We start from the raw sequence: 57,671 nt of genomic DNA, 5'->3' as shown, positions 1-57,671 counted from the left end.
CTTTCAATAAGAAGAACATAATAATTGGCACTAATACTGCATTAATGGCGACTGATACTAAACTAAATAAAGAACTAATTGAAAACTGTAATAGTGAATTGCCTGTTTGCACAACTCTACTGGTTATACTCTGAATTATTGAATCGAATAGACCAACATCAATTAATTCAGGATAGTGTTCTGGTAAAGATGTAATAAATTTATTTGCAAAATTCAACATATTAGGAATATTAGTGATTAAGCTAACACTTTGTTGCCAAATTAAAGGTAATAAAATCATAATGGCGGTTAATCCGACAAACATAAATAGTAACAGTACAATCACGACGGCTAATGTATGAGGAACCTTTTTGCGTTGTAAATAATTAACCGGTCTATCAAGTAAATAAGATAGAACAATAGCAATTAAGATAGGCAGTAAAATTTTGTTGAAGAAATAGATGATAAAAAATAACACAATGATAACAAACAGTAACGATACCACATGAGGATCGCTAAAGCGTTTTTTGTACCATTCAATAAACAATTTTAACATCTATAACTCCTTATTGTTTTATTAGTTTATTTGTTGTTAATTAAGCTTACTTTTTAAAACCACCCAATATTCCTCGAGTAATTTGTCTGCCTATTTGATTAACCACTTGTCTAGTTGCACTTTTGGCAACGGATTGAACTATCCCGTCATGTTGTCCACCTTTTGATCCTGTCCTGCCCAAAAAAATTGAACTTAAAAAATCCATTACACCACCGTGCTCGTTTTGATTTGTAGAGCTTGGTGTTGAATTGCTTTCTGCTGGATTTTGGTCATTTACTGTATTGATAGTAAAACCTCGTTTAAGTTTTTCATAAGCTGATTCACGATCTATAGTGTCTGAATATTTAGAATAAAAGCGAGATTGATGAATTATTGCTAATTGATCTTCTAAAGCCATGGTTCCCATTTTTGATTCTGGGGCAATCACCATCCCTCTTTGTACTACATTAGGACGCCCTTTTTCATCTAAAAATGAAATTAATGCCTCACCAACTCCAAGCTCCATTATCGCTTTTTCTGTATCAAAGTTTGGATTGGCACGCATGGTTTGCGCTGCTACTTTAACCGCTTTTTGATCCTTTGGTGTAAAAGCTCGTAATGCATGTTGAACGCGATTACCTAGTTGGCCGAGAATAGTTTCAGGAATATCGGTTGGACTTTGTGTAGCAAAATAGATACCAACACCTTTAGAGCGAATAAGACGAACAACTTGTTCGATTTTTTCTAATAAAGCTGGAGAAATATCATTAAATAATAAATGAGCTTCATCAAAAAAGAATACCAGTTTCGGTTTATCAAGATCGCCAACTTCCGGTAAATGCTCAAACAATTCAGATAACAACCATAATAAAAATACTGAATATAGTTTAGGCGAATTATAGAGTTTATCTGCTGATAAAATATTGATAATGCCACGACCTTGTTCATTAACTTGTAGTAAATCGTTAATATCTAACATAGGTTCGCCTAAGAAGAATTCGGCACCTTGCTGTTCAAGAGATAATAATCCTCGTTGTATTGCACCGATTGATGAGGCACTAATATTGCCATATTGCGTGGTAAATTTTTTAGCATTATCACCAATAAACTGTATTAAGGTGCGTAAATCTTTAAAATCAAGCAATAACAGACCGTTATCATCCGCTATTTTAAATACAAGTTGTAAAACGCCTGATTGAACATCATTCAAATTTAATAATCTAGCCAATAAAATAGGACCAATATCGGAAACCGTACTACGAACTGGGATCCCTTTTTCAGCAAAAACATCCCATAACGCTAAAGGTGATGAATCAGGGCGCCAATCAGTTACGCCTATATTTGCCAATCGTGATTGTAATTTGTCAGATAGTACCCCTTTTTCTCCTAAGCCAGTCAAGTCACCTTTAACATCAGCAAGAAAAACCGGTACACCAATTTGCGAAAAATTTTCTGCTATCTTTTGTAGGGTTACAGTTTTACCGGTACCTGTCGCACCAGTTATTAAACCATGGCGATTTGCCAACGATGCAAGGATGTATAAATCATTACCTTCACTTTTTGCAATAACGATCTTTTCACTCATAAACATCTCCCGTTCAAAAATTGCTATTAAAACAATCAAGAATATTGTAAGCTGAAATAGTAATAACTGCTATTGTTATTATTTTAACTCATCTTGTAAGGGGGCAGTATGTTTCCAGAATATCGTGATTTAATCTCTAAGTTAAAAAACACTGATTTACATTTTCAAAAACTATTTGAAGAACACAATCAACTTGACCAAAAAATTAAAAATATTGAAGCGGGTATTGCCGTTGATACATCTGAAACAATTGAAAGTTTGAAAAAACAAAAATTAAAATTAAAAGACCAAATTTATGAAGTTTTGAAAAAAGCAACAGCCTGATATTTCAAATATAATAATCTTGATTAATTCTACTTTAAGTTATAAAAAAACCCCAAATTATGGGGTTTATCTCAATTTATTTTTTTTCACCAATCTACCGGTTATTGTTTATTTACTTGTTCTTGTGCTTTTTTCAATTTACGGTTTTTGATTAGTGTAATTAAATTTTTGTGTGGGGTTTTCATTTTTTACTCCTCTTGTTGTTATTGTTAAATAAATGCTCCTTAAAATATTTTAAAGATGCTGATTAAATGTATAAATATTAGTTTATTAATAATAATATTTAATCGCTTTTTCAATGATGTCATTACTATAACATAATAGTTCGATATTTATACATTTTTTAGTTAATGATGTAAGCATAACTTACATCAAGATTATTATTTTAGAACCATTGTCCAAAGCGTTTGATGTAAATCTTTTTCATTATTTGGGCAACAACACAGTAACTCAATAATGTTGCAACCAACCATGGGAAATAGGACCATGGTAATGGTTGTAGACCAATTAAGCTGCCAATTGGTGAGAATGGAATATAAATTCCTACCGCCATTATTAGCATTGTCATAACAATCACTGGGAATGCTGCTGTGCTTTGAATAAATGGAATTTTTTGTGTTCTTAGCATATGTACCACTAAGGTTTGGGATAACAATCCTTCGATAAACCAACCTGAATGGAACAGCGATTCAGCTGCTACACTATTAGCACCAAAGACAAACCACATTAATGCATAAGTTGTTATGTCAAAAATGGAAGAGGTTGGGCCGATCCAGATCATAAAGCGTCCAATATTTGGTGCATCCCATTTACGTGGTTTTTGTAAAAACTCTTCATCCATTTTATCCCAAGGTAATGATAGTTGTGAAATATCATATAATAAATTTTGGATAAGCAAATGAATCGCAAGCATTGGTAAAAACGGTAAAAACGCGCTTGCCACTAATACAGAGAAGATATTACCAAAATTAGAACTTGCCGTCATATTAAGGTATTTCATGATATTACCAAAGGTTTCACGACCACATATTACCCCCTCTTCTAATACCATTAAGCTTTTTTCCAGCAAAATAATATCGGCTGATTCTTTAGCAATATCTGTTGCGGTATCCACCGAAATACCAACATCGGCATCACGTAAAGCTGGTGCATCATTAATACCATCGCCTAAGAAACCAACTGTATGACCGTTATCTTGTAATAATCGAATTATGCGAGATTTTTGTAACGGAGTTAACTTAGCAAAAATAGTACGTTGTTCAATTTCTACTTTTAGCTCTGCATCATCCATTGTTTCAATTTCAGTACCTAATAAAGGAATACCAGGCTCTAAGCCAACTTCACGACACACTTTAATAGTGATAATTTCGTTGTCACCAGTTAAAACTTTAACCGCAACACCATGTTCACTTAATGCTGAAATAGCCTCATAAGCACTCTCTTTTGGTGGATCTAAGAAGGTTAAGAAACCACGAATAGCCAATGCTTTCTCATCTTGGACATTGTATTGCGTTTTAGTTTGTTCTGCTGAAATCTCTTTGACACCAACAGCTAATACTCTAAAACCGTCTTTATTATAGTTATGAGCCAGTTCAATTAATGCTTGTTTTCGGTTTTCATCTAGTGGTAAATATTCTCCATTTTCATAAACAAAGTCAGAAATAGATAACATTTCTTCAACGGCACCTTTACAGATCATTAAGTGATTATCGTCATTACCTTGTACTACCACCGATAAGCGACGACGCACAAAATCAAACGGTAATTCATCAATCTTACGATAAAGACCAACACCGACTTTTTTAACACTGGTTTTTTCTTCAGCAAAACGGATGATTGCTTTATCCATCAAGTTTTTCATTCCGCTTTGATAGTAACTATTGAGCCACGCTAGTTGTAACACAGCTGGATCAACTTGGCCGTTAATGTCTAAGTGATGTTCTAAGATAATTTTATCTTGGGTCAATGTACCGGTTTTATCAGTACATAAAATGTCCATTGCACCAAAATTTTGTATCGCATTTAACCGTTTAACCACTACTTTGCGTTTTGCCATTCCTACCGCACCTTTGGCAAGATTGGCACTAACAATCATCGGTAACATTTCTGGCGTTAAACCAACCGCTACAGCTAATGCAAATAAAACAGCTTCTCCCCAATCACCTTTAGTAAAACCATTTATTAGTAATACAATCGGAACCATTACTAACATGAAGCGAATCAATAACCAACTCACGCTATTTACGCCGCGATCAAAGGAAGTTTCGGCTCTGGAACCCACAATGGATTTTGCTAACGAACCAAAATGTGTATCTGCACCGGTAGCAACAACAATCGCTTTTGCAGTGCCACTAACTACATTGGTACCCATAAAACAGATATTATTGACATCAAGAACATTATCTTTATCAATATCGGCCGGATTGATCTCTTCAGTTGTTTTTTGCGATACCGCACCTAAAGTATCGTATTTCTCAACTGGAATTGATTCACCGGTTAATACTGCTTGGCTGACAAATAGATCTCTTGATTCGATTAAACGAATATCCGCTGGAATCATATCGCCGGCAGATAACAATACAATATCACCGGGGACAATATCACTTAGAGGCACTTCGATATGTTCAGCTGGCATATTTTTATTTGGCCGACGTAGAACTGTAGCTGTGGTTCGAATCATCGATTTGAGTGCCTCAGCAGCTCTATTTGAGCGAAACTCCTGCCAAAAACGGAGTAAGCCACTTAATGTTACCATGGTTAAAATGATAATAATGCCTGTTAGATCAGTCTCTTCACCACTTTGTAGTGGTAACCAATAGTCAGTCACAAAACTAACTATAGCTAATGTCAACAAGACAAAAATAAATGGATTTTTGAATGCTAGTAACAACTGAACAAAAGCCGAAGGAACTTTTTCCCGAGCTACTTCATTTTTACCATATTGTTCCAATCTTGATTTGGCATTTTCTTGGGTTAAACCAGAAAGGCTTGATTGAAATTTAGATAAAATGTTATCTAGACTGTTTTGAGCTTCCTCAAGTGCTTTTATAGTTAAAGTATTTTCTGTCTTTACTTTAAATTTGTTTTTAATCATAGTTGGTACCTATCTATATTTTTTAGACAAAAGAAACCTATTCCTTAGTTAAACATAACAAGGCATTAATAAGTTTTAATTGACCAAAATTTAAATGCAAAGCAATAACTAGCCAATAAAGCTAATGCTTGGCACGAAATAAAATTATTGAAAAATAAATTTAATTAAGAATTAGATACAACTAGGTGGCTCTAAATGTTTATCAGTAAGATACAATACTCGTAAAAGTACTTTATGAGCACAATGATGTTTTGAGTTTGTGTGATAGCGTGTAGAAAATTGCATATCGTTCACCGTTACCGTTTTTATCAATTTCGGCTCGTGAACTGAAAAAATTACTATTTAGACAGGTTCATTAACCGATAATGATGTGTTTGAATTTATCTCCCCACATGTTGGGGTGACCCGATTGAGTGTCCATATTTCTCCTGTAAATTGAACTCATCACTTTGTATTTCAACTTTTCTTAACCATCATTTTTAACCACCTTATAATTAAAAAAGTAAGAAAAGCTCAAAGGCGAGCACTTTATACGCTTTTAAATTTGAGAAGTCAACATAATATGTAAAATTAGACTTATAACTGCCTAAAAACAGCACTAATAATGCCGTTATTAGAAAATATTGTATAGAATTAATACCTGTTTTATATAATATCAGTTACAATTGCCCAATTGTCATCAACATTGGTTAATCTGAATGGATCTTACACAACTATTACAAGATAATTGGTTTAATTTATTTCTTATTTTTACACTCTCTTTTGTTGGCTTTATTTATAAAAAAAACACGCCAAAAAACTACTTTGACAATATTATTAAATATGCAGATATTTTAGAAAAAACACCACAACCAAATTATCAAAAAGATTATTTAAATAACATTAAGAAGAAACTAATTTGGGAAAAAGTCTGCTTCTATAAATCAGGTAATATTAATAAAGAGAGAATTGCTATCTCATTGGTTAATGCAGATAAACATAACATTATTGAACTATTACAATTAAATCAATTCACTCAATATTTTGCTATCAAACAAAATCGAATTACGCTACTAAAACCTTTTTTAATTAAAGAGGTAATTTTAAGTGCCGCTGTTTGTCTGTTTACATTTATTATGTTAATAACCAATTTGCATACTATCTTTAAATCAGCTTGGATTATTAATGTGATTATTTCTCTATTAACAATTTTTATTATGATTTTTATAGTTAGTCAATTTGCTAAAGGACCATTAAAAAGATTAAATACTTATCGATTAATTTTGAAGGATAGTGACTTTTTAAACAGAGCAAATCAAGAATTTACGAATATACTTGCTGAAAATCACGAACTAAATGAGTCTATCGTTTCACAAGAAGTTGTAAATGAAGAATCAACAGAGTAACTAAAATTGTTTAGATTTATCAACTAAAAGGATAATCAATAATTGCGATATTATCGATTATCCTTTTTTCATATTTGGGGATGCAGATTGAATTTTCAATCGTGAATGTTTTAGTTGTTCAACCAGACTCAGCAAAGATGAATTTAATTGATACATAAACTGCTGATAGCTAAACTCCTTTTTACTAATTTCTTCTAGTTGTAATTCCCAATGTGCAGTCATATCTGGCATTGAGACACTTTCGGGTAATGATAGAATTAAATTCTGACCAATTGGTGTTGAACGTATTGATTTACCTTGTCTGGTCAAAAATTGTCGTTTGAATAAAAGTTCAATTATTCCTGCACGTGTCGCTTCAGTGCCCAACCCATCTGTTTCGCGTAAGATTTTTTTTATCTCAGGGTCTTTAACAAATCTTGCTATACCCGTCATTGCTGAAAGTAAAGTTGCATCGGTAAAAGGTCGTGGCGGTTGTGTTTCTTTACTGAGTAACTCTGTATCAATACATTGTACTAATTCGCCTTTTTTAACTAATTTGGTTAATAAACCATTGTTCTCATCACTATCTTTATCACTATCGGCTTGATAATTTTTACTTCTAAATAGAACTTTCCAACCTTCATTTAACATTTGATTGGCTTTAGAAGTGAACTTACCACCACCAATATCAACATCTATTTGTAATTCGGCATATTTATAAACAGGATAAAATTGTGCCAAATATTGTGTTGCTATCACTTGATATACTGCTTGCTCGTTAGTCGATAAATTATCCATTTTGGTTTTACGTAAAGTTGGAATAATGGCATGGTGAGCTTCAACTTTTTTATCATTCCACGCTTTAGAACGTAAAGTGAAATCAGCATCATTAACCGCAGTTTGCAGTTCTGAACAATTGTTTTCGATGGCAGCTTTTACACCATTAATCTGTTTTAAATGTTCTTCTGGTAAAAAACGACAATCGGAACGAGGATAAGTAATTAACTTATGTTTTTCATATAAAGATTGGCAGATATCAAGCACTTCTTGCGCACTTAAACCATTCCTTTTTGCCATTTCAATTTGTAGAGCTGATAAATTAAACGGCATTGGTGGTGCTAATTCTTTCTTTTTGTTGCTGACTTTATCAATGATGCCCGACTGATTTTTTATTCGTTGGCAAACATTTTCAGCCAACCGTTTAACCAAGACACGACCTTCTTCATCCTGATAAGGTGCACAAGCTTCACTTGGTTGCCATTTGGCTTTAAATATTTCGTTATGTTTGGTTTGTAATATAGCAAATACTTCATAAAATGGTTTAGGAACAAATTGCGTTATCTCTAAATCACGTCTAACGACTAAGCCTAAAATAGGTGTTTGAACTCGGCCAATAGATAAAACGCCTCGATAACCATTACGTTGACCGACCAGAGTACAAACTCGGCTCATATTCATGCCATACAGCCAATCAGCCCTCGCTCGAGCTAATGCCGAAGTAGACAAAGGAATAAAGTCTTGGTTACTACGTAACTGTTCAAGTGACTTTTCAACAGCACTGGCATTTAAATCACTAATCAAGCAACGCTGAATAGTTTTACGTTTTTCTGGTGTTAGCTGACAATAGTTTAGCACTTCGTCCACCAATAACTGCCCTTCGCGATCTGGGTCACCAGCATGAACAATCTGATCTGCAGATTTAATCAAATCCACTAAAATATTGAATTGCTTTTCAGTACTACTTTTAGGCATCAATATCCATTTATCAGGCACTATAGGCAAATCATCAATTGCCCATTTTTTATATCGTTCATCATATACTTCAGGCGTGGCTTGTTCTAATAAATGGCCAATACACCAACTAACAACATCACCATTACTGGCTTTTATAAACCCATTCCCTTTTTGATGAGGTTTTGGCAAAACATCAGCAATAGCCCTAGCTAAGCTGGGTTTTTCGGCAATAAATAAGCGAAAAGATTGATTAGACTGCATAATAATTATTATTAATCATAAATTTTAATTAGAACAATGTTAGTATCATCCTTAGAATATCTTTGTGAAATATAACTAATCAGTTCAGGCTTCGGTTTAACAACGAAAAAAAACAAGCAACCAATATTGATTGCTATCGAATTAGCTTGTAATGCGTTATCTGTATAAGCATTGCGTGGTTCGCTTTGCCTATCGGCGATTAAAAGTGATTGTGGTACGCTTGCAAATAACGATTTGATATTCTGTTTACTCCTAATCTCATGAATATTTATCATATTTTATTTATATTTATTTTAAAAGTTAATGCCTTTACCACCATTTTTTTAGCTTAAGCCATAAAACAGATACTATGCTAATCACAATTAATAGTACGATTAAGCCAATGAAAGACCACTCTTTTTCATTAAAAGGAATACCGGCCAAATTAACCCCAAGTAAACTTGTTATAAATGTAATTGGCGTAAAAATAATGGTAAATAGTGACATTAAATAGATACGCTTATTGGTCGATTCAGCCAAAATACTATTTATTTGCTCCATAACTGAACCAATCCTGATTAGGCAACTATCAATTTCAGAAACATAATGATTTTGTTGATTAGAGATATCATGAAGCCGTTGACGATCGTTGTCATCAATCCAAGATATTCTTTCGGTCGAAATTTTTACAAAAATATCACGCTGTGGCGAAAGTAGACGACGCAGTATGAAAAGTTGTTTGCGCACTCTGCCGATCTCTTTATGGGAAAAAATCCGCTGATTTAGTAATAAATCTTCTAATTTTATTATCTTATTGTGAACACCATCAAAAGATAAATTCACTTGATCACAGATTAATTCTGAAAGCTGTATCAGCCAATCGGCAACATCAACAGGGCCAATACCTTTTTCTAAATTTTCTTTTAATTTAACGATTGCATCTATTTTTTGATGTCTGGTTGAAATGATCAAATTATCGGTAATATAAAAACGAAAAGTAACAATAGGATCAGGTAGTTCATTTGGAGTAAAGTTGACCCCTTTCAAGACCACTAAAATACCTGAATCACAACGGATCTCCTTTGGAAATTGATTAGCTTTAATCAACTCATTTTTAACAAGATCAGGTATTAAATTTGTTTGATTAATCCAATTAATAGTTTCACTTTTAGCAAAATCCAGATGTATCCAATATGGTTGCTTAATAGAAGCTTTAGATCCATCATTCAAAGGATTTGCTTTTCCTTTACCATCCAATTGGCAACTAAAAACAGGTTGTGCTGCAAGTAGATCTGAAACCAGAATAGAGTTATCGCTATTTTCGTTAGTCATCATCAGCCCCATTTATTAAGTTTGCTTAATTATATACTGATTTTGCGTTAAAATGCAGCGAATGATTAATAATCGATATTTTTTACTATTGATATTTTTTACTATTAAGGATTTAAATAAATTTGCGGTATTGATGATTCGCTAGGATGAGCAAAAATACCCAAATCAACCCCATACCAGCGTTGAATATTTTCTACCGTCAGTACTTGTGAAGGGGTGCCTTGTTCAACAATTTTACCTTTATTAAGTAAAATTATTTTATCCGCATATAAGGCTGCTAGATTGAGATCATGTAAAACACAACAAACTGCCAATTTTTGTTTAACTGCTAATTGCTTTAATAATCGTAAGGTATGTTGTTGATGATAGAGGTCGAGAGCTGATGTTGGCTCATCTAAAAATAATAATTTTTCACTAGGTTGCGGTTGCCATAATTGCGCTAAAACTCTTGCTAATTGTACCCTTTGTTGTTCTCCGCCAGATAATCCTCGATAATCGCGTTCAGCAAATTGTAAACAATCCGTTTGTAACATGACTTCATCAATTGCTTTATTAAAATGGACTTTACCATAAGGAGCTCGCCCCATAGCAATAACTTCTTTTACCTTGAATGGAAAAGTAAGTTGGCTTTGTTGTAACATCACGGTTCTAGTTTTAGCCAATTGTTTTTGTGGCCATTGGGACAAAGGACGGTCGAGTAAATAACATTCTCCAGAAGATGGTTTTTGATAACCTGTTAATAGGCGTAACAAGGTTGATTTACCAGCACCATTAGGACCAATAATAATAACAATTTCACCAGATTTTATCGATAAAGAAACATCGTTAATTATCATTCGACTGCTATAAGCAAATGTCAGATTTTTAGCAATTAACACTATAAAGTTCCACCAATTATTTATGTCTTAAAATAAGCCAAAGAAAATATGGACCACCAATTAGGCTAGTTAAGAGACCAACAGGAATTTCTGTCGGGGCAACTAATGTTCTAGCTAAGGTATCTGCTAACAGAAGTAAACATGCACCTCCTAACGCAGAACCAGGAATTAACCATTTATGATTTGCTCCAATTTGCAAACGAATCATATGCGGAACCACTAGACCAACAAAAGCAATAATGCCACTCACTGCAACTGATGCACCAATTAACACAGCACAAAGCAATAACAGATAGCGTTTAGTGCGTTCAACATTAATGCCTAAATAATGAGCATCTTCATCACCTAATTGTAATATGTTAAGCTGATGAGCCAATTTGATTAAGCACAATAATGCTGGAAAAATTAACGATAGCGACACAATCACCAGATCCCATGAACCTTTACCTAAATGGCCCATTGACCATAAAGAAATTTGTCTTAGTTGTGATTCATCGCTGATATAACTCAAGCCGCCCATTACTGCGCCAATGATGGCATTAATCGCTACACCTAACAGAATCATTTTCGCAAGGTTGCATTGCTCATTAAGACTATAAAGATAAATCAGAACACAAATAAATAAACTACCGGCAAATGCCGCTACCATTTTGCCGTAAAGCATCATAATTGGCGGGAAAACAGCAGGAAATAAAATTGTTATACCGACCATTAGACTCGCCCCACTACTAATACCTAGCAAGCCAGGATCAGCTAAAGGATTTCTGAATAATCCTTGCATCACAGCACCTGCACTTGCTAATGCCATACCAACAATTATCGCTAAAATAATTCTTGGTAAACGAATATTGCACCAGATATTCCATAAAGGATCATCAAATGACATATTCATTAGTTGTATAAATGATAATTTTAATGCTCCCAAGTTTGCTGAATAGATTATTAAGATTAACAATAAAGCGAATAATCCCAATAACAATATTTGTGGACTAGATTTGCGCACCGATTAACCTCATAAATTTAATTAATAATTTACCGTAAGGCTTGGGTCAACAACACTATATGCACGATTATCAAATTGTTGATTTGCAATTTTATCCATGATTATTTTGGCTAATTCTTTACGATATACGAAACCGTGAACTTCTTGAGCAAAATAGCATTGACCATTATTGGTTAATTCACCATCGCGTAAACCGCCGGGTCTTAAGATCACATAATTCAAGGTACTCGTTTGTAACCAAACTTCAGCCAAGGATTTTTCGCGCACCGCATTACCAAATGCTTGTTTAGCTCGTAAGGATAAGGTTGGCCATGAATCACCACAACCAAGTGAGGTCACCAATACCATTTGTTTGATTCCTACTTGTTCTGCGCAATCAATGATATTACGCTGTGCAATATAATTGCCGGTTTCGCCACCCAAAGTTGAAATAATGGTTGCATCACAACCTGCTTGCTTACCGATTTGCTTTACTAATTCAACGTCGGTTGCATCACCTACATAGGTTTCAATATTTTGTTGAGCTAATTGTTTTGCAAAGTTAGCATTGCGGACTAAAGCAATACAACGCCACTCTGGATGGCATTGTTTGATTAATTGCGATACTTGATAGCCAGTACCAAGATGTGCGCTTACACCAAAAATAATTACTGTTCTCATGTTATTATTTCTTCAAATTAATTGATTTTTTCGGCTAATGCTCGGAATTTTTCAAGCTGATCGGCTTTTAATTGATGTTTTTCATCACGACCAACAAAAATTTTAAACATTGATTGGCCTAAATGATTGAGGAAAATTATTGATGCGGTCGACATTTTCATAAATTTTCGTTCGATAAATGCAATATGTAGACAATGTTCAGCTTTAATATGACCACTCAAACCTTTTTGATGACGTAAATTAAAGTATTTTTGACTATGCGTTCCTGGAGGAAGTTCTCCTGAAATCTCGGCAATAATATCTCCGGTATGAATTAAAAATAATACGTCACCCCAAGTTGTTACCTCCTCCCAAATCATATCAAAATTGCTACCATCAACAACTTTAACATCTGGTATTGCTTGGATTACTTGTGTAAGTGTCACTTTATAATCTTGCGCTATTTTTTCTAATAATTCTTCTGGGTTTGATTGCATATAAGTTGCAAGATTATTTAAAACAGTTGGTTTATCTACCATAGTAATTTTCCTTAATTATTTATTTTTTAAATGGATGTTTTGCATATGAGGATGAGCTTTAGGCATACCATTACCTTGTTGCATGGCTTGTCTGGCTTGAGCCATCTTCTGTTGTAATTCGATATGTTCTGGATTATTAAGTTGCAATAACAATTGCTGCAATGCTTGAACTATATTACTCGACCAAAAACGTCCTGATAAAGTTAATCGTAAACAACGATCTTCATTTTGCAGCAAACCGACTTCATGCCATTGCTTGATAAGTGGATCAAAGAGCTCAGCTTGATTGGTTAATTGCATTAAATCTACGCGCCCTTTTTCTATACCAGCTTGTAATTTGTGCAACCAGTCCCCAACTAAAGGTTTACCGGTTAACATCATCAACGGTTTTTTACCTTGGTCTAATAATGCATAATACTTATTTAAATCACGATGGATCATATAGGATTGACCATTTAATTTACCACCAGCACAAGAACCAAATCCAAAAAAATGCGAGCCTTGCTTTATGAGAAAATTATATAAATTCCGTTCACGACTGGTTTTAGCCCAATGCGCATTAGTCAGATGTGTCCAACCTTGTTTAGCTAAATACTCAGCACCTTGATGGTAAAAACCAAATTTATCAATAACCGATGGTAATTCAATTCTTCTATTTTCAACCCCTTTCGCTAACGGAGTTGTTGGTAAAAGATTTAAAGAATAAAGATCAACGCCATCAAGCGGTAGTTGATCAGCAATTTCTAAATCTCTTTGCCAAGTAGCGGTTGTTTGGTTAGGTAAGCCAAACATCAAGTCACAAACTAATGCAACACTATCACGCGCAGCAATGCGTTCAAAACCTTGAATAATCTCTTTTTCTGATGATTGGCGTCCTAATCGTTGTCTAATTGCGGTATTGAAGGTTTGAATACCTATTGAAAAACGATTTGCGCCAGCTTCAATATAACTATCAATTTTTTCATCATCAAAATCAGAAATTCGCCCTTCTATGGTAATCTCACAATCAGGCGCTAAAGGGGCATGTTGTTTAAAATAACTAATTACTCGTGCTAATTGTCCAGACGCCAATGCAGAAGGTGTTCCACCACCAAAATAGATAGCATGAATTGGGGCTGACTGCATTGCTTTACTATTGATTTCTAAAGATATTTCTTGTAGCAAATAGTCTATATAAGTTTTGGTATCAAACTTACGTAATGGATTTTGATAAAAACCACAAAACTGACAATGAATGTCGCAAAAAGGAATATGTAAATAAATTAGCCTTTTTTTGCCAGCTAAATTTGAATTTTGTAGGTTATTCCATTGTTGCTCTAATTCTTGAGGCGGAACAGGTAAACTTGCTTGTAATGGCATCACAGCCCAACGATCTTTAAAAGGTAAAACCGAATTTAAAGCGTAATAGGTACTTACATCAAATGATTTCATAACTTCCATTCATAAAAATAATCTTGCTGAATTAAATAATAATTATTCTCATTTATCAATGTTTTTTTCATTATTAATTTTTAAGTAATAATAAATTATATAGTACATCAGATCATAAATATCCAGATATGTTTACTGCTCCTAGTTGGACTTTCCAACTAGGTTTAGATATTGATTTTTAATCTAAAAACAAATAATCACTCCACCAATGATTGGTGAGGTTGATAAAAATAGTTTTTTTCAGAGAAAAAATAACAACTAAAATTCATTATAAATTATTATCAAATGGGTAATTAATCTGCTTTTATAGCAGTATATTGTTAGTTATTTAACTAATAATTAGAAGTATTTGAAAAAAATTTTCAATTTTGTTTTTATAATTTATTGATTATAAATTTATTATTTATTTAAAAAAAAGTTTATTTTTATTCTTAAATTTGGCTTTTTTTTGCTCTTCTGCTGTAAATCCTTATAGATTTTATGTTGATAATGGTTCTCATTTTCACTATATTATCCAGTCTAATTTTTAAGCCATGGTAGGTAAATAAGTAATGAAGAAAAAGTTTACGGAAAAATTTATGTTATTTTTGCTAATTTTCAGTATTAATAGCCTAATTAATTTCAGTTCAGCTAATCAAAGAATCGTTATTGCCGGCGGTGCTCTTACTGAAATTGTGTTTGCCCTTGGCGCTGGAGATCAAGTTATCGGTGTTGATAAAACCAGTAGTTTTCCTGAACAAGTTAAACAATTACCACAAATCGGTTATTGGAAATTATTAAATATTGAAGGCATTTTATCGTTAAAACCATCGCTGTTTATCACACTAATTGATGTTGAACCAGAAAATATTATCAATCAAGTTAATCAATCAAAAGTAGATGTTCTAGCTTTGAAACGTGTACCAGGAACAATTGATTTACTCTACGAAAATATTAATAAAATTGCAGTTAAATTAGATAAACAAAAAGAAGGTCAAGCGCTCATCAATCAAATCAGGACGAATCTTGCTGATCTAGAGACGAAAATTGCTACACACCCACAAAAAACTAAGGTTTTAGCTTTAATGAGCATGGGCGGAACTAACTCAGTAGCAGGGAAAAACACAACTATTGATGCATTAATTACCATTGCTGGTGGTGAAAATCTTGCTAATCATAATAGCTTTAAAAGTTATACTGCTGAATCATTAATTACTCTAAATCCAGAAGTTATCATATTGAATAAACATTCAATTGTTCAACTAGGCGGCTTAGATAAAGTTAATACGATTCCGGGTATTACTGAAACGGCAGCGTTTAAAAATAATCGAATTACCATTATTGATGATAGCTACTTATTTGGCATTGGCCCACGAGTTGATGAAGTAGCCAAAATACTCTTCCAAAGTTTTTATCCGCAATAATTTATTTTAAAAAATTTAATAAAATTTTTATTAATTAAAGCAATAGATGTGCACTTTATTATTTAGTATATCAGATTTGAAAGGACTAACATGTTGAAGTTTAGATATTTAAAAAATACCAGTTCATTAGCAATAGGTTTAACCTTAACCTTAGCGTTACCTGCTATTGCAGCTGATAAACCTAATGAGCAAAATGATATTGATACTATTACAGTTACCGCTCATGAAGCAACGAAAAAATCCGGAACAAATACCGAAATTTCTGAGCAAGATATTCGCCGTGATGGTGGAACTAATTTTGGTACCATTATGCGTTATCAACCGCTGATATCTGCTTCTGGTAGCATTTCTGGCTCAAGTAGTGGTAAAAGTAGTTGGGACCGTGGTGGATTTACCGGTTATAACATTCGTGGTTTAGATGCTAACCGAGTTTCAATCGATATCGATGGTATGCCATTACCCATCGCCCAAGGTCGAGTTAATTCAGTAGGTCGAGCTGGATTTGGATCTTATGGTATTGGCCGAGATTATATTGATACTTATATGTACAATAAAGTTGATATCCAATCTGGCGCAACTTCGGTTAGTAATGCTAACAATGCCTTAGGTGGTTCAGTATCATTTCAAACTAAAACCGCAAGTTATTACCTCTATCCGGGAAAAACCAGCTATTTCGGTTTCCAAAACAACTATGACAGTGCCGACCGAAGTTATCACCAAGGTTTAACCATGGCGGGTGGTGATGAGTATCTAAATGGTATTTTGGTATTAAGTCGACGCGATGGTCAACAAACTCGTAATTATGGCGATTCAATCGATAGTTATCCAGAAAATTGGCACTCTAATTCAATCTTAGCTGGTTTTGGTTGGCAAATGACGGATGAACATTTAATCAACACCACTGTTGATTACAATAATAAAACCAAAAATTCTCATTATGATACTTGGGATAGATATGGTAAAAAGGTTGAATCATTTGATAAACAAAGAAGCAAAAATAATCGTTTCAATCTTGCAATTAAAGATCAATGGAAACCGACAAATATCAGTTGGATTGATAGTTTAACCACACAATTGAATTATCAACGTACCAATGTTTATGACAATACCGACCTCCGTCATAAAACTAAAGGTAATTTTAATACCCAAACGAACTACAATACCAAAGCTTATAACTTTATTACGACTTTAATCAAAAGTTATGATAACCAACGCATTAGTGCTGGTTTAAATGGTAAATGGAGTGAAGATGAATCACCATTCTTTTCATCAGCTAAATCACCAAATACTAGAGTATTCCCTGATGGGGATTACAGTAAACCACAAGCCGATAGCCGTAGTTATCAACTTGGTGGCTTCTTCGAAGATCGGATAAGCTTTAATGTTAATGACAGTAATAATTTTTATTTAGTTCCTGGTGTCAGAGCTGTTTACCAAAATACTAAACCGCGTAACCTTGAAAATATGTCATTATCAAAAATAAGTAGTAGTCAATTAGGTAAACAATACAATGGTAATAGTGATTTTAAAGTATTACCTTCGATGGCATTTATGTATGACATTACCCCTGATTTCACTGCCTATTTGCAATATAAGCGTGCAGCACAAATGCCAAATCAGAACCAACTTTATGGCTCTTATTTAGCGCATAGCAACATGTATGTATTAGTAGGCGATTCAAATCTTAAAACTGAAACCAGTGACAACTTTGAATTAGGTTTAAAAGGACAACCTGTATCGGGTGTGACACTTTCATCATCAGCTTTTTATAATAAATATAAAAACTTTATAGCTTATACTCGCTATAAAAAAGACTTCGTTGGCATTGGTAACCGTATTGTTTATCAATCTGAAAACCGTGATAAGGCTTATATTTATGGTGCTGAACTAAGCAGTGAATTCAATATCGGAAAATGGATTGAACCGGTTAATGGTTTGAGCGCCAGATTCGCAATTGGTTATAACCAAGGCAAATCAAAATCGAGTTATTTAGGTGATAAATATATTGAGATGGATTCCATTGCACCAATGAAAAGCACTATCGGCTTAGCATGGGACGATCCAAACAAGTTTTACGGTGTAGCGATTACTGCAACCTTCCAAAAAGGCAAAAAGGCCGAAGCAACATCTCGTGAAACTTATGGTAATGATGGTAAACCAATTGATAAATCTAAAGATGATTACTTTAGAATCGCTGGTCATGGTATTGTTGATTTAACTGGTTATATCAATATCACCAAAAATGTGAAGCTAAATGGTGGCATCTACAATCTTACCGATCAAAAATATTGGGATTATCTAAGTAATAATAAATTATATAGTACATCAGATCATAAATACCTAGATATGTTTACTGCTCCAGGCCGTACTTTCCAACTAGGTTTAAATATTGATTTTTAAAATCAAATAATGGCAATAAACAAATAACCCGCTTTTTAGCGGGTTATTTGTTTAGCATAACTGATATAACTATTGATTAATTTTATTTTTTGAATAATAGGAGAATATAGCAAAATCACTTTAATCTTTTTAACTATGCTTTAATTTTAATCAACAATAAACCATTTAATTATTATAATCTTGGTTATGTTATGCTCTTTTTATCCAACTGAAAATCTAGGTGCAAAAATTAAGAAGAGAAACATGAAGAGATAACAACATATAGGAACAATTATAAAAAATATCCCAGTAATTCTTAAAAATTTATGAGATGAGAATAAAAGAAATATACCAACAACTAAAACAGCGAAATAAACCCACCAATAAATAATCAAAGTAAGTAAAAACACTCCCCAGCCATTTAACGCCATATTTAATTCCTTTTTAAATTGTTTTATCTCTGTATGTCATAGATTCTATCATTGTTAGGAAAATTTAAAAGCATATTCAAAATGGATATTGCAAATAAATCACTATATAAAACAGATCGAAAATTATAATTGTCTTACTCTAAATTAATATCAAAATAGCTAATTCACCAAAAGAAATTAAATAATAATAAAGCATTAAAGATAATACAAAAAACCTTTATTAAAACCCTAAATAATTAAGTAAAATTTTAAAATGAGGTCACAGAATTAAAGCAAGGATAATCAGCAGTTAAGCTTAGCGACGGTAAACGATTAGTTATCATAGATTTTAATGGCGTCCCCTACAGGATTCGAACCTGTGACCTACGGCTTAGAAGGCCGTTGCTCTATCCAGCTGAGCTAAGGAGACATTGAGTAGCAGAATTGATATAACGCAGAGTATTATATAAAGCTATTTTGATCCGTCAATGCTTTTTAATGGATTATTAGATTATATAGTCAAAATATCATCAATTTAATGACATAATTGATATGTTCAAAATTTTTCTAATGAAAAATCGGGTATTTTGTTAAAAATAAATAAAATTTATTTATTATTAAGCCTAAAAAACCCCTTTCCTCAATTTTTTTATATTATTGCTGATTGGTCAGATTTAATAATAAACTATGATAGCAATTCAATGACAGTCTTATCTCAATTGAAATATTGGTCTTTTATTTAGCATTGGCTATTTGTGCTTTTAACATAGCTAAACGACTTTGCCCTTGTTGCATCTTTTTCTCAGGTGATAATTCATGGCGCTGATCTTGCCATGCTAAATCGTCTTGAGGAAGTTCAAGTAAAAAACGACTTGGTTCTACATAAACTGTTTCACCAAATTGTTTTCTCTGTCGACTAAATGAAAAAGTTAATTCCCGTTGTGCTCGAGTGATTCCTACATACGCAAGCCGTCGTTCTTCTTCAATATTGTCTTCATCTATACTGGTTTGATGTGGCAATACCCCTTCGGACATGCCGATTAAATATACATAAGGAAACTCAAGCCCCTTAGAGGCATGTAACGTCATTAATTGTACTTGATCCAGTTCTTCTTCTGTTTCATTACGCTCTAACATATCACGCAAGGTAAATCTAGCTACAGCCTGCTCTAAAGTTAATCCCTCATCGATATCATCACCCTGTAACATATCATTTAACCAGCTCACTAACTGTTCTACATTACGCATGCGCATTTGCCCAGCAGTTGGCGAAGATGAAGTTTCGTAAATCCAACTTTCATAATGAATACCATGTAAGAGTTCATGAATGGCAGCCATCGGCTCTAGATGTGATTTTTCAATCAATGAATCAAACCAGTGAATAAAGGAATGTAATGTTTCCATTCGTTTACCTGATAGTAATTCCGTTAATCCCATATCATGACTAGCTTGATATAAGCTAACTCCGCGATGATTTGCCCACTCTCCCAATTTTTGGATAGTTGCTGGCCCAATTTCACGTCTTGGGGTATTAATAATCCGGATAAATGCATTGTCATCGTCAGGATTAGTTAATAAACGGAGATAGGCCATTAGATCTTTAATTTCAATGCGGGCAAAGAAGGATGTTCCTCCGGAAATTCGATAAGGAATTCGATATTGCATAAGCATTTTTTCAATTAAGCGAGATTGGTGATTTCCCCGATATAAAATAGCATATTGACCATATTGGCTATTATTAGCAAATCGATGTCCAATTAAGTCGTTAACCACTTTTTCCGCTTCATGTTCTTCATTATCGGCTGAAATGACTTTTAGATGTTCTCCATAACCGAGTTCGGAAAATAATTTCTTTTCAAAGATATGAGGATTATTTTCTATTAAAATATTAGCAACTTTTAATATTCTTCCTGATGATCGGTAATTTTGTTCTAATTTAATCACTTCTAGTTGAGGAAAGTCCTGTTTTAGTAAGATTAAATTTTTGGGACGCGCACCACGCCAGGAGTAAATTGATTGATCATCATCACCAACCACCGTAAATTTAGCTCGGCTACCTACCAATAATTTAATAAATTCATATTGACTGGTATTGGTATCTTGATATTCATCGATTAATAGATAACGAATACGGTTTTGCCATTTTTCTCTAACTTCATCATTAGTTTTTAACAGCAATGTCGGTAATAAAATAAGATCGTCAAAATCTAATATACTACATGCTTTAAGTTGTTTTTCGTAAAGTTGATAGCAGTGAGCGAATAGCTTTTCTTTATTGGTCTGAGCTCTCGCCATTGCAATGGTTGAATCAACAATATCATTCTTCCAATTTGAAATAGTTGAACGTAACTGATTAATAAGATCTTTATCGCCATCTAACCATTGCAGGGTAAGCTCTTTTAGCAATGCGAATTGATCATGATCATCAAATAGTGAAAAATTAGCTTTAATACCAAGATGTTTATATTCTCGGCGTACAATATCTAATCCTAAGGTATGGAAGGTTGAAATTTTTAACCCTCTTGCCTCTGGCTTACTCAGGGATTGGGCTATCCGTTCTTTCATTTCCCGAGCTGCTTTATTAGTAAAAGTCACGGCAACAATATGTCTAGGCAAATATTCTTTTACTCGAATTAAATAAGCGATTTTATTAATAATTACTCGAGTTTTACCTGAACCTGCACCAGCTAATACTAGACAAGGCCCTGAAACATATTCGACAGCTTGTTGTTGACTTGAATTTAAACGCACAAAAGAGAACCCTAAGTAAAATTGTTCGCTAGTATATACTGAACTATCAAGCATGCGCAATCCAGCCATACTTCGAAACATTTCATAACATTTGTTGTTATTGAATAAAAGTTAATGCCTGTTCAACAACTTCTACTCCTACCCCTTTTTTATGGGCGTTTTCACTCAAATAGCGTCGCCACTGTTTAGCCCCTTTTCTACCGTTAAAGATACCTAAGGTATGACGCATAATATGATTGAGTTGAGCACCTTGAGTTAACTGGGTTTCAATATAAGGATAAAGTGCTTGTATTGCCGCTATTGGATCAGGACTTGGAACATCAGAACCAAAGATTTGTTGATCAATTTGCGTCAGTAAAATAGGATTTTGATAAGCTTCACGACCAACCATAACACCATCGACAAAAGTTAAATGCTGTTTGATTTCATCAATGGTTTTAATTCCGCCATTTATGGCGATTGTTAGATGAGGATAATCACGTTTCAATTGATATACTCGCTCATAATCAAGTAGTGGCACTTCGCGATTTTCTTTGGGACTCAGTCCAGAAAGCCAAGCTTTACGAGCATGTACAATAAATGTTTCCGTATAAGGCATGACTTTTTCAATAAATTCACATAAAAATGCATAATTATCTTGGTTATCAATACCTATACGTGTTTTTACTGTTACGGGAATACTAACAGCATTTTGCATGGCATCAATACAATTTGCGACTAAATCAGCTTTTGCCATTAAACAGGCACCAAACATGCCATTTTGTACACGATCAGAAGGACAACCGACATTAAGATTAATTTCATCATATCCTCGTTCTTCAGCTAATTTTGCACATTCAGCCAATGCAATAGGATCACTTCCACCCAGTTGTAAACTTAAAGGATGTTCTTGGCTATTAAAAGCTAAATAATCGCCTTTACCATACAAAATTGCGCCGGTAGTGACCATTTCGGTATAGAGTAAGGTTTGTTTGGTCAATATACGATGAAAATAACGACAATGTTTATCAGTCCAATCGAGCATGGGAGCTATAGAAAAACGATTTAATATAGATTTTTTTTGCAAATTAGCCTCGACATAAAAAAATAAAATGTTATTCTATCTGCCATTTTTTAATAGTACAACAATATATAATATAGGGAATAAATATGGATTTTAACCAACCGAAAAGTATTACCATTACTTCAACTGAATTATTAAAAAAACAGATGAGATTTATAGCAATAATGCAACAAATCTATGGAGTTATAATGATAATTATCGGCGCCTTATCTTGTTTAGGGATCATATCTGCTATCGTCGGTATTCCGGTAATTTTAGCTGGCGTAAAACTATTCAAATCAGGCAGCACATTTAGTATGGCTGCAAATTTTGATAATGAACGAAATCTTATTGAAGCTATTGAAAATTTACATGGCTATTGGAAGTTTTCTTTAATTGCTTTTATTTGTTCAATTGTATTTTTCATTATTTATATGATTCTTATAGTAGCTCTTATTTCTTCTATTGGTGGTCACTACTAATAGACCGATTTAATCGAATTTAACATTGATTAAACATAGATATAAAAAACCTCGTTATTATAACGAGGTTTTTTTTGAATTTTATTCTGATTCACCTTCTGATGAAACTTCAGACGATTGTTGAGTAGGTAAATGATCATTATCGTCTTCTGATTTTATTTCAATAGGATCTGAAATTTCTTGTTGGTTCATTTCTTCTAATGATAAAGAACCTTCTAATGTAGAGGTTTTAATATCTTTCACTATGCCCATCTCATCAAAATAAACGGCATAAGTAATCTGACTTACATTACCATGTTGTGGCTGTTGGCGGAAAACATAATACCAAACATTACCCCCAAAAGAAGAAGTTAACATTGGTGATCCCATAATAAACACCACCTGTTCTTTGCTTTGACCAACTTGTAATAATTCTATTGCATCTTTTGTTACATAATTACCTTGATTGATATCAGGTCGATAAACCCAACGATCAACAAGAGAACAACCAGTTAGTAACATACCGGCCACAATAGCAAGCGAAATAGATTTACGAAACGGCATTTAAAATCATCCATTCAAAAATACAATAGAATATATTATCGCTGATATTTTAACTAAGCGCTAGAAAAAATAATAAATTCTTCTATAAATTTATACTTAAAAGCATTGTTATCTTGATGATAATTAACAAGAGCTGATATTTTTCTTCTTATCTTTAATCGTAATGCACTATAATAAGCAACTTTATATCAACAAATGACGGGTAAAAAATGAAATTAGATACCATTGAGCAAAAAGCAAGTTACGCAATTGGATTACAAATTGGCCAACAATTAAAAGAGTCAGGATTAAGCAATTTAGAACTTAATGCATTAAAATTAGCTATGGAAGATGTATTAAGTGGTAACCAACCAGCTTTACCTTTACAAGAATTGCATGATGCTCTTCGCCACGTTCATGAACAAGCTTCTAAAGAAAAAGCAAAACAAGCAGAAAAAATTGCCCAAGCAGGAAAAGACTTTTTAACTGAAAATCTTAAAAAAGATAACATAAAATCAACTGAATCAGGTTTACAATACGAAGTACTTAAACAAGGTACTGGTGCATATCCAAAAGCAACTGACCGAGTGCAAGTTCATTATACTGGACAGCTAATTGATGGTACTGTATTTGATAGCTCTATTGAACGAGGTCAACCAGCTGAATTCCCTGTTAATGGTGTTATTCGAGGCTGGGTGGAAGCGTTACAATTAATGCCAGAAGGCTCAAAATGGCGATTATATATTCCTCAAGAATTAGCTTATGGATCTCAAGGTGCTGGCGCGTCGATCCCCCCATATAGTACTTTAATTTTCGATGTTGAATTATTAAAAGTTCTATAAAAAAATATGGACGCCCTTGCGTCCATTATTGTCAGAATTAACTATTGTAAATTTTAGGTAATAAGCAGGTACATAGTGCAGCTAACAACAATAGAGCGCTAGCTGTGCCAAAGGCAATAAAGTGGTTATGCCATGTGTCATATGCCCACCCTCCTAACCACGAACCAATCATCGCACCAATTTGGTGACCAAGGTAAGTTAAACCAGAAAGTAAACCAACAATTTTTACACCATAGATATCAGCAGAAATGGCACTTGATAAAGATAAAGCACCAGCCCAAACTAATCCACCTATTAAGGCTATGGTATAGAGTTGCCATTGAGATGCTGCAATAACTAATGCTATAAATCCTATTCCTCGAACAAAATAGATCATAGCTAAAACAAACTTTCGTGGCACAAGATCTGAAATATAGCCGAGTACTAATGTACTAAATATTGCCACCAAACCAATTAAGCCTAGTGCAGAAGAACTGGTTATTGAATCAAAACCATGATCCATTAACATAGGTACACCGTGAGTGCCAAGTAAATTCATGCTAAATCCACAAGTAAATAATCCAAAACTAAGCAACCAAAACGGTCGAGTTTTTAATACCTGAGTTAACGTCATTTCTGATCTTATATTTTGACTATTTTCAGTTGTATCTATATCACTTTGCTTATCTTTCATAATAAAAAGCGCTATCGGTAAAGCTAACAACATAAAAAATAGTGAAAATGCTATTAATGTAGTTTGCCATCCATAAAGCGGAATAAAATAAGCAAATACAGGTAGCATAACCGCAATGCCAGCCATACTACCACTTGATAAGATAAATAAAGCCAAGCCACGATGTTTGCTAAACCAACGAACAACAATCGGCGTAAAACTTACCGAACCAACAAACGAGGTACCAAAAGATAACGCTATACCAAAGGATAATAAAAAATTCCAATAATCATTTATATTAGCGGCCCAAACAGACGAAATAATAATAATTAGTGAACCTAATAATAATACAAAGCGTGTTCCATATTTGCTAACTAAATAACCGGCTATTGGCATCGCGATTCCAGAAAATAGCATACCAATAGCAATAATACTCGATAAAGTACTACGACTAAACTGTAGGTCGTTGGCGATAGGTAAAAAGAATACCCCCATACTCATCCGTAATCCGCTAGATAGCAGCGTTAACAACGCTGCTGCAATCACAATGTTCCATCCAAAATACCATTTACAACGCATAAGGTATCCTATATTTATTATAAAAATATCACTAGCAAAGTATAACATTTTGCTTTTTAGTCGGTATATAACTTAATAGTTTTCCGCTATAATATTTGTTTATGTGTATTAGGTAATAATGTAAGGAAAGTTATATGTCAACAAATATGATTCGCATCGCTATTGCTGGCGCTGGAGGTAAAATGGGTCGTCAACTCATTCAAGCGGTATCTCAAATTGAAGGAGTGACTTTAGGCGCTGCATTCGAAAGAGAAGGATCATCATTGATAGGTAGTGATGCTGGTGAGCTTGCTGGTATTGGACTGTGTGGTGTAAAAGTTACAGATAATTTAGCCAAAGCAAAAGATCAGTTTGATGTATTAATTGATTTTACTCGTCCAGAAGGAACCCTAGCACATTTAACTTTTTGTGTCGAAAATAAGAAAATGATGATAATCGGCACAACAGGCTTTGATGAAGCTGGTAAACAGGCAATTGCTAATGCCGCACAACAAATTGCAATTGTATTTGCCGCAAACTTTAGCGTTGGTGTTAACTTAGTACTTAAATTACTCGAAAAAGCCACCCAAATTATGGGTGATTATACTGATATCGAAATTATCGAAGCCCATCATCGTCATAAAGTCGATGCCCCATCAGGTACCGCTCTTGCGATGGGCGAAGCTATTGCTGATGCACTTGGTTGTGACTTAAACGAGCGTGCAGTTTATTGCCGAGAAGGCCATACCGGAGAAAGACCAAAAGGGGCAATTGGTTTTGCCACTATTCGAGCTGGTGATATTGTCGGTGAACATACCGCAATTTTTGCTGATGTTGGAGAACGAGTTGAAATTAGTCATAAAGCTTCAAGCCGAATGACATTTGCTAATGGAGCAGTACGTGCAGCATTATGGCTTGCTAAGCAACCAGTTGGACTTTATGATATGCGTGATGTACTTAATCTAAATAATTTATAATGTTAAAGCATGACAGATGAAATTTGGATGCGTCATGCATTAGAATTAGCTAAATGCGCTGAATCTATAGGAGAAATTCCAGTCGGCGCAGTAATTGTTGATGAAAACGGACAACTTATTGGTGAAGGTTTTAATCAATCAATTATTAAACATAACCCAACTGCTCATGCAGAAATCATGGCAATTGAACAAGCAGGTCAATTTTTACACAACTACCGTTTAGTCAATACAACATTGTATGTTACTCTTGAACCTTGTATTATGTGTGCTGGTGCTATTATACATAGTCGAATCAAGCGTGTAGTGTATGGTGCTAGTGATTATAAAACCGGTGCAGCTGGTTCTTATATCAATATTCTTTCCAGAACGGGCATTAATCATTTTGCCCAAATAACTAGTGGTGTTTTAGCTAGTGAATGTAGCTCAATGTTAAGCAACTTTTTCAAAAAACGGCGTTTAGAAATAAAACAAAATAAACACTCTTGTCATAGTGCAGTTAACGATTGACTTAATATTTAAAAATGTATTCTATAAATCATTTTTTAATTTTTGATAAAAAATTTGCTTAGTTATTCTTTTTACCTGTGAAAATTGCTAAAATCTGTTCTGATTTTTTAAGATATATACTGAGCATTATTAATGAAAAAACATACATTAGAAACCATGATATCTGCCAAAGATATCCAAAAACGGGTAAATGAAATAGGTCAACAGATAAGTAAAGATTATGCAAGCAGTCAAAATGAGCTTATTTTAGTTGGTTTGTTAAGAGGTTCTTTTATCTTTATGGCTGATCTAAGCCGAGCAATTAGTGTTGGTCACGAAGTCGACTTTATGACGGCCTCAAGTTATGGCAATGCCGTGGTAAGTAATAGAGATGTCAAAATTTTAAAAGATTTAGACGAAGATATTCGTGACAAAGATGTGCTGATTGTTGAAGATATTATTGATACCGGTAATACTCTTAGCAAGGTAATGGCTATTTTAAAACTACGTCATCCTCGTAGTATCGAGATTTGTACATTATTAGATAAACCTTCACGCCGTGAAGTTGCCGTACCAGTAAAATATATCGGTTTTTCAATTCCTGACGAGTTTGTAGTGGGTTATGGTATAGATTATGCTCAGCATTATCGCCATTTACCATATATTGGACATGTAAAATTACTTGAATCCTAAACTTTATCGAGGTGTATGTGTCACGATTTTCTCGCTCATTATGCGTACTTTTAATGGTAACGACTGCATCAAGTTATGCTGATATGAAGTTATCAATTAAAGGATTATCGGGAGAACTTGCGGAAAATGTCGATGCACGCATTTCGTTAATCACATCAGATAAAATTAATAATTCGCCTAATTTTAAGCGATATTTTGAAAGTGAAGCACAAAAAGCACTTCGAGCATTAGGTTATTATTCTCCTAGTTTTAATTATGACGAAAGTGATCCTAAAGTCCTCGTTGTTAAAATATCGCCTGGTGAACCGGTTAGAATTAAACAATTAAATATCAATATCAATGGCGAAGGTAAACAAGATAAAGATTTTCAAGAGTTACTAGCTAAACAACTACCTAAAATTGGTGAAATTTTAAATCACGGCACTTATGAAGCATTTAAAAAAGGCTTAGAAAGCTTGTCATTAAAAAAAGGCTATTTTGATGCAGTAATGCCAACCCATCAATTAGCCGTATCTAAATACGACCATCAAGCATTTTGGAATATCGATTTTGATACTGGTAAACGCTATAAGTTTAGTATGGTTAAATTTCCTGAGGCTAAAATTCGTCAAGATTATCTTGCCAATATCGTACCTTTTAAAGAAGGTGATGAATATTCGGCTGAACAGTTGTCATTATTAAATCGACGACTAAGTTCGACAAACTGGTTTAATTCTGTAGTTGTTACACCAGATTTTCCACATCTAACTGCAGATAAAGCTCTACCAATTGATGTTGTTACCACTCCTCGTAAAAAAAATGCTATGGATCTGGGTTTAGGTTTTTCAACAGATAATGGTGTGCATGGCAAAATTGGCTGGAATAAACCTTGGATCAATAGTAAAGGACATAGTTTTCAAAGTAGTTTATCGCTCTCATCACCAGAGCAAATTATTACAATGAGCTACAAAATACCTTTAAAAAAATCGCCTATTGAACAGTATTATACCATTCAAGGTGGTTATAAAAAAATTGATAATAACGACACTTATTCACGTTCGTATACTTTAGGTGCTTTGCGTAATTGGGATAATTTTGACGGTTGGCAAACTGCTCTTGGTTTTAATATGTTGCGTGATGACTTTACTCAAGGGGATGCAAAGTTCAAGACCTTTTTATACTATCCATCACTAAGTATTTCACGTATTCGTAATGACGGTAAGCTATTATCGATGTGGGGTGATTCTCAACGTTATTCAGTTGAAGGGGCAGCGGAATCGTTAGGCTCTGATATTAATTTAGTCCGTTTTCAAGCTCAACAAACTTGGATTCGTTCAATTAAGCAATCACATCGTTTTATAGCCAGAGGTAATTTTGGCATTATTCAAGCAAGTAATTTTGATCGAGTGCCGCCTTCTTTTAGATTTTTTGCTGGCGGCGATCGCAGTATTCGAGGATACAGTTATCAATCTATTTCACCTAAAGATAAAAAAGGTAAGCTTAAAGGTGCTTCAAAAATGATCACAGGCTCAGCCGAATATCAATATAACTTAACTGGCTCTTGGTGGGGTGCTGCTTTTGTTGATACTGGTGAAGCAATAGATAAAGTCGATACAGCTAAATTTTATACTGGTACCGGCTTGGGTATTCGATGGGCTTCACCTGTCGGTCCAATTAAATTTGATTTAGCAACACCACTAAATAGAAAAGATAAAGGCTCAATACATCTATATATTGGTTTAGGAAGCGAATTATAAAATGGCAAAAAATCCAATAAGAGCAAAAAAGGTTGAAAAAATAAAACGAATACGTAAATGGAAAAAACGCAGCATTGTAGTGCTTTCCATTTTTGTTTTCCTTATCACTTTTACAATCTTAATGATTTACACATCTTTAGGTGTAAAGCTAACTACCTATGTTCTTAATAAATTTTTACCTGAATTAAAAATAGCCCAAGTTGAAGGTACATTCCATGATTTACATATTAAAGGGTTGTCACTTGAACTACCTGGTGTCAATGTACAGGTAAAAGATGCAACATTCAAATTGTCTGGTTTATGTTTAATACAAACAAAAATTTGTGTTAAACAATTTGATGCTGATGGAGTTAATGTTGTAATCAATACTAATGAATTGCAACTTTCACCTGATGAACCAACATCCGAAAAACGACGAATAATTAAAACGCCATTACCTATTGAGTTAAAACAAACCCATATTTCTGATGTCACTGTGAAAGTTGATGATATGCAATTTGGTATGTCAGACTTCACTGGAAAAGCTAACTGGGTCAACGAAAAAATCTATGTATTCCCGGCTGTTGCTATGGATTTACAGGCAATATTTGCAGATCACCCTGCAAAAAACTCTAACAACAAATTTGAAGATGATTTAGCACTTGATCAAAAAATTAAGCAACTATTTAATCAACCTTTGATAAATTCACTACCACAGGTTAGTATTCCACTCGATATTAATGTCACAAGTTTAAGCGGAAATAATTGGTTATTACATATAGCTGGGCAAGATTATCATTTTAACCAAGTGAATATAAAAACCGAGATGATTAATAATCATATTATGGTCAAACATGTCGACACTAATGCAACAACGCCTTATGTCAATGGACATGCCTATTTATCTGGTGAAATTACACTTGGCGATAATTGGCCTATTTTAGCTTCAATTAAGGTCGATACAGAAAAAAATCATCTTAATGGGCAGTTTTCAGGAAACTTATTAGGTAAATTATTTACTTATACTAATATTGCTGGTCTGAATCAAATTACCATTGAGGGACAAATCAATTTTATTGAGAAATATTTGCCTTTAATAACAAAATTAGACGGTAAACATATTCAATGGCCAATTGAAGGAGATCCACAATATCAGTTAGATAATTTTGCTATAAGCTTAAATGGTAATGCGCAAAAATATAATATGCTAGCTAAAGGTTTGATTAAGGGAGATGGCTTACCTGATACGTCTGTTGATATTGTTGGTGCTGGTACCAACCAATCTGCCTCTTTCGACCATGCCAATATCAAGTTTCCGCAAGGCGATATTAATCTTACTGGCCAACTAGATTGGCAAACTGCACTTAAATGGGATGCGAGTATTAACCTTAATAATGTCGATATTATTAAAGAGTTACCAACCTTCCCTATTCGCTTAGCCGGTCAACTAAAAACTTCGGGTATGCTTGAAGATGATATATGGCAATTAAATATTCCTGAGATACAGTTGAAAGGTAACATTAAGCAAGCTAATTTTTCAGCTAATGGCGACCTATTTGTTGATTCTAATCGAACGCTATCAACCAAAAATTTAGCTCTACTTTGGGGTAAAAACCAATTAAATATTAGTGGTTCTACTGATAAAGGTAATTTAAATAGCCAACTTAATTTAACATCTTTGTCATTATTAGCAGATGATCTAAATGGTACCATCAAAGGAAATATTAAAATGACAGGTAGTAAAAACTCACCTGTTATCGAAAGCAATATCAATATCGGCGACTTAACTTATGAAAATATTTCACTCGCAAAGGCTAATCTATCAGGAAAAATCCACTACACAGATCAACTTAGTGGACAATTGAAACTAATTGGTCAAAATATTGATATCGCTAACCAAAGTATTAAAAAAGCTAATATTGAACTATCAGGTAATGAAGCTCGTCACTCTTTAAATATAAATTTTGAAGGTAGTCCATTATCGATGGCTACATCATTAAATGGACAATTAGATAAACAACATTATAATTGGACCGCAAGTATACCGCATAGTTTACTTACATTAGCTAATAATAATCGTTGGCAATTAGCTAAACCTATTTCTCTATCATATGATTTAACTAACCACGTTCCAACTATAGGGGCACATTGTTGGCGTAGCAATAATTCTAGTATCTGTTTAGATAAATCATTATCAATAGCTAACAATAACCAGACATCTATTACATTAAAAGATATTGATCTTGCCAAATTACCTATTCCCAATGATGGTGAAACTAAAATTGATGGTTTTATTAATGGCAAAGCAGATATTAAATTCGATGATACTAGCAAAATTCCGAGTATTAAAGCCAATATAACCAGCAATAGAGTTTATATTAAACAGATGATAAGTAATCAAGCTTTACCAATTCCATTTGATCTGTTTAATATCAATGCTGAATTTAATGAACAACAGGCTAAATTAAATTGGCGTTTTGGTTTAAATAAATTAGGCAAAATAAATGGCGATCTATCCATAAATGATCCAACTGGAAAAAAAGATTTAAGTGGTCAACTCAATATTGATAATTTAGCCCTAGCAATTATTAATCCGCTATTGAGTAAAGATGAATATGCTAATGGCGCCATCAATGGAATGGTTAAATTTTCTGGTTCATTAATGGATCCTAGCTTAACCGGCGGTATTAATTTAAAACATAGCGACATAAAATCTAACCAATTACCAATCGATATCAAATCTGCTATGGTTGATATTAAATTCAATGGCAAAACTTCGACAATGAAAGGAATTTTGGCCACTAAATCAGGTAACATTAATATTAATGGTCAAGCTAGCTGGAATAATTTAGAAAAATGGCAAGCAACATTAAATGTTAATGGTGCTGCCATGGATGTCTCTGTACCGCCAATGATTGTCATGTCAGTCATTCCAGATATTAAAATAGAAGCAACCCAAGATGAACTGACAATTCTTGGTAAAGTTTCAATTCCTAAAGGCAAAATCACCGTTGATTCACTTCCACCATCAAGTATTGACGTGTCACCTGATGAAGTCATGTTGGATCAAAACCACAAACAGATTCAAGCTCAAAAATTTGGCATGAAAATAAATAGTCATATTGAAATCAATATTGGTGATAAAGTAACGGTAGATGCCTTTGGTTTGCAAGCCTCATTAAAAGGTAAACTCATTGCGACACAGACAAATAAAGGACTAGATTTACATGGTGAAATATTAATTCCTAATGGACGATTTCATGCTTATGGGCAAGACCTAATCATTAACAAAGGGATTATCACTTTTTCTGGACCAACAGATCAAGCTATGTTAGATATAGAAGCCATTCGTAATCCTGATTCCATGGATAACAGTAATATTACAGCAGGTATTCGAGTTAAGGGGTCATCAACAGATCCTAAAATTGAGATTTTCTCTGATCCAGCTATGTCACAACAAGAAGCGCTTTCTTATCTAATTCGAGGCCAAGGTCTTGATAGTTCTGATCAAAGCGATAATGATATGATGACAGCGTTTTTAGTTGGTGTTGGAACCGCCAAAACAGGACAATTCATCGGTGATATTGGTAATGCATTTGGCATCAAGAATCTTTCTTTAGACACTCAAGGGGCAGGTAATAATTCAAAAGTGGTAGTAAGTGGTTATATATTACCTCATTTACAATTAAAATATGGTGTAGGTATATTCGACTCACTAGCTACATTTACCTTGCGCTATCGTTTATTGCCAAATTTATATGTCGAAGCAGCTTCTGGTATTGCGCAAACATTAGATCTAATCTACCAATTCGAGTTTAATTAATATTAGTTCGCCAAAAGTTAAATTGGCGAACTAATTTAGATTTTTTGGCCGATTAGCATTTCACGTTTTAGACCAAATCCTTTACGTTTTTCGACATTAAATCCAGCATTGATTAAATTACGTCGGACAAAACCTGCTGCAGTAAATGTTGCAAAGGTTCCTTTTTCTCTTGTTAATTGATAACAATGTTTAAATAGGGATTCATTCCACATATCTGGATTTTTGGCTGGCGAAAAACCATCAAAAAACCATGCATCAATAAAACTATTTTGTTGAACTAAGAAATCGGCATAGCAGCTTATATCGTCATAGCATATCAATAAATTCACTTCTTCTAAGCTATCAACATCAGATCTTTTTAAAGAATCTTGTAATTGCTTAGCTAGTGGCCATAATGCATCATTGTGATTAATAACTTTATTATGAATTTTTGACATTTCGCTGGCAGATAGAGGATATTTCTCAACACTAAAAAAATTTAATTTTTTCAAATTACTATTTGGATTTTTTCGTCTAAATTGTTTAAACGTTTGCCAAGTAATTAAAAAACTTAAACCAGAACCAAAACCAGTTTCACCAATAGTAAACGTCTCTTGCTGATGTTGTAAAAATCTGTCATATAAACAATTCCCTTCAATAAAGACATAACGAGTTTCATCTACTGCACCGTCAGTATTAAAATAAACATCATCAAAGTAACGGGAAATTGGAATTTGATTATCATTCCAAATGATAGTTGATTCGTGCATAAACATCCTTTAAAGCGATATTTAACAAACTGTATATTCATATAGATTACGTATATAATACGCTAAGTTAACTTATGAGGTAAATTATGGTTTTTCTTTTTCGCTTAATCAGTGTGTTATTCATTGGTATTATAACTTGTGTACTAGGCGTTATTTTTTGTTTATTCAATCCTCGCAATCCCAAAAATGTGGCTAGATTTGCCCATCTTTTTAGTTTTTTCTTTAAACCAATATTAGGGGTAAAAGTTGATACTCGTAAATATCCTGAAATTGAAAAACTAGGTAGCTGTGTATTTATCGCCAATCACCAAAATAATTATGATATGGTTGTGGCCGCTGATATTGTACAACCGAAAACCGTCACTGTCGGCAAAAAAAGTCTGGCACTGATCCCTTTCTTTGGGCAACTTTATTACCTTACCGGCAATATTTTAATTGACCGTAACAATAAATCAAAAGCCCGAGATACGATTAATTTCGTCGTTAAAGAGATAAAAAAACGTGAAATATCAATCTGGATGTTTCCGGAAGGTACTCGTAGTCGTGGTCGAGGATTATTGCCATTTAAAACTGGTGCTTTTAAAGCTGCTATTGCCGCGGGGGTACCTATTGTGCCTATCTGTGTATCAGATACTAATAATATAAAGTTAAATCGACTTAATAATGGTCATATGATTGTCGAGATGTTGCCACCGATTGCGACCAAAGATTTAAGCAAAGAAGATGCAAGAACTTTAATGGAAGAGTGCTATCAACAAATGTCAGAAAAAATTGCGCAAATTAATTTGGAAGTAACTAAATTAAATAATCAGTAATCATTATGACTAAAACCGATCGTAATTTTGATGATATCAGCCATAAATTCGCTAAAAATATTTATGGCACAAACAAAGGCAAGATTCGCGAAGCTATCGTTTGGCAAGAGCTAGAAAATATATTAGCTAGCTATCCAACAAATAAACCATTAACTATTTTAGATGCAGGCGGTGGACAAGGTCAGATTGCTTGTCGATTAGCAAAATTAGGTCATAATATTACTGTTTGTGATATTTCCGAACAAATGCTCGAATTAGCAAAAAAGCAAGCTGAACAAGAAAATCTAAGTTTAAATTTTATTCATTGCCCTATTCAAAATCTGAATCAATTCATTGAAACACAATTTGATATTGTGATTTGTCATGCCGTTTTAGAATGGGTAGCCGATCCAATCCAAATAATACAGTCGCTCAAACAATACCTTAAACAAGATGGTTATTTGTCATTAATGTTCTATAACTATCACGGGCTATTATTTAAAACAGTAACTTTAGGTAATTTTGGTTACACTCAATCGGGACTGGCCAAACGCAAAAAGAAAACCTTATCACCTGATTATCCCCGCGATCCAAATCACGTGTATCAATGGTTAAACCAACAAAATTTTGAGATCATCAATAAAACTGGGATTCGGGTCTTTCACGACTATTTAACCAATAAGTCAAAAGCCGAAACACATTTCTCAGAGTTATTAGAAATTGAAAAACAGTTTTGCCAAACTGAACCCTATCTCAGTTTGGCAAGGTATATTTTAGTTACCGCAAAAATTAATAATAACTAATTTAGAGAAAAGATTAGGGGAAGCATATTCCTTTACACTACCCCTATTTTCTTAGAAGAAAATGGCATTAACAATTAATAATGTCACTGTTCCTGCGGCCCATAATACCGTTGAAGTAATACTCCAAACTTTAATTTGTTCTTTAACTTCTGTTACCCCTAATGAACGATTAACTACCCAAAAATAAGCATCATTGAAGTGAGAAAACATAAAAGAACCAATTGAGCACCCTAACCCGGCCATAATTGGATTTACACCTAAGGTGCCAATCATTGGTGCAGTAATACTCGCTGCGGTAATCATGGCAACGACACCAGAACCTTGAATTAAGCGAATCAAAGTTGAAATCGTCAATGGTAACAAAATACCAGGCACACCAATTTTAACAATATATTCAGCAATAATTTGACCTGTTCCTGAGTCACGTAACACCATTCCTAATGCGCCACCACCGCCAATAACCAGCAATATAATACCAGCAGAGCGAATTGAATTTTCCATTTGATGCACAACATCTTTTCGAGGAAATGAGTTAGTTAATGCCATGATAGCAATTAATAATCCAATGCCCACAGCTACAATTGGGTGTCCAATTGTTTTTAACATAATGGCAATCGAACTATCCCATTTCATTTCATTTACTAAAGTAGCGGTTAATATCAAAATAATCGGAGTTACAATTGGTGCAAACGATGCTAATGCACTAGGTAATTGTTGATCATCTTCTAAATTTTGCGAAGTAACTGTTAGACGTTCACGGGTAAAATTCTCACCATCCTCCGTTGGAATTTGATAAATACTACGACCAACATGGCGAGTATAAATAAATCCAGCAATAGTAATAGGTATAGCTACAACCATTGCCCATAGCATATATTCACCAAGGCCAATACCAAATTGTGAAACAACACCAAATGGTCCTACCGCTGGTGGAATCATACTGTGGCTAATAACTAGACCCATAGCCAATGTTGAACCAAGTCCGACGACAGATTTACCTGTACTACGAGAAATTGCTTTCACTAATGGTAATAGAACGATAAATGCTGAATCACAAAATACAGCTAAACTTACTAATAAACCGATAATGACTAATGCTAACTCTTCCCTGCCTTTTCCTAAAAGGTTAATAAAAACTTGAGCCATTTTTTGTGCAGCACCACTCATCTGCAAAACTGACCCCATCATAACGCCAAAACCAATAACGATCCCTATGTTACCGAGCGTATTACCAAAGCCTTTACTAATCGTTGCGATCATAAATTCACCAGGCATACCACCCAGTGAGCCAGTAATTAAAGCGGATATAATCAATGCAGGAAATGCCTGAATTCTTGTCTTTAAAATCATAAATAGTAACAAAGTAATTGCAACGAGTAAGCCGGCAACCATTCGCCAGCTGCTCTTCTCAATACTATGTAAACTTCCTAGATAAAAAACAATTAATCCGACAACCACTAAAATAATGCCATTTAATAAGACATAAGGATAAAGTGATTTATTATTATTTTCTTTTTTAGACATATGCAAACCCTCCTTCGATAATGACATAATCATTACCGAAAAATAAATTGTTATAAGTAATAATAGCTACTTATTAACGTTTGAAATTCGGTGCGTATAGCGCAGCTAAACGTATAGCCTCAATCAAACTCACTGGATTAGCGATTCCTTTTCCGGCAATATCATTTGCTGTCCCATGGTCAACAGATGTACGAAGAATCGGCATTCCATTAGTGATAGAAATGGTACGATGAAAATCCACCATTTTCGTTGCAATATGACCTTGGTCATGATACGGAGATAAAACAGCATCATAGCCGCCACCCATAGCAAAATGGAAAACACTATCAGCCGGTTTAGGACCATTAATATCAATCCCTTGTTTACGGGCCATTTCAATACCGGGTAATAGAACATCATCATCCTCATGACCAAAAAGGCCATGCTCTCCGCAATGTGGATTAATACCGGCAACCGTCATTCTAGGTTTATTGATCCCCAATTTAACCAATGCATCATTACAACGAATAGCATAATCACAGACTCTTTCTGGCGTTAATGATTCAATGGCTTTGACTAGTGCTAAATGACGAGTTAAGAAAAACACCCGCAAATCTCGAACTTGAAACATAGTAAGCGGGTCTTGACTACCGGTAAGATCTGCTAATATCTCGGTATGACCTATATAGTTAACCTTACCAGCTTTAAGTGATTCTTTATTGATAGGCGTTGTTGCAATGGCATCAAGTTTTTTTTCCATAGCAAGCTCTGTGATAACTTTAATATAGTTGAATGCAGCTTGACCGCATTGCCCTTCAATTTGGCCAATTTTAAACGTATCATAATTTAATTCGCCACACTGAATAAGATTTAATACATTAGGTTTATCTTGTATTTGAGTTAGATCGGTAATTTCATTAATCTGTAAGTTAACTTTTGAAAACTTACACGCATCAGCTAACACCTTTTTATCGCCAGTTACCAGTACACATCCATATTCATAGGTTTCTGGTGCTGCAATACTTTTCACGACAATTTCAGGACCTATACCAGCAGGATCTCCCATAGGGACTCCGATTAAACAACGACGTTTCATTTATTACTCCTTTAAAATTACTCAAAATTTGCTCAACTTATGTTGTTTTATCTAAGTTGAACTAGTTATAAGGTATTAATGCTTCAAGCTTTCATGTGATGAAATCTTGGTACTCAAATAATCGATACAATGGACTAACGTATTATCGTTACCGACAAATCCACCTTTCGTTACTATCGAATAACCATCACATTTCCCACCGACAAGGTGTCCATAAACCGTTAATGGTTCAACTTCATCTTTAAGTAAGAAACCACTACTTCCTAATCGATTTACAACATTTACCGTGACATCTCCACCACTGGTATAAATACCTCTAATAATAGATTCAGGGTGGAATAAGACTTGAGCAGTTATTTCGGCAATAGCTTGATTCAAGGTATTACTAATTTCACTCATACTCATATTATTGTTAGCAGCTAACTTGGCTAAATCACAAACATGCTCTGGCATTTCAACGGTATCAATGCCGATCACATCAAATTGATCAACCTTTTCCAGTAATTTATCTACAATTGGTTTAGCTTTCTTGATGTCTTTAGAAATTTCTATCAATTCATCAACCAATATCGTTTCTAACCAAACTTTTCGGTCATATTTCAATTTTCTTATTTGTCTTTGAGTAAGATCAGACACACTACCTATTGCAACAAATACTTTGTTGGCCATCTTTCGTTCTGATGAATAACGTAGATCGGCAAATTGGGCAGTAAATGGCCCCGGATCAACACAAAAAACAGGCAAATTAACATTATTTGCTGCTTGCGCTATCACACTAATGTCGGTATCCGTAGTAGCATCAAATATGACAATACGACCACCTTGTTGATATATTTGTTTTAAACGCTGCTCAATTCTATCTTTACCTTCTAAAACATCCTTGAGAGTAATATGTGAGACAGGATATCGAGATTGGCAACGAAATAATTCTAAAATTGAAGACTCCGTCATCGGATTTTTAGGATCATTACGCATTGCTGTATTCTGTAATGGCACACCATTAACTAATAAAGAACCGCCAACACAAATTCGATCACTAGATGGATACACAGGTACAACCAAAGCCATAAGATTAGGGTCATTGTCAATAACCGCATCAACTTCTGCCCCTAGATTACCTCGCAACGTTGAGTCTATACGTTTACTAATTAAAGGTTGATATTTACTAAACTGGCTTATGCAATCGACAACCCGTGAATACGCTTCTTTATAAGGTATTGAACGTGAATCAGTTGCAAACGAAATCACATCAAATCTAGAAAGATCTTCATTAAATTTTTCTAAACATGTAATTGCATTAAACCCTTTTTTGCTTAATAAAGCACAGGTAGCATTAGCACCTGTCAAATCATCAGCTACAACGGCAACTTTCATATTTTTGCTTCCTCTCAAAAATTAAGCTCACTAAATGAACTTTTATACATCTACCAAAATTAACTAAATATTAGTTACATCAGTTAATAAATATATTTAATGTCCTGTTTTATTAATTGTTTTTCAAAATTACTAGGAAATTGTTTTTCAGTTATAAGATAATTAAATCGATTTAAATCGCAGATTTTAAAACGACATCTAAGCCCCAATTTACTGCTATCAACCAAAAGAACCGATTGAATAGATCTAGATAATGCCATCCATTTACAGTCAGCTTTAATCTGTGTTGTGGTCAATGCACCATCTTCTAGATTAAAACCATCTGCGCCAATAAAAGCTAAATCAATAACCTGTTCTGAAAGATACTTCATGGCTTGAGTGTTATAAGCTGAGGCATTTGTAGTTTGTATTTCACCAGGACAAATAATCGTATTCACCTCTGGCCGAGAAGATAACTCCAAGGCCACATGTAAATCTAAAGTAATCACTGTAATTGGAACATTGATATTCAAGGCAAATTCACGCATCGTTGTTCCTGCATCAATAAAAATTACCATCCCTGGTTGTAATAAACTTACCGCTATTTTCCCTACTCTTTTCTTACCTTCAGAAAATCGATTCTGTTTGATGTTATATAGGGGGGTGCCATTTAAAAAACTTCTTTTTATTTCACCTCCATACGATACTTTTATTAATCCCTTTTCTTGTAAAAGTTTTAAGTCCCGTCTGATGCTCATATGAGAAACGGAAAATAAATTAGATAGTAAATTGATGTTGGCAACATCATATTCATCTAAGTACTCTAAAATTCTTTTATATCTTGGTAGTTCTTGTTTCATAGTGAGTTACCCAATTAAGTTGGCGTCATTGTAGTAATAAAATAATCAACAAAATGTTAATGTTTTAACACTTTCACAACCGGGTTTAACAAATGTGATCTGAATCAAACTTTCACTTTTTCTTAGTTAGTTTTTTGTGAATCAATAAAATTATCTTCAGTTTTATGCATACAATTTCTATATCTACTAATGCAAGCTTCATCAGAGTTAATTTAATTCATAAATAAGGATAATTTGGATATGGCAACAAAATCAGAAGATTTTCAAGTATGCAAAAATGAAACGTTACAACTAGCCAAACAAGTTCTAAAACAAGAGGCTGCTGCAATAGAAGAAATTGTTAACTCAATTAATGAAACTTTTTTCCATGCTGTAGAATTAATTTTGCATACCAAAGGAAGAGTTATCGTGACAGGAATGGGAAAACCTGGCTATATTGCTCGTAAACTTTCCGCTACATTTATGAGCACAGGTACTCCGTCTTTTTATTTGCATCCAGCAGAAGCTATTCACGGTGATTTAGGTTGCATTACCAAAGATGACACTATTATTGCCCTCTCAAACAGTGGAGAAACAGCCGAAATTATTAATATTTTACCGACCATAAAACAAATTAATATTCCGTTAATCTCAATTTGTGGTAATCCATTATCAACCTTAGCTCGCTTTGCAACCTACAATTTAGATGCCCATGTAGACCAAGAAGCATGCCCTCTCAATTTAGCACCAACAACAAGTACAACGGTAGAATTAGCCTTAAGTGATGCACTAGCAATATCAGTGATGCATGCAAAGAAATTTAGCTCACAAGATTTTGCTTTTTATCATCCAGGCGGAAATCTAGGCCAAATACGTTTAATGACAGTGCAACAGTTAGTTGAAAAACATAGTAGAAAGGTTGCTATTACTGCAGAAAAATCTATTTCTGACGCTATTTTTGCTATGACAAATTCGGGGATAGGAGCTGTTGCGATAGTTGATAACAACAATGTATTACTTGGCATAATTACCGATGGTGATATTCGTAGACAATTACAATATCACTCTAATCTGTTAGATATTCAAGTTTCTGAGTTAATGATAACCACACCAATAACTATTGAACATAGCCAATATGTATCTGAGGCTTTACATAAAATGGAACAACATAAACCTAGACCAATAACCGTTTTACCTGTGATTGATAATAAAAAACAATTTATTGGCATGATTCATATCACAGATATATATCACTAAATCAAATTTTATGATCATCAAGTAACAACAAACAAAATTAAGATAACTAAAAGAGCACTCGAAAATTTGCCAATAAATCGTTATTATAGTGCCATTAATTTTATTAGTTAAAGGTGTCATTATGATAGTTGTTACTGGCGGTGCAGGTTTTATTGGAAGTAATATTGTAAAAGGTTTGAATGAGTTAGGCCGAAAAGATATTTTAGTAGTAGACGATTTAACCGATGGTACTAAATTTGCCAACTTAGCAGATTTAGATATTGCTGATTATATGGATAAAGATGAGTTTATTTCAGCAATAGTCTCCGGTGAAAATCTGGATATTGAAGTTATTTTTCATCAAGGAGCTTGTTCATCTACTACTGAATGGGATGGCAAATTTATGATGGAAAATAATTACAACTATTCAAAAGATTTGCTGCATTATTGTTTAGATTTTGATATTCCTTTTTTATACGCTTCTTCCGCCGCAACTTATGGAGGACGTAGTGACAATTTTATTGAAGATAGAGTTTATGAAAAACCTTTGAATGTATATGGTTATTCAAAGTTTTTATTCGACCAGTACGTACGAGAAATTTTACCTAATGCAAGTTCACAAATTTGTGGTTTTCGTTATTTCAATGTCTATGGACCTCGTGAAAACCATAAAGGTAGCATGGCTAGCGTTGCTTACCACTTGAATGAACAAATAATTAAAGGAGAAAAGCCTAAATTATTTGCTGGCAGTGATAATTTTAAACGTGATTTCATTTACGTTGGCGATGTGGTTGAAGTTAATTTATGGTTCTGGAAAAACAAAGTTTCTGGCATTTTTAATTGTGGAACTGGTCGTGCTGAATCATTCCAATCGGTCGCTGATGCAGTATTAGACTATCATCACAAAGGCGAAATCGATTATATTCCATTCCCTGAACACTTAAAAGGACGCTATCAAAGCTTTACTCAAGCTGATCTGACTAAATTCAGAAAAACAGGTTGTCCAATTGAGTTTAAAACAGTGTCTCAAGGAACAACTGAATATATGCAATGGTTAAACCAACAATAAAGGAACCGCAATGAAAACGTTGATTATTGGTCCTTCATGGGTTGGTGACATGATGATGTCACAAAGCTTATATCGCACATTAAAACAATTAGATCCATCTATTGAAATTGATGTGATGGCACCAACTTGGTGCCGAGCTTTGTTAGATAAAATGCCTGAAGTAAATCAATCAATTGCTATGCCTATTAGCCATGGTGAGTTTGCTTTAAGCAAACGTTATCAGTTAGGAAAGGAATTACGCAATAATCAATACGACCAAGCAATCATCTTACCTAATTCATTTAAATCGGCACTTATTCCTTTTTTTGCTAAAATTGCTAAACGTACAGGTTGGAAAGGTGAGATGCGTTATGGCTTATTAAATGATTTAAGAGTGCTGGATAAACAAGCCTTTCCATTAATGGTAGAACGCTATGTCGCTCTAGCCTACCCTAAACAAGATATTCATTCAGCTAAAGATCTGCCTCAACCAATTTTGTGGCCAAAGCTTAGTGTTGAAAAAGATGAAGTAGATCAAGCATTAGCAACGTTTAATATTCCTAGTGACGTGCCTTTAATCGGTTTCTGTCCTGGTGCTGAATTTGGTCCAGCCAAACGTTGGCCTGATTATCACTATGCTGCGTTAGCTGATTTAATCGTAAAACAGCATGCTAAAATTATTATTTTCGGTTCAGCAAAAGATAAAATAGTTGGCGAACAAATCATTGCCAAAATGAATCTTGGAGAACAATGCATTAACCTTGCTGGACAAACTGAATTAGGACAAGCAATAAATCTGATTGCTGCGTGTAAAGCTGTCGTCACCAATGACTCAGGGCTTATGCATGTAGCTGCAGCTCTAGATAAACCTTTAGTCGCACTCTATGGGCCAAGTAGTCCTGATTTTACCCCGCCACTATCCGATAAAGCTGAAGTGATCCGTTTAATCACTGGCTATCATCGCGTTCGTAAAGGTGATGCAGAACAAGGATATCATCAAAGCCTTATTGATATAAAACCAGATTTAGTATTTGAAACATTAATGAAACTTATTGTTCGCTGCGAAAAGAGCCGTTAATTATGCGCGTGTTAATTGTTAAAACTTCATCTATGGGTGATGTATTGCATACTTTACCTGCTTTAACTGATGCAGCTAACTGCATACCTGATATAACATTTGATTGGGTTGTTGAAGAAAACTTTTGTCAAATTCCCAGTTGGCATTTTGCAGTAAATGACGTCATTCCGGTTGCAATTAGACGTTGGCGAAAAAACTGGTTCGCTAAGAATATCCGTCAAGAACGCCATCAATTTATAGAACACTTACAGCGTCAACAGTATGATTGCATTATTGATGCTCAAGGGCTAATTAAAAGTGCATTTTTAATCACTCGTAAAGCGAAAGGTATCAAACATGGTTTGGATCGCCAAAGCATAAAAGAACCAATTGCAAGTTGGTTTTATGACGTAAAACATCATGTTCCTAAACAGATGCATGCAATTGAACGTGTCCGTATGTTATTTGCTAAAAGTCTTAGCTACTCACAACCAGATTCGATTGGTGACTATGCTATTGCTGATCATTTTTTAACATCATTACCACCTGATAACCAAAAATATTTGATTTTCCTACATGCAACTACCCGTGATGAAAAACATTGGACTGAATCGGCATGGCGTAATTTAATTGAGCTGATTGAACCTACTGGTCTAAAAGTTAAACTTCCATGGGGAGCTCCACATGAACAAGAACGTGCATTACGTTTAGCTCAAGGGTTCAAACATGTTGAAGTATTACCTAAATTATCTCTTAATGAAATTGCAACGGTTATTGCCGGCGCCAAAGCTGTAGTATCCGTCGATACAGGACTAAGCCACTTAACAGCAGCATTGGATAGACCTAATATTACTTTATTTGGCAATACCGATCCGAAACTTATTGGCGGATATGGTAAAAACCAGCATAGCATCATTTCCACAGATAAAACGATGCAATCCATAACTGCTGATGAAATTTATCAACAGTTAATAACATTTATTTAAATCATATTTAAATTATTTTAATCAGTAGGATAGTAAAATGAACAAATATAGTGAGTTAATTCGGGAAAAATATGCACAAATTGGTAGTAATGATTTAGGTTATATTGATGATGCTTTAGGTGCGGTAATGACAGTTCTCAATGAGATAGTTGATAATCAACAAGTACCTGCTGAATTACGAGAAAAAGCTGCCTATGCGGCAGCTAATCTACTAATAAGTGATTTTGACGTTAAATAACGGTAGGAAGTTTGATAATAAATCGAGTTGATAAATCATCAGATTCGACATGAATATGACCTTTATGCGTGTCGATAATAGATTTAACGATTGCTAAACCAATCCCTGTTCCTGAGCTATCTTTACCATTACGATGCCGAGATTCATCGACTCGATAGAAACGATCAAAAAGATGTGGTAAATGGCGACTTTCAATCTTTTTACCTGGGTTTGCAATAATAATTTGAATTCGTTTTTGATTCACTTGACTCAAGCTAATTTTGATTGTCTTATTTGTAGGGGTATAACGAATGGCATTGGATAAGATATTACTTATCGCTCGTCCTAACATCATTTTATCGCCTTCAATATGAGAACAACTACCTTCGATATCAAAAGTAATATTTTTTTCATCCGCTAGAGGTTCAAAATATTCACACATCAAACTGATCATGGAGTGCAAATCAATATCGATAAGGTTAGGAACCAATTGATGATTATCTGCTTGAGCCAAAAACAACATATCAGAAATCATCTGAGACATTTTTTCATACTCTTCTAAATTAGAATATAAAATTTCTCGATATTCATCGGTTGACCTCGCATTATTCAATACTATTTGCGTTTGTGTGGTTAAATTAGTAATTGGCGTGCGCATTTCATGAGCGATATCAGCAGTAAAATTGCGTTGCCGATCAAAAACATCTTCCATTCGATGAAGCATATTATTAAAAGCTTTAACCAAACTAACATATTTCACCGGTACTGATTTGGTTGAAATACGATAATTTAAACTTTTCATATTAATGCCTTCAATCTTTTTAATTAAACGATTGATCGGTTTTTGCGTAAAATATATTGAAATTAATGACCCTATTAAAGCCAAAACACAAGAAATAGCAATAAGTAAACCTAAACCATTTCTCAATCGCTTAATAAATTCAAGTTGTAAATCACGCGCTACTGCAACTATCGTCGTATATTGGCGACCTTCCTCCAATAGTACTCTAGAGGCTCCGATACGATAAGACGATTTATCAATATTCCAAATTGCAGTACTATTTTCAGTAATTAAACGATCAAAATCTTGTTGCGATAAAGCAATAGATAGATTTGGCCCTCGGGTACGATAGACAATTTTTCCTGAATCATCAATAATATAAACAAATAAGTGATGATGACCGGTTAAAATAAGTAAAAGATTTTGAAAAAATTCATCACGGTTTTCATCGGGCGAATAATAGGTAAGCTCACGCTCGATTGAGGTGATGACAGAATTCAGTTCTGTGACATTTTGTTGAATCGAAATTTTTTCAAATGTATGTTCAATAAGATAGCTAAAACAATAAAGTAGCCCACATGTCAGTAGGCATACAATAAGTGGTATACGAAATGATATGATGTTAGTTTTCTTCATCCAATACATCTAATTTATATCCCATTCCTCGGACCGTATGAATCAATTTTGGTTCAAAATCAGCATCGATCTTGTTACGCAAACGCCTAATTGCTACATCAATAACATTGGTATCACTGTCAAAATTCATATCCCATACTTGGGAAGCGATGAGTGATCTAGGGAGCACTTCACCAGGATAACGTAAAAAATATTCCAGTAATAAAAACTCTTTATTGGTTAAATCAATTCTTTTATCACCTCTGGTTACGGTTCGTTTAGGTAAGTCCATAACAAGATCTGCGATACTTAATTGATAATTATTAACTTGTGGTACATTTCGTCTTAATAATGACTTAACTCTTGCTAATAGTTCGGCAAAAGAAAATGGTTTAACTAAATAATCATCAGCGCCTAAATTGAGCCCTTTAACTTTATCTTCAACACTTCCCATTGCAGTTAAAAGAATAATTTGCGTGTCTTTACCTGCTTCACGTAAAGACTGAACTATTTTCCAACCAACAATATCAGGGAGCATTACATCTAGAATAATTAAATCATAATCTTCAGTCATTGCGCGATGATAGCCATCTAAGCCATTATCTGTGAGATCAACAATAAATCCTGACTCAACTAATCCTTGGCGTAGATATTCACCTGTTTTTTGTTCATCTTCAACAACTAACAATTTCATATTGAATATTCCTTAATGTTCTATCAGGTTATCGAAATTGCATAATGCAGTAATAGGATATATGAAAAAGGGAAATGACATCATGACAATTTAATGACTATTTTGTAACCTCAACGTCATTAATCAGTCGGTTTTGATTTGTTATAGTATCGCCACAATGATTCATGAGGCTAGACAGTATTGTTTCATTGTTTTATTTCCTTTCATCCATTCCTTGCAATTTAATGCAGCCCTAGTTGATCTAGGGTTTTTTTTTGCCTTTAATACTTACTGATGTAAATTTATTTATGGATTACGGCTAATTCACTATAAAACTAATTTTATTTTAGCAAATTTAACCGTAATTGAATATGTTTGATATTAGTTTTTACGAAGAACAATACCCGTTTCAATATGATCGGTATAAGGAAATTGATCGAACATGGCAAAATGTTCAATATGATGCGTTTTGGTAAGTTGTTCTAAATTATTTTTTAACGTATTCGGATTACAAGAAATATAGATAATCCTTTGATAACTTTGGATAATCTCAAGCGTATTATTATCTAATCCTGCTCTTGGTGGATCGACTAATACGGTTTGACATTGATAATCATCTAAATTAATGCCCTGCAATCGATTAAATTGTCGTTCTTTTTTAATTGCACTGGTAAATTCTTCGGCCGATAATCTGGCAATAATTAAGTTATCAATATTATTGATTTTGATATTATGTTGCGCTGAATAGACCGAAGCTTTGGCAATCTCGGTCGCTAACACCTTACGAAAATTTTGTGCCAAGGCAATCGAAAAATTACCGTTACCACAATAAAATTCTAGAAGATCACCTTTAGAATCTTTAGTAACCGATATTGCCCACTCCAACATTTTAATGTTGATAGCAGCATTAGGTTGAGTAAAACTGTTTTCTACTTGTCGATAACTAAAGTTCTTATCAAATATGGGCAAAACCTCATCGACATAATCAACATTTACCGCAATTTTTTGATTACTAGCTCGACCTACCAAATTGGCAATAATACCCTGCTCAGCTAATTGTTGTTTTAAACGCTCAGCTTCTATTATCCATTGGTCATCTAATTTTTTATGATATAAGAGTGTTATTAATAACTGGCCGCTCAACGTGGAAAAATAATCAATCTGAAAAAGTTGATGGCGCAACTTATCATTATATTGAAGTAACGGTAAAATTGTTTGCATGGCACGATTAATTAATTGTGATGCAATTGGAAAACTATCAATTCTTACTCTTTTTTTAGTTTTTTTATCATACATAATATGATAAAGCTCCTCACCGTTGTGCCAAATTCTAAATTCAGCTCGCATACGATAGTGACTAATTGGTGAAGAGAAAACCTGTAAATCGGGTAATGAAAAATCAGATAATAATATTTTTAAATTGGTTATTTTATTTTGTAACTGCTGGTTATATTTGTCGTTAGAAAAAGATTCTGTCATATTTATAATTCGATCATCAATTTAGATAAAGTGTGAATAGTACTCGCTATCTTATAAAGTGTTTAATTCTATCATAATCCCTAACCTATGGTAAGGTTATAGGCGAGTAACGACTTTATTATCTACCGCATTTGTCGTCAAAACCAGTTTTATGCTTGTTTAAAGCTAAATCAGTTGCGTGTCGATAAAGATTGTAGTTATAGCGATTGCCGTTATAATGTGGGACAAAATGATAGATAAAAGAGCATTATGACTACACAAACTTTTTCCGATTTACAGTTAGACGATATCCTAATTGACAATCTACAAGCACAAAATATTAATACACCAACGGTAATCCAAGCACAAACTATACCAGTAGCATTAGATGGTAAGGATGTTTTAGGATCGGCGCCAACCGGAACTGGTAAAACCTTAGCTTTTTTGATTCCAGCGGTACAACATTTACTTGATTTTCCTCGTCGAAAACCAGGACCACCACGAGTTTTGATACTAACCCCTACTCGAGAACTCGCAATCCAAATAGCTGAGCAAGCAAAATTACTTACGCAGTCAACTCACCTAAGTATCGCTACGATTACTGGTGGAGTTGCTTATATGAACCATGCTGAAGTATTTAGTAAAAATCAAGATATTGTCATAGCCACTACTGGTCGATTATTACAGTATATTAAAGAAGAAAACTTCGATTGTCGTGCAGTTGAAATGTTAATATTGGACGAAGCAGACCGTATGTTAGATATGGGATTTGCTCAGGATGTAGAAACTATCTCTGCTGAAACCCGTTGGCGCAAACAGACGTTATTATTTTCAGCTACGCTTGAAGGTGACGGATTACATAGCTTTGCTAATCGTATTCTTAAAGAACCAGTCGAAATCAATGCCGACCCTTCGCGAAAAGAACGAAAAAAAATTCTGCAATTTTATTATCGCGCTGATGATTTTGCCCATAAAGTTGCATTATTAACGTATTTATTGAAACAAGATGAAGTGAAAAAAACGATTGTATTTGTTCGTAAACGGGAAAGAGTGCATGAATTAGTAACATTACTTCATCAAGCAGGTATTCAAAGTTGTTATCTAGAAGGCGAAATGGTTCAAGCCAAAAGAAATGAAGCAATCAAAAGAATTAGTAATGACATAGTTAAGGTGTTGGTTGCAACAGATGTTGCCGCTAGAGGAATAGATATTGACGATATAAGCCATGTCATCAATTTTGATGCACCTAAAACCGCCGATGTTTACTTACATCGCATTGGCCGTACTGCTCGTGCTGGAAAAAAAGGTACCGCTATAATGTTAGTTGAAGCTCACGATAATGAGTTATTACTAAAAATTGAACGTTATATACGTGAACCGATTAAATTAAGAACCATTGATGAATTACGACCAAAAACCAAAGCACCAAAACCAGTGACTAAAAAGAAACCATCACAGAAAGCTAAACAAAAAAGTGTAGCTAAAAAACAAGAAGATACGAAAAAGAAAAAAGTAAAACAGCGTCATCGAGATACTAAAAACAAGGGTAAACCAAAGAAAACGATAATTAAAACCGAATAATAATTTGTTTATCATAGTTTAAACTTATGAAATCAATCGTTGATAACAACTTGGCGTATTGATACATACTGCTATAATTCACCACAAACAAATTACAAATTCAGTTACACAAGGAGATATCTTATGACATTAGTAACTCGTAAGGCACCAGACTTTACTTCATCTGCAGTGCTTGGTTCTGGTGAAATAGTAAATAATTTTAATTTAGCCGAACATATCAAAGGTAAATACGCAGTTGTATTCTTTTGGCCTATGGATTTTACTTTTGTATGTCCATCAGAAATCATTGCTTTTGATCACCGTCTTGAAGAATTTAAAAAACGTGGTGTAGAAGTTATTGGTGTTTCAATGGATTCCGAATATGTCCATAATGCATGGCGCAATACTCCACAAGATAAAGGTGGTATTGGCGAAGTAAAATTCCCGATCGTTGCTGATATCAAACATAGCATTATGCAAGCTTATGGTGTTGAACATCCTGAAGCAGGCGTTGCACTTCGTGCTTCATTCTTTATTGATAAATCAGGCGTTGTTCGTCATGAAACTATCAATGATCTTCCAATTGGACGTAACGTAGATGAAATGCTACGCATTGTTGATGCATTCCAATTCCATGAAGAACATGGTGAAGTTTGTCCTGCTCAATGGACTAAAGGTAAGCAAGGTATGCAAGCAAATCCAAATGGTGTTGCTAGCTACTTAAAACAACACGCTAGTGAAATCTAATTTTATTCAAAGTTGATATTTTTACATACCTTTCTTCTAACTTTTACCGGAGTTTTACTCCGGTTTTTTTATTTTAATAAAAAATCCAAATTTAATAATAGTTTTTATGATTAGGGTTTAAATCAATCTCAATGCCCTGAAATATTTGAAAAAAGATTAATAATTACCACTCCAAAAATAATAAATCCCATACCAATCAACGCAGCAAGATCCAATGACTGTTTTAAAAAAATCCAAGCGATAAAACTAATAATGATAATCCCTATTCCCGACCAAATCGCATAAGCAATACCAACAGGTATCGTTTTTAAAGCTAATGATAAAATATAGAAAGAAGCACTATAACCAATTATGGTAATTATTGAAAAAGTAAGATTAGTAAACCCATTAGATAATTTGAGTGAAGATGTTGCAATCACTTCACAGATAATTGCACCGAAAAGTAGTAGATATGCGTTCATAGTTTTACTCTCAAATTGGTTAAATTTTAATAAATAGAATATAGACTTGTTATGATATATTTTGTGAACAATTGAGATAATTAAGCGAGCTAAATCGTTAATAATTTATGAAATATTACATGCGTTAAATGGTGGCTTTACAATAACTATTAATAACCAATTAATATGAATTGCAATTTGCCACTATTTACAAAAATAAATACAAAAAGTCAGTTATTTCTATATGACTAAGTCATTATACCTAAAATTTAGTGACTTAGCAGTGCCTTTTTAGATTGTTCAAACCTAAAGTTTTTACTCTAATAATAAGGTTAATAACCTTTTTTCGATTTGATTTATTGTTTTCAAGCTATCTGTTATTAAAAATGCTTTTATTTATACGATAACAAGATTGAATCCGTAAAATAGATCTACCTAATTATTTTATGATTAATCTCTCCATAATTGTACCGATTTAATAATCCACCTCGACTAACAGACATTAAAAAGATAAAAAATATAAGAATACAAAATACTTACTATTGAAATTATGTTTTTTATTTTTTCATTCTGACGTATTCCATATTAGAAAAATAAAAAGATTTCAACGATCAGTTACATAATTTATGATAGATAAAAACTATTGTAATATATTTTATTGATCTGTAAAACCGATCGTAATATAATTTGATAACTTTTTATTAACTTAAAATTTTAAATAAATTTATGGAGTAGGAAATGGAACAGAATAAACAAGATAAAGATCTTGAAACATTACAAAGAGAATTTTACAACAGAGAAGCACAAAAAGATTTACAAACAGAATTAAGAAAGCAAAAAGCAAAAACTGGAGCCATGATTGCTGCAGGAGCACTTTTTTTCAGCATCATAAGTTACATGATGTTTGGGGGTATTGGTGCTTTTCTAGCTATTATTGCTGTTTTTATGAGTATTTTCGCAATGCTTAAAGGAGGAACTTATACCAAACACGGTTCAATGATGTGTGGGCTATCATTGATTGCTGGAATTTTCTCAATAGTAATTAATATCATGGTAATGTTATTTATAAAATAACCTTAAATAATCATATTTTTAACAAACAGAAAAGAGAAACTAAAATTTGCTAAAACAGTATTATATACTGAAAAATTGCTGAAATTATTTGCAATTTTTAGTTAGTCATTATTGATGGCATCATAGCTTCGTTTATGCCTTAAAAATTAGGAAACGAAATGAATAAATTATTAATTAACATTATATTAGCTGGATTTTTATTATCAGGCTGTGGATTTAGAACTGAAAGTGGTCAAACCTCATTAGAAAATGAAACATATCAAACACTTAAAACTAAAATAAAAGAAGGAAAAACCACTCAAAATCAAATAAAACAGATGTTCGGGGAACCAAAAGCATTCTATTTTAATGGTGATAATGAAGTTTGGGAATATTCTTTTTATGTTGATAAGACAAACATGACGATGGCAGTTATCCCTATTATTAACCTAATTTATAATCAAAATAATGGTGATTCAAAAATTAAACAACTATTCATATTTTTTAATAAAAATAGCTCAAAAACAGTTCATAGATATACATTTAGTGATTCTAGCACTCAAATAAAACATAAAACAGGAATAGGACAATAAAATGCGAAAAATGATATTTTTTGATATTTATGTTTTTTCGTTCTGTCCCACTAACGTGGCTGGTTTAAGTGATATAGGAGACAAAATAGACCAATAACAATTACAATCTAAATTTTTCTGTAATTACTAGAAAGTTTAATACCGATGGTAAGTATACTACTTAAGTGTGTAAAAACGATACTACCTCGAAAATAATTAATGCTAAAGAAAGGAATTGAATAATGAATAAAATAATTACATTTATCTTTATTATTTTTTTAAATTTTACTCTAACTGGTTGTGGTGAAAAAAATACTATAACTTTTGATTTCGCTAAAATGAAAGTCGAATTAAGTGATTTTGATTCAAATATAGATTTGCCACGAAACATAGAAAACTTAAGTTATTCGGGGTTACTTTACCGAGTACTAGAAAACTGTGATAAAAATGATAATGAGCAAATTAAAAAGGAAATGATGTCAGGAAAAGATTATACAACATCAGTTTGTAGTGATGGTATTATTTATAGATTTATTAATGTAAGTAAGTATCATCAGTAATAGAAAAAAGCTATATTCAGTTTTAAAGCAAACATAATTATGAACACTGCATTATAAATAAACCGATTAAAGGTGGATTTTGATAGCTTTTTATCTTTTACCTTAAAAATTTTAATAAATTTCTATGACAATACTATATGTCAGATCACTAATAAAAAGAGGGATAACCCTCTTTTTTTATAATACCCTTTATTTTTGAAGATTAAGGCATAACCACCGATGTCATTTTAGAAAGTTTTCCCAATATGCTTTTGTTATCATATTGTTAGAATCATGTAATTATAGTCTAGACATGTAAACTGCGATAAATTTATTAAAATCTCATCAATTGACCTGCAAAATATTATCAAATCGACTGTTCAGACTGATTCCTGAATCATAGGAAATATACAATTTTGAAAAATTTTAATTTTCCAACTACATCTCAAGAATGACTCTAAATCACGTATCAATCGCAATTTATGCCAACCGAAATCATTTATCTTATAAATCGATCGCAGAAACAGTCAGTAATAAAATTTTGAAGACAATCATAGTGCTATCAGTTAAGAATTATGACTCATTAGGAGCTAATTCATATAAAGCTAGTAAAAGATTTATTAAATGCATATAAATAAGTAGGATTCGAGGCATTAATAAATGGACGAAAAAAGATTATTATTTTAACGCACTTAATATATTTTAAGATTTTATAGTCAAAAAGTAAGGATTAATGATTTATTTTAATGGTTTTAAATATTGGATTGTGAGGTAAGTGTTTTAGTAAGGTAACAAATTTATATTAATGGATTTATCAAACACTAAAATAACTACATATAACTTGCTGCATAACATTAAACAATTTTAATTAACTTCATCACCCATCATAATGTTAAAAATCCTATATCAAAAACAACTAGTTATTTAAAAGAAATGTTTATTTTATGATACCAACCACATCAATAAAAATTATTATTAATAATCTATGCATTATTTACATGTTGTTATAGTGTTATATTTTGTTAATTACATGGTTATTATTTGATGCATAAAAAATATTAAGGACATTCATTATTACGGATTTAATTACTTTTTTGGGTTCTATTTCAGCACAAAGTCTTTATGTTATTAATGCCCCCACACTAGAAAAATATAATTATTGAAATGTTTATAAATAATTATTCCACATATATAAAATCACTTTTTACACTTATTATTTATAAGTTGTTACTTTTTTATATTTTTTTGAAAGATTTGAACGATCGGTCATATAATTTGCGATAGTTTGTGTCTATTATATCATAATTTATTGATCTGCAAAATCGATTGTTATATACTAGACATAGTATCTCAGGAGGAAAAAATCTTAACAATAATAATAAAAAAAGAGAGTTTTAACTCTCTTTTTTATTTATAACATATTTTCAAATTTAGTTTTTTTAGATGAATTATCTTTTGTGAATAAAACTTTATTTGCAATGATATATTTATCTAAATTATTAGTACAAAACAACTCAATTTCTTCAATTTTAATACATGACATAACGCAATTTTTATTTGTCATAAAATTATGTTTATATTTTTGTAATTCTTTTAAAGCTATTTGTTTATTAATCAAACTATCTATATTAAATCCTTCTTTCAAATTTTGCGTGTTCTCTACTACAATTTTATTTTTATCCAAAAAATTTAATTTTTGATGATTTACCCATTCCCAAAATATATTTACAAATTTAAGTTGGTCTTCTTTTTGTTTTTGTTCTTCTTGTAGTTCCTTGATGTTTGCGGGATCTATACCAACTAGCACTAATGTTTTAAATTCATCTCTTATTTCTCTTGCAAAAGCTAGAGAAATGTAAGGATATTTCACCAAGCTTAGCTGATAAGGTTTTTTTGTATCGAGTCTTAAATATCTAAACCGTCAAATTTTTGTGTCATTTTTTTTACTAATATAGATAAACTATTACCATCACTTGCTTCATATTTTTTATATCTGTCAATTTGTTAGTTGCCGTAAGTCTTCCCGCCGTATTTGTATACGTTTATATGAATATTGTTAGCGTATACAAATGCATATGCAATTTGACGCAATTAAATGTAAGTAGTGCTTATAGTATAAAGTCTTATTCTAAAAGGGATTTTTAACAATTGAATATGAGGTTAAAAAAAAGAATGGTGGGTTGTGAGGGGATCGAACCCGCGACCAATTGATTAAGAGTCAACTGCTCTACCGACTGAGCTAACAACCCACTAAAGAAGTGTTGATTATTGTATAGAAGTTTAGATTTTAATGCAAATACTCTAAAATAGAAATGACATAACAAATTGATTTAAAAAAATAAATTAATTTTTATCACATCGTGAAATGCAAACCTATAATACCAATAATAATTACAGTAAGACCGAATATTCGAGTAAAATTTTTCGGTTCTTTGAAAATAAACATATTAGCTAATACAGCACCTGAAGTACCTAGTCCTACCCATACTGGATAAACTATACTTAAATCCAGATACTTTAATGAAAAATAAAATAATGAAAACGAAACAAAAAAACCGCCCCAATATAGTGTCAATCGGAATAAATTTTTTTGTTGTGAATAAAGCTTAAGGCCTATAGCACCAATAACTTCAAATATTGCAGCAGTTAAAATAAATAACCATCCCATATCATAATCCAAATTTCAGTTAATTAGCTATCTGCTCGTTTAAGTTGCACAACGCCAATAATAATTAATGCAACAAAAAATATTTCAATTGGTTTGATTTCTTTACCAAACAAGACCATATCTATAACTAGTGAACCAATCGCACCAACACCAGAAAATATTGCATATACGGTCCCCGTAGGAATAGTCTTACATGCACTTGTTAAAAAGGTAAAATCAACAATGATCACCAGAATGATAATAACCCAATGCCACCACTGACTTGCTGTAGTGAAACCAAATACCCAACACAATTCAAAAAAGCAGGTGAGAACAACAAATGCCCACTCTTTATTCCTGCTGTTCATAACGACCTCGTTAATTTATTATCTTCAATTTTCTATTGCTTAGTAATGTCTTTCCATTAATGTGCTTAATGAAAACAAATGATGGTTCGCAAACAGGAATGTTTGCCACCTAAAGATTATGATGCTTATGCAGAAAAACAATTCTACCTTATATAAATTATAGGATAACTATTGAAATAATTTTTACAATATTTCGTTATCTGTTTTTAGCCTATATTGATAATTTTATAACGATGGATAACAAATGGCAAGCCTATAATTATTGATAATTCAATGCTTTTAAATAACTTTCTTATTAATCATAAAGCATCTTGAAATCTTTATCTCACCGTTCTTGTTATTATTAATTAAAACCAAAAATAACAATAACTACATTTACAAATCTTAATTTTGATAGTTTGTTACTAATTAAATTATCAATTCTCATTGGATATACTAATATAAATTAATTTATAAAATATTTTGAGGAAAGGGGTTTTTTTTCAATTAAATCAATATAGAATACTTCGCTTAGTGCTTTAATTCTTTTCGAAAGCAAAATAATTCAAGTACTTTAAATACAACTTATTTAATACTTTTATCAAAGAATAAGTCAGATAAATTAAAAGGAATAGACAATGTCAAAAAAATCGGACGATGAATTTAAAGTCGGCATAAAGGCTTATGTGTCACTTATTGTGGCCATACTGTTCTTTTCCGGACTATTTTATAACGTAGATGGAAAAGCTTGGTTGGGGGCATTTGATTTTACCAGTTTAAGTGGTAAGTTTGGCACAATGCTCCATCCAGAGAAAAATACCTTCGTTGGTGAAGGTGGTAATAGCGCCAGAGCCGGCTTTATTTTCGCTCTATCATTAATTCCAACTGTAATGCTTGCATTAGGCGTGTTAGAAATCTTTACCCATTATGGTACCATCCGTGCGGCTCACAAATTGTTAACACCATTACTTAAACCTATATTAGGTGTTCCGGGTAAAACAGGTTTGGCATTAATTACTGATTTACAAAGTACTGATGCTGGTGCAGTGTTAACCAAAGAATTATACGATGAAAAACAGATCACTAAAAAAGATCTGGTCATTATTAGTGCATGGCAATATTCTGGTGCAGGGTTAATAAATAACT

Annotated in this window: 49 protein-coding genes, 2 tRNA genes and 2 pseudogenes (2 of these 53 cut by a window edge); 24 read left to right on the top strand and 29 right to left on the bottom strand. The window is 33.2% G+C overall.

Annotated elements, in window-relative coordinates; translation table 11 throughout:
* On the bottom strand, positions 1-535 hold the beginning of the coding sequence (locus H3T83_RS09725; RefSeq protein WP_198215651.1) for an AI-2E family transporter. The gene continues 551 nt to the left of window position 1, outside the view; only the first 535 of its 1,086 coding nucleotides appear in the window; its start codon is at positions 533-535; its stop codon lies beyond the left edge, outside the window.
* 46 nt (positions 536-581) lie between these two features.
* Positions 582-2,099 carry a helicase HerA-like C-terminal domain-containing protein gene (locus tag H3T83_RS09720; protein ID WP_110453305.1) on the bottom strand — a complete coding sequence of 506 codons (1,518 nt, stop codon included), beginning with the start codon at positions 2,097-2,099 and terminating at the stop codon, positions 582-584.
* Between the two features lie 108 nt (positions 2,100-2,207).
* Between H3T83_RS09720 and H3T83_RS09715 the strand changes: the two genes are divergently transcribed.
* On the top strand, positions 2,208-2,423 hold the full coding sequence (locus H3T83_RS09715; protein ID WP_034903410.1) for a YdcH family protein: 216 nt from the start codon (positions 2,208-2,210) through the stop codon (positions 2,421-2,423).
* A 385-nt stretch (positions 2,424-2,808) separates the two neighbouring features.
* On the opposite strand, the gene mgtA is transcribed toward H3T83_RS09715, so the two are convergent.
* Positions 2,809-5,517 carry a magnesium-translocating P-type ATPase gene (gene mgtA / locus H3T83_RS09710; protein ID WP_086319956.1) on the bottom strand — a complete coding sequence of 903 codons (2,709 nt, stop codon included), beginning with the start codon at positions 5,515-5,517 and terminating at the stop codon, positions 2,809-2,811.
* Between the two features lie 698 nt (positions 5,518-6,215).
* Here mgtA and H3T83_RS09705 point away from each other — a divergent pair.
* Positions 6,216-6,902, top strand: a complete 687-nt coding sequence (locus H3T83_RS09705) for a hypothetical protein (protein ID WP_198215650.1) — start codon at positions 6,216-6,218, stop codon at positions 6,900-6,902.
* Between the two features lie 57 nt (positions 6,903-6,959).
* Here H3T83_RS09705 and H3T83_RS09700 read toward each other — a convergent pair whose 3' ends face one another.
* From H3T83_RS09700 to hutW, 8 genes and pseudogenes are all read right to left on the bottom strand, one after another.
* The gene (locus H3T83_RS09700) at positions 6,960-8,876 is read right to left on the bottom strand and encodes a DNA topoisomerase III (RefSeq protein ID WP_198215649.1); all 1,917 of its coding nucleotides are present in this window, start codon (positions 8,874-8,876) and stop codon (positions 6,960-6,962) included.
* A gap of 11 nt (positions 8,877-8,887) precedes the next feature.
* Complete coding sequence (locus H3T83_RS09695; protein WP_198215648.1) at positions 8,888-9,151, bottom strand: hypothetical protein; 264 nt, start codon at positions 9,149-9,151, stop codon at positions 8,888-8,890.
* A gap of 34 nt (positions 9,152-9,185) precedes the next feature.
* A complete protein-coding gene (gene zntB / locus H3T83_RS09690; protein ID WP_065578048.1) occupies positions 9,186-10,187 on the bottom strand; it encodes a zinc transporter ZntB in 1,002 nt (333 codons plus the stop codon).
* 104 nt (positions 10,188-10,291) lie between these two features.
* On the bottom strand, positions 10,292-11,068 hold the full coding sequence (locus tag H3T83_RS09685) for a heme ABC transporter ATP-binding protein (protein WP_367642648.1): 777 nt from the start codon (positions 11,066-11,068) through the stop codon (positions 10,292-10,294).
* A 13-nt stretch (positions 11,069-11,081) separates the two neighbouring features.
* Positions 11,082-12,068 carry a FecCD family ABC transporter permease gene (locus H3T83_RS09680; protein WP_370528032.1) on the bottom strand — a complete coding sequence of 329 codons (987 nt, stop codon included), beginning with the start codon at positions 12,066-12,068 and terminating at the stop codon, positions 11,082-11,084.
* A gap of 21 nt (positions 12,069-12,089) precedes the next feature.
* On the bottom strand, positions 12,090-12,728 hold the full coding sequence (locus H3T83_RS09675) for an NAD(P)H-binding protein (RefSeq protein ID WP_198215646.1): 639 nt from the start codon (positions 12,726-12,728) through the stop codon (positions 12,090-12,092).
* A gap of 17 nt (positions 12,729-12,745) precedes the next feature.
* Complete coding sequence (hutX, locus tag H3T83_RS09670; protein ID WP_065651923.1) at positions 12,746-13,246, bottom strand: heme utilization cystosolic carrier protein HutX; 501 nt, start codon at positions 13,244-13,246, stop codon at positions 12,746-12,748.
* A 126-nt stretch (positions 13,247-13,372) separates the two neighbouring features.
* Positions 13,373-14,686 (bottom strand): annotated as a pseudogene (gene hutW, locus H3T83_RS09665) (heme anaerobic degradation radical SAM methyltransferase ChuW/HutW); the annotation flags it as partial.
* Between the two features lie 542 nt (positions 14,687-15,228).
* On the opposite strand from hutW, the gene H3T83_RS09660 reads away from it, so the two are divergent.
* Positions 15,229-16,080 carry a hemin ABC transporter substrate-binding protein gene (locus H3T83_RS09660; RefSeq protein ID WP_198215644.1) on the top strand — a complete coding sequence of 284 codons (852 nt, stop codon included), beginning with the start codon at positions 15,229-15,231 and terminating at the stop codon, positions 16,078-16,080.
* 90 nt (positions 16,081-16,170) lie between these two features.
* Positions 16,171-18,480, top strand: a complete 2,310-nt coding sequence (locus H3T83_RS09655) for a TonB-dependent receptor domain-containing protein (RefSeq protein ID WP_198215643.1) — start codon at positions 16,171-16,173, stop codon at positions 18,478-18,480.
* A 742-nt stretch (positions 18,481-19,222) separates the two neighbouring features.
* Here H3T83_RS09655 and H3T83_RS09650 read toward each other — a convergent pair.
* The 3 genes from H3T83_RS09650 to dusA form a co-directional block, all read right to left on the bottom strand.
* A tRNA-Arg gene (locus tag H3T83_RS09650) sits at positions 19,223-19,299 on the bottom strand.
* 305 nt (positions 19,300-19,604) lie between these two features.
* Positions 19,605-21,620 carry a DNA helicase Rep gene (gene rep / locus H3T83_RS09645; protein WP_198215664.1) on the bottom strand — a complete coding sequence of 672 codons (2,016 nt, stop codon included), beginning with the start codon at positions 21,618-21,620 and terminating at the stop codon, positions 19,605-19,607.
* Between the two features lie 97 nt (positions 21,621-21,717).
* Complete coding sequence (gene dusA / locus H3T83_RS09640; protein WP_198215663.1) at positions 21,718-22,644, bottom strand: tRNA dihydrouridine(20/20a) synthase DusA; 927 nt, start codon at positions 22,642-22,644, stop codon at positions 21,718-21,720.
* A 125-nt stretch (positions 22,645-22,769) separates the two neighbouring features.
* On the opposite strand from dusA, the gene H3T83_RS09635 reads away from it, so the two are divergent.
* On the top strand, positions 22,770-23,144 hold the full coding sequence (locus tag H3T83_RS09635; RefSeq protein ID WP_065579148.1) for a DUF5362 family protein: 375 nt from the start codon (positions 22,770-22,772) through the stop codon (positions 23,142-23,144).
* A gap of 81 nt (positions 23,145-23,225) precedes the next feature.
* Here H3T83_RS09635 and bamE read toward each other — a convergent pair whose 3' ends face one another.
* The gene (gene bamE / locus H3T83_RS09630) at positions 23,226-23,687 is read right to left on the bottom strand and encodes an outer membrane protein assembly factor BamE (protein WP_065579149.1); all 462 of its coding nucleotides are present in this window, start codon (positions 23,685-23,687) and stop codon (positions 23,226-23,228) included.
* A 209-nt stretch (positions 23,688-23,896) separates the two neighbouring features.
* Between bamE and H3T83_RS09625 the strand changes: the two genes are divergently transcribed.
* Entirely contained in the window at positions 23,897-24,508 is a 612-nt protein-coding gene (locus tag H3T83_RS09625) for an FKBP-type peptidyl-prolyl cis-trans isomerase (RefSeq protein ID WP_065579150.1), read from the top strand.
* A gap of 37 nt (positions 24,509-24,545) precedes the next feature.
* Here the strand turns inward: H3T83_RS09625 and H3T83_RS09620 are convergent, their stop codons facing one another.
* Complete coding sequence (locus H3T83_RS09620) at positions 24,546-25,739, bottom strand: MFS transporter (protein ID WP_198198816.1); 1,194 nt, start codon at positions 25,737-25,739, stop codon at positions 24,546-24,548.
* 134 nt (positions 25,740-25,873) lie between these two features.
* On the opposite strand from H3T83_RS09620, the gene dapB reads away from it, so the two are divergent.
* The 5 genes from dapB (at position 25,874) to H3T83_RS09595 (ending at position 33,412) form a co-directional block, all read left to right on the top strand.
* Complete coding sequence (gene dapB, locus H3T83_RS09615; protein ID WP_065613155.1) at positions 25,874-26,695, top strand: 4-hydroxy-tetrahydrodipicolinate reductase; 822 nt, start codon at positions 25,874-25,876, stop codon at positions 26,693-26,695.
* A gap of 9 nt (positions 26,696-26,704) precedes the next feature.
* Positions 26,705-27,202: a tRNA adenosine(34) deaminase TadA gene (tadA, locus tag H3T83_RS09610; protein WP_086362107.1), complete on the top strand. Its 498-nt coding sequence runs from the start codon at positions 26,705-26,707 to the stop codon at positions 27,200-27,202.
* A gap of 132 nt (positions 27,203-27,334) precedes the next feature.
* Positions 27,335-27,874 (top strand): hypoxanthine phosphoribosyltransferase, encoded by a 540-nt coding sequence (hpt, locus tag H3T83_RS09605; RefSeq protein WP_065579154.1) that lies wholly within the window; start codon positions 27,335-27,337, stop codon positions 27,872-27,874.
* Positions 27,875-27,927: 53 nt separating this feature from the next.
* Positions 27,928-29,610 carry an autotransporter assembly complex family protein gene (locus H3T83_RS09600; RefSeq protein ID WP_174565005.1) on the top strand — a complete coding sequence of 561 codons (1,683 nt, stop codon included), beginning with the start codon at positions 27,928-27,930 and terminating at the stop codon, positions 29,608-29,610.
* Position 29,611: 1 nt separating this feature from the next.
* Positions 29,612-33,412 (top strand): translocation/assembly module TamB domain-containing protein, encoded by a 3,801-nt coding sequence (locus H3T83_RS09595; protein ID WP_198215642.1) that lies wholly within the window; start codon positions 29,612-29,614, stop codon positions 33,410-33,412.
* Positions 33,413-33,447: 35 nt separating this feature from the next.
* Here the strand turns inward: H3T83_RS09595 and mnmD are convergent, their stop codons facing one another.
* Positions 33,448-34,161, bottom strand: a complete 714-nt coding sequence (gene mnmD / locus H3T83_RS09590; protein ID WP_198215641.1) for a tRNA (5-methylaminomethyl-2-thiouridine)(34)-methyltransferase MnmD — start codon at positions 34,159-34,161, stop codon at positions 33,448-33,450.
* Positions 34,162-34,247: 86 nt separating this feature from the next.
* Between mnmD and H3T83_RS09585 the strand changes: the two genes are divergently transcribed.
* Together H3T83_RS09585 and cmoM are read left to right on the top strand one after the other, a co-directional pair.
* Entirely contained in the window at positions 34,248-34,976 is a 729-nt protein-coding gene (locus H3T83_RS09585) for a 1-acylglycerol-3-phosphate O-acyltransferase (protein WP_198215640.1), read from the top strand.
* Positions 34,977-34,981: 5 nt separating this feature from the next.
* Positions 34,982-35,758, top strand: a complete 777-nt coding sequence (cmoM, locus tag H3T83_RS09580) for a tRNA uridine 5-oxyacetic acid(34) methyltransferase CmoM (protein WP_198215639.1) — start codon at positions 34,982-34,984, stop codon at positions 35,756-35,758.
* A 51-nt stretch (positions 35,759-35,809) separates the two neighbouring features.
* On the opposite strand, the gene H3T83_RS09575 is transcribed toward cmoM, so the two are convergent.
* From H3T83_RS09575 to H3T83_RS09560, 4 genes are all read right to left on the bottom strand, one after another.
* Positions 35,810-37,150 (bottom strand): GntP family permease, encoded by a 1,341-nt coding sequence (locus H3T83_RS09575; RefSeq protein ID WP_065651964.1) that lies wholly within the window; start codon positions 37,148-37,150, stop codon positions 35,810-35,812.
* Between the two features lie 205 nt (positions 37,151-37,355).
* Positions 37,356-38,357, bottom strand: a complete 1,002-nt coding sequence (gene pdxA / locus H3T83_RS09570; protein ID WP_198215638.1) for a 4-hydroxythreonine-4-phosphate dehydrogenase PdxA — start codon at positions 38,355-38,357, stop codon at positions 37,356-37,358.
* Between the two features lie 75 nt (positions 38,358-38,432).
* Positions 38,433-39,731 (bottom strand): four-carbon acid sugar kinase family protein, encoded by a 1,299-nt coding sequence (locus H3T83_RS09565; RefSeq protein WP_086356910.1) that lies wholly within the window; start codon positions 39,729-39,731, stop codon positions 38,433-38,435.
* An 83-nt stretch (positions 39,732-39,814) separates the two neighbouring features.
* Positions 39,815-40,570, bottom strand: a complete 756-nt coding sequence (locus H3T83_RS09560; RefSeq protein WP_086360826.1) for a DeoR/GlpR family DNA-binding transcription regulator — start codon at positions 40,568-40,570, stop codon at positions 39,815-39,817.
* Positions 40,571-40,810: 240 nt separating this feature from the next.
* On the opposite strand from H3T83_RS09560, the gene H3T83_RS09555 reads away from it, so the two are divergent.
* From H3T83_RS09555 to H3T83_RS09535, 5 genes are all read left to right on the top strand, one after another.
* Positions 40,811-41,806 carry an SIS domain-containing protein gene (locus H3T83_RS09555; RefSeq protein WP_198215637.1) on the top strand — a complete coding sequence of 332 codons (996 nt, stop codon included), beginning with the start codon at positions 40,811-40,813 and terminating at the stop codon, positions 41,804-41,806.
* 121 nt (positions 41,807-41,927) lie between these two features.
* A complete protein-coding gene (gene rfaD, locus H3T83_RS09550; protein WP_086320175.1) occupies positions 41,928-42,854 on the top strand; it encodes an ADP-glyceromanno-heptose 6-epimerase in 927 nt (308 codons plus the stop codon).
* Between the two features lie 10 nt (positions 42,855-42,864).
* On the top strand, positions 42,865-43,911 hold the full coding sequence (rfaF, locus tag H3T83_RS09545; RefSeq protein WP_110453289.1) for an ADP-heptose--LPS heptosyltransferase RfaF: 1,047 nt from the start codon (positions 42,865-42,867) through the stop codon (positions 43,909-43,911).
* Positions 43,912-43,913: 2 nt separating this feature from the next.
* A complete protein-coding gene (gene rfaC, locus H3T83_RS09540; protein WP_198215636.1) occupies positions 43,914-44,876 on the top strand; it encodes a lipopolysaccharide heptosyltransferase RfaC in 963 nt (320 codons plus the stop codon).
* Positions 44,877-44,913: 37 nt separating this feature from the next.
* The gene (locus tag H3T83_RS09535; RefSeq protein ID WP_065579167.1) at positions 44,914-45,114 is read left to right on the top strand and encodes a YaeP family protein; all 201 of its coding nucleotides are present in this window, start codon (positions 44,914-44,916) and stop codon (positions 45,112-45,114) included.
* Here H3T83_RS09535 and H3T83_RS09530 read toward each other — a convergent pair.
* The 3 genes from H3T83_RS09530 to trmA form a co-directional block, all read right to left on the bottom strand.
* Entirely contained in the window at positions 45,107-46,510 is a 1,404-nt protein-coding gene (locus H3T83_RS09530) for a heavy metal sensor histidine kinase (RefSeq protein WP_198215635.1), read from the bottom strand. The genes H3T83_RS09535 and H3T83_RS09530 overlap by 8 nt on opposite strands.
* Positions 46,497-47,183 carry a heavy metal response regulator transcription factor gene (locus tag H3T83_RS09525; protein WP_034902561.1) on the bottom strand — a complete coding sequence of 229 codons (687 nt, stop codon included), beginning with the start codon at positions 47,181-47,183 and terminating at the stop codon, positions 46,497-46,499. The genes H3T83_RS09530 and H3T83_RS09525 overlap by 14 nt, the downstream gene beginning before the upstream one ends.
* Positions 47,184-47,543: 360 nt before the next feature.
* On the bottom strand, positions 47,544-48,641 hold the full coding sequence (trmA, locus tag H3T83_RS09520; protein ID WP_198215634.1) for a tRNA (uridine(54)-C5)-methyltransferase TrmA: 1,098 nt from the start codon (positions 48,639-48,641) through the stop codon (positions 47,544-47,546).
* A gap of 249 nt (positions 48,642-48,890) precedes the next feature.
* On the opposite strand from trmA, the gene srmB reads away from it, so the two are divergent.
* A complete protein-coding gene (gene srmB, locus H3T83_RS09515) occupies positions 48,891-50,201 on the top strand; it encodes an ATP-dependent RNA helicase SrmB (protein WP_034902555.1) in 1,311 nt (436 codons plus the stop codon).
* A 123-nt stretch (positions 50,202-50,324) separates the two neighbouring features.
* On the top strand, positions 50,325-50,927 hold the full coding sequence (locus tag H3T83_RS09510) for a peroxiredoxin C (protein WP_034902551.1): 603 nt from the start codon (positions 50,325-50,327) through the stop codon (positions 50,925-50,927).
* A gap of 128 nt (positions 50,928-51,055) precedes the next feature.
* Here the strand turns inward: H3T83_RS09510 and H3T83_RS09505 are convergent, their stop codons facing one another.
* Positions 51,056-51,388: a multidrug efflux SMR transporter gene (locus H3T83_RS09505; protein ID WP_198215633.1), complete on the bottom strand. Its 333-nt coding sequence runs from the start codon at positions 51,386-51,388 to the stop codon at positions 51,056-51,058.
* 717 nt (positions 51,389-52,105) lie between these two features.
* Here H3T83_RS09505 and H3T83_RS09500 point away from each other — a divergent pair.
* The 3 genes from H3T83_RS09500 to H3T83_RS09490 all read left to right on the top strand — a co-directional run bounded on the left by H3T83_RS09500 (position 52,106) and on the right by H3T83_RS09490 (position 53,552).
* Positions 52,106-52,441 carry a hypothetical protein gene (locus tag H3T83_RS09500; RefSeq protein WP_198215632.1) on the top strand — a complete coding sequence of 112 codons (336 nt, stop codon included), beginning with the start codon at positions 52,106-52,108 and terminating at the stop codon, positions 52,439-52,441.
* Between the two features lie 158 nt (positions 52,442-52,599).
* Positions 52,600-53,013: a hypothetical protein gene (locus H3T83_RS09495; RefSeq protein WP_110453284.1), complete on the top strand. Its 414-nt coding sequence runs from the start codon at positions 52,600-52,602 to the stop codon at positions 53,011-53,013.
* Between the two features lie 221 nt (positions 53,014-53,234).
* Positions 53,235-53,552, top strand: coding sequence for a hypothetical protein (locus H3T83_RS09490; protein WP_065613183.1), 318 nt, complete (start codon positions 53,235-53,237; stop codon positions 53,550-53,552).
* Between the two features lie 1,390 nt (positions 53,553-54,942).
* Here the strand turns inward: H3T83_RS09490 and H3T83_RS09485 are convergent.
* From H3T83_RS09485 to H3T83_RS09470, 4 genes and pseudogenes are all read right to left on the bottom strand, one after another.
* A pseudogene (locus tag H3T83_RS09485) lies at positions 54,943-55,440 on the bottom strand (hypothetical protein); the annotation flags it as partial.
* 264 nt (positions 55,441-55,704) lie between these two features.
* Positions 55,705-55,780: transfer RNA gene (locus H3T83_RS09480), tRNA-Lys, on the bottom strand.
* Positions 55,781-55,884: 104 nt separating this feature from the next.
* Positions 55,885-56,199 (bottom strand): multidrug efflux SMR transporter, encoded by a 315-nt coding sequence (locus tag H3T83_RS09475; protein WP_198215630.1) that lies wholly within the window; start codon positions 56,197-56,199, stop codon positions 55,885-55,887.
* 23 nt (positions 56,200-56,222) lie between these two features.
* Entirely contained in the window at positions 56,223-56,546 is a 324-nt protein-coding gene (locus H3T83_RS09470; RefSeq protein WP_034902530.1) for a multidrug efflux SMR transporter, read from the bottom strand.
* A 617-nt stretch (positions 56,547-57,163) separates the two neighbouring features.
* Here H3T83_RS09470 and H3T83_RS09465 point away from each other — a divergent pair.
* Positions 57,164-57,671, top strand: the 5' portion of a protein-coding gene (locus tag H3T83_RS09465; RefSeq protein WP_144188193.1) for a nucleoside recognition domain-containing protein. It continues 149 nt past the right edge of the window; only the first 508 of its 657 coding nucleotides appear in the window; its start codon is at positions 57,164-57,166; the stop codon falls past the right edge of the window.

Source organism: Gilliamella sp. M0320 (genome assembly GCF_016101635.1).
In the GTDB taxonomy this organism is placed as follows: Bacteria; Pseudomonadota; Gammaproteobacteria; order Enterobacterales; family Orbaceae; genus Gilliamella; species Gilliamella apis.
This window is presented reverse-complemented; position numbering and strand designations above follow the sequence as displayed.

Coding starts and splice junctions, on each gene's coding strand:
- H3T83_RS09700 (WP_198215649.1), bottom strand. CDS start 8,876: ATGCAGTCTAATCAATCTTTTCGCTTATTTATTGCCGAAAAACCCAGC.
- H3T83_RS09635 (WP_065579148.1), top strand. CDS start 22,770: ATGGATTTTAACCAACCGAAAAGTATTACCATTACTTCAACTGAATTA.
- H3T83_RS09565 (WP_086356910.1), bottom strand. CDS start 39,731: ATGAAAGTTGCCGTTGTAGCTGATGATTTGACAGGTGCTAATGCTACC.
- rfaF (WP_110453289.1), top strand. CDS start 42,865: ATGAAAACGTTGATTATTGGTCCTTCATGGGTTGGTGACATGATGATG.
- H3T83_RS09660 (WP_198215644.1), top strand. CDS start 15,229: ATGAAGAAAAAGTTTACGGAAAAATTTATGTTATTTTTGCTAATTTTC.
- H3T83_RS09510 (WP_034902551.1), top strand. CDS start 50,325: ATGACATTAGTAACTCGTAAGGCACCAGACTTTACTTCATCTGCAGTG.
- H3T83_RS09655 (WP_198215643.1), top strand. CDS start 16,171: ATGTTGAAGTTTAGATATTTAAAAAATACCAGTTCATTAGCAATAGGT.
- H3T83_RS09715 (WP_034903410.1), top strand. CDS start 2,208: ATGTTTCCAGAATATCGTGATTTAATCTCTAAGTTAAAAAACACTGAT.
- rfaC (WP_198215636.1), top strand. CDS start 43,914: ATGCGCGTGTTAATTGTTAAAACTTCATCTATGGGTGATGTATTGCAT.
- H3T83_RS09495 (WP_110453284.1), top strand. CDS start 52,600: ATGAATAAATTATTAATTAACATTATATTAGCTGGATTTTTATTATCA.
- bamE (WP_065579149.1), bottom strand. CDS start 23,687: ATGCCGTTTCGTAAATCTATTTCGCTTGCTATTGTGGCCGGTATGTTA.
- H3T83_RS09705 (WP_198215650.1), top strand. CDS start 6,216: ATGGATCTTACACAACTATTACAAGATAATTGGTTTAATTTATTTCTT.
- dusA (WP_198215663.1), bottom strand. CDS start 22,644: ATGCTCGATTGGACTGATAAACATTGTCGTTATTTTCATCGTATATTG.
- H3T83_RS09530 (WP_198215635.1), bottom strand. CDS start 46,510: ATGAAGAAAACTAACATCATATCATTTCGTATACCACTTATTGTATGC.
- H3T83_RS09475 (WP_198215630.1), bottom strand. CDS start 56,199: ATGGGATGGTTATTTATTTTAACTGCTGCAATATTTGAAGTTATTGGT.
- mgtA (WP_086319956.1), bottom strand. CDS start 5,517: ATGATTAAAAACAAATTTAAAGTAAAGACAGAAAATACTTTAACTATA.
- H3T83_RS09585 (WP_198215640.1), top strand. CDS start 34,248: ATGGTTTTTCTTTTTCGCTTAATCAGTGTGTTATTCATTGGTATTATA.
- H3T83_RS09560 (WP_086360826.1), bottom strand. CDS start 40,570: ATGAAACAAGAACTACCAAGATATAAAAGAATTTTAGAGTACTTAGAT.
- hutX (WP_065651923.1), bottom strand. CDS start 13,246: ATGGTAGATAAACCAACTGTTTTAAATAATCTTGCAACTTATATGCAA.
- H3T83_RS09500 (WP_198215632.1), top strand. CDS start 52,106: ATGGAACAGAATAAACAAGATAAAGATCTTGAAACATTACAAAGAGAA.
- H3T83_RS09490 (WP_065613183.1), top strand. CDS start 53,235: ATGAATAAAATAATTACATTTATCTTTATTATTTTTTTAAATTTTACT.
- mnmD (WP_198215641.1), bottom strand. CDS start 34,161: ATGCACGAATCAACTATCATTTGGAATGATAATCAAATTCCAATTTCC.
- srmB (WP_034902555.1), top strand. CDS start 48,891: ATGACTACACAAACTTTTTCCGATTTACAGTTAGACGATATCCTAATT.
- pdxA (WP_198215638.1), bottom strand. CDS start 38,357: ATGAAACGTCGTTGTTTAATCGGAGTCCCTATGGGAGATCCTGCTGGT.
- trmA (WP_198215634.1), bottom strand. CDS start 48,641: ATGACAGAATCTTTTTCTAACGACAAATATAACCAGCAGTTACAAAAT.
- H3T83_RS09575 (WP_065651964.1), bottom strand. CDS start 37,150: ATGGTTGCCGGCTTACTCGTTGCAATTACTTTGTTACTATTTATGATT.
- H3T83_RS09535 (WP_065579167.1), top strand. CDS start 44,914: ATGAACAAATATAGTGAGTTAATTCGGGAAAAATATGCACAAATTGGT.
- H3T83_RS09720 (WP_110453305.1), bottom strand. CDS start 2,099: ATGAGTGAAAAGATCGTTATTGCAAAAAGTGAAGGTAATGATTTATAC.
- zntB (WP_065578048.1), bottom strand. CDS start 10,187: ATGACTAACGAAAATAGCGATAACTCTATTCTGGTTTCAGATCTACTT.
- H3T83_RS09620 (WP_198198816.1), bottom strand. CDS start 25,739: ATGCGTTGTAAATGGTATTTTGGATGGAACATTGTGATTGCAGCAGCG.
- H3T83_RS09505 (WP_198215633.1), bottom strand. CDS start 51,388: ATGAACGCATATCTACTACTTTTCGGTGCAATTATCTGTGAAGTGATT.
- H3T83_RS09555 (WP_198215637.1), top strand. CDS start 40,811: ATGGCAACAAAATCAGAAGATTTTCAAGTATGCAAAAATGAAACGTTA.
- rfaD (WP_086320175.1), top strand. CDS start 41,928: ATGATAGTTGTTACTGGCGGTGCAGGTTTTATTGGAAGTAATATTGTA.
- H3T83_RS09525 (WP_034902561.1), bottom strand. CDS start 47,183: ATGAAATTGTTAGTTGTTGAAGATGAACAAAAAACAGGTGAATATCTA.
- cmoM (WP_198215639.1), top strand. CDS start 34,982: ATGACTAAAACCGATCGTAATTTTGATGATATCAGCCATAAATTCGCT.
- tadA (WP_086362107.1), top strand. CDS start 26,705: ATGACAGATGAAATTTGGATGCGTCATGCATTAGAATTAGCTAAATGC.
- H3T83_RS09600 (WP_174565005.1), top strand. CDS start 27,928: ATGGTAACGACTGCATCAAGTTATGCTGATATGAAGTTATCAATTAAA.
- hpt (WP_065579154.1), top strand. CDS start 27,335: ATGAAAAAACATACATTAGAAACCATGATATCTGCCAAAGATATCCAA.
- H3T83_RS09470 (WP_034902530.1), bottom strand. CDS start 56,546: ATGAACAGCAGGAATAAAGAGTGGGCATTTGTTGTTCTCACCTGCTTT.
- H3T83_RS09595 (WP_198215642.1), top strand. CDS start 29,612: ATGGCAAAAAATCCAATAAGAGCAAAAAAGGTTGAAAAAATAAAACGA.
- H3T83_RS09625 (WP_065579150.1), top strand. CDS start 23,897: ATGAAATTAGATACCATTGAGCAAAAAGCAAGTTACGCAATTGGATTA.
- H3T83_RS09695 (WP_198215648.1), bottom strand. CDS start 9,151: ATGATAAATATTCATGAGATTAGGAGTAAACAGAATATCAAATCGTTA.
- H3T83_RS09675 (WP_198215646.1), bottom strand. CDS start 12,728: ATGAGAACAGTAATTATTTTTGGTGTAAGCGCACATCTTGGTACTGGC.
- dapB (WP_065613155.1), top strand. CDS start 25,874: ATGTCAACAAATATGATTCGCATCGCTATTGCTGGCGCTGGAGGTAAA.